Consider the following 56,855-nt stretch of genomic DNA (forward strand, 5'->3'; position numbering starts at 1 on the left):
GGCACCTCCGCCTGGCCCCGAACCCTTGAATGCATCGGTAAAACCGAATCATCTAGGGGTTAACCCGAGTGCCTGGCGGCGAAGAAACGAGACTATAGCATGCTTTTTTAAATCCGTGCAAACGCGTCCTCCGCCCCTGTCACCGCGCGCCCCGCCTCGCGGCGGGCGCAAGGTGATAAATTCACGGTCAACCCTTCTCAAATAAAAGAACAGGCCCTCATGCCCAGCAGCGAAGACATCCTCATCAACGTCACCCCGTTCGAGACCCGCGTGGCCCTGACCGCCCAGGGGGTGGTGCAGGAACTGCACATCGAGCGCAGCATCCAGCGCGGCCACGTCGGCAACCTGTACCTGGGGCGCGTGGCCCGGGTGCTGCCCGGCATGCAGAGCGCCTTCGTGGACATCGGCCAGGAGCGCGCGGCCTTCATCCACGTGGCCGACCTGCGGCAGAACCGCCACGTCCGCACCGGCGGCGGCGACCACGGGCAGCAGACTCCGATCGAAAAGCTCCTGTTCGAAGGCCAGCCCCTGCTGGTCCAGGTGATCAAGGATCCGCTGGGGACCAAGGGTGCGCGGCTGTCCACCCACATCAGCATCGCCGGACGGATGCTGGTCTACCTGCCCCACGAACCGCACATCGGCATTTCCCAGCGCATCGGCGACGAGGCGGAACGCAACGCCCTGCGCGAACGGCTGGTGGCGCTCAAGCCCGCCGACGAACCCGGCGGCTTCATCGTGCGTACCCAGGCCGAGGACGCCAGCGACGAGGAACTGGCGGCCGACATCGCCTACCTGCGCACGCTGTGGGCCAACATCCAGACCCGCATCCGCCAGGTGCCGGCGCCCTCGCCCGTCTACGTCGAGCCCACCCTGGCGCAGCGCGTGCTGCGGGACATGGTGACGCCCGACACGGCGTCCATCACGGTCGACTCGCGCACGGTGACCCAGGAACTGGTGGAATGGGCGCAACGCTACACCCCGTCCGTGGCGGACCGCATCCACCACTACAGCGGCAACCGGCCGCTGTTCGACACCGCGAACGTGGACGAGGAGATCGCCCGGGCGCTGTCGCGGCGGGTGGACCTGAAATCCGGCGGCTACCTGATCATCGACCAGACCGAGGCGCTGACCACGGTGGACGTGAACACGGGCGGCTTCGTGGGCGGACGCAATTTCGACGACACGATCTTCAAGACCAACCTGGAGGCGGCGGTCGCCATCGCCCGGCAGCTGCGGCTGCGCAACCTGGGCGGCATCATCGTGCTGGACTTCATCGACATGGACGACGCCGGGCACCAGGCGTCCGTGCTGGCCGAGCTGAACAAGGCCCTGTCGCGCGACCGGACCCGCACGACGGTCAGCGGCTTCAGCCAGCTTGGGCTGGTGGAAATGACCCGCAAGCGCACCCGGGATTCGCTCGCGCACCAGCTGTGCGAGCCCTGCCCCACCTGCGAATCGCGCGGCACGGTGCGCACGCCGCGCACGCTGTGCTACGAGATCCTGCGGGAAATCCTGCGCGAGGCGCGCCAGTTCGACCCCAAGGAGTTCCGCATCGTCGCCGCGCAGCCCGTGATCGACCTGTTCCTGGAAGAGGAAAGCCAGCACCTGGCGATGCTGGGGGACTTCATCGGCAAGCCGATTTCACTGGAAGTCGAGGCCGGCTACAGCCAGGAGCACTACGACATCGTGCTGCTGTAGCCGCGCGGCCGCGCCGGGACGCGGGTCACTCGTCCCCGTCCATCAGCTTGTTCTCCCAGCTGCTGTCCGCCACGCAGGTGTCCGGCTTCATCATGGCGGTGAACATCCGGTGGATCCGGTCCATCTGCCCGGAGCGGTAGCTGTAGGCCTTGACGTTGATGCTGCGGTTGTGCAGCAGCGTCAAGGCGAGCACGACGCTGTCCTCCCAGCCCGCGCCGGGCGTCGGGCGATAGACGACGCGCCCGAAGGCCGATTCGCCGGGCACCATTTCGAAGGTATAGGTTTCGTGGCAGACCTTCGCGTGCCGGAACAGGTTCTGCTGCACCCGGGGAAAATCGATGGGCAGGCGGCGGCGCTCGGTCACCTGGTAGCGGTCGGTTTCCAGCTGATCGATGGTCAGGCCGGCGGGCGTGGCGCATGCGGCCAGGACGGCCAGCGAGGCCAGGGCGAACACGGTTTTCATGAAGGTCTCCGGGAAGCCTCGCCGTCGTCGGCGGGGCGGTCGAGCCCGGACGCCTGGGGCGCCGGGGATTGCGAGGACGCCGAGGGATCGGCCGGGGCGGCAGCGTCCGGGGCGGACTCGGCGTCGTCCCGGAACTGCAGGCGGTACAGGCTGGCGTACAGTCCGCCGGCCGCCAGCAGTTCGGCATGGCTGCCCTGCTCGACGATGCGGCCCCGGTCCAGGACGACGATGCGGTCGGCCTTCTGCACGGTGCTGAGCCGATGGGCGATCACCAGCGTCGTGCGGCCCGCCATCAGGCGTTCCAGCGAGACCTGGACCTGCCGTTCGGATTCGTTGTCCAGCGCCGAGGTGGCCTCGTCCAGGATCAGGATCGGGGCGTTCTTGATCAGGGCACGGGCGATGGCCAGGCGCTGGCGCTGGCCGCCGGACAGCGCGCTGGCGTTGCTGCCGACCCGGGTGTGGATGCCTTCGGGCAGGCCGTCGACGAATTCCAGCAGGCTGGCTGCTTCCAGAGCCGCGCGGATGCGGTCTTCCGGCACCTCGCCCAGGATGCCGTAGGCGACGTTCTCGGCGATCGTGCCGTCGAACAGGACGACGTCCTGGCTAACCAGCGACAGCTGCGAGCGCAGGGCGCCGAGCCGCAGCTCGCGCACGTCGATGCCGTCGATCAGCACCCGGCCGCCGGTGGGCTCGACGAAGCGCGGCAGCATGTTCACCAGCGTGGTCTTGCCGCTACCGGAGCGGCCGACCAGCGCCACGGTCTGCCCGGCCCGGACCGTGAGCGCCACCTGGTCCAGGGTATCCCGGGCCGCGCCGGGGAACCGATGAGTGACGGCATCGAAGACGACCTCGCCGCGCAGGCGGCCCTGGATTTCGCGGGTGCCGGCGTCCGGCTCGACCGGCTCGTCGATCAGGGCGAAGACGCTTTCGGCGGAAATCAGCATGCGCTGGGCCGCTCCGGCGATGTTGGTGAGCCGCTTCAGGGGATCGAAGATCTGGCCCAGCGCCGCCATGAAGGCGGCGAAGCTACCCACCGTCAGGCCCTGGTGATTGGCCTGGTACAGGGCCGTGGCGACGACGATGGCCACGGACAGGGCGACGAAGAACTGGGAGATCGGCGACATGGCCGAATCCGCGCTGGCCGCGCGCATGGCGAAGCGGCGCAGGCGGGCGTTGACGTAGGCGAAGCGGTCGCGTTCGCGCGCGTAGCCGTTGAACAGCTTGATGACCCGCTGGCCGGCGATGCCTTCGGAGACCACGTGGGTCAGTTCCGCGTTCATGTTGATCGTGTCGCGGTTGATGCGCCGCAGGCGGCGGATGAAATAGCGGCCCGTCACCACGGACAGCGGCAGCATCACCAGCACGATCAGCGTCAGTTGCCAGGACATGTACAGCAGCACCGCCAGCAAGGCCACGACCGTCAGGGATTCGCGCACGATCACGCGGATGACCTCGGTGGACAGGCCGCTGACGTTGCCGGCGTCGATGGTGAAGCGGTTGAGCAGGCGCCCGTGGTCCCGGGCGCGGAAGGTTTCGTCGGACATGCCCAGCAGGCGGTCGAACATGTCGCGGCGCAGGGCCAGCAGCATGTTGTTGGCGACCCAGGACATCAGGTAGGTGCCGCCGAAGGTGCACAGGCCGCGCAGCAGCATCAGGCCGACGACGGCCAGGGGGATCGACCAGATGTAGTCGGGCTGCGCGCCGGTGAAGCCTTCGTCGAGCAGGGGCTTCATGATGACCGCCAGCAGCGGCTGGGTCGCCGAGGCGATGCTGAGCAGCACCAGGGCCAGCAGGCCGACCTTCCAGTCCCGCCCCAGGCGGACGTAGATCTGCCGCCACAGTTCCAGCCGCACGGGGCGGCTGTCCACGGGATGATCGGTGGTGGTCTTCACCCGGCACGCTCTCTTATATACTTTGGGAACCACGCATTTTAGCCCGTTCGCGCCTCCGGACCGCGGCGGGCGACGGAGTTGCCGCGTTGACACCCTCTCCCAGTCCCGCCCTGTACGTCCGCCTGCCCAACTGGGTCGGAGACGTCTGCATGAGCCTGCCCAGCCTGGAAGCCCTGCTGGCCACGGGCCTGCCCGTCGTGGCCTGCGCCCGGCCCTGGGCCCAGGACCTGCTGTCGGCCTACCCGCTGGCCGGCTTCGTCCCGATGCGGGGCGCCTGGCGCGCCGACCGGGCGGCCGTGCGCAATGCGCGCCGGCTGGCGCGACACGGACGGCCCCTGGGCCTGCTGCTGCCCGATTCCCTGTCCAGCGCCCTGGTGTTCCGCTTCGCGGGCATTCCCTGCGCCGGCTACCGCGACGACGGCCGCAGCCTGATCCTGCGCTGGCCCTGCGCCAAACCGGCCGGTCCGCTGCACGCGGTGCAATCCTGGTACCACCTGACCCGCCATGCGCTGGCGCAATGGCGCCTGCCGGAACCGCCCCCCCAGCCCGCCGACGAACTGCGCTGGCGGATCGCCATTCCCCATGAGGACGAGGCGGCCCGCGCGCTGTCCCGGGCGGGGCTGGCCAGCGGCGGCTTCGTGCTGATCGCCCCGACCGCGACGGGGCTGCACAAGGGCCGCGTCAAGGTCTGGCCGGGCTTCGACAGCCTGACCCGTTCCCTGCAGGCGCGCGGCCTGACGGTCGCCATGGCGCCCCCCGAATCCGAACGCCAGGCCGCGCGCCAAACGGCCCCCACCGCCCTGCTGCTGCCGCCCCTCGGGCTGGGCGCCTTCGCCGCCCTGACCCGGCGCGCGGCCCTGGTGGTCTGCAACGATTCCGGGGTCTCGCACCTGGGCGCCGCCGCCGGCGCCCGGCAGATCACCCTGTTCGGCGTCACCGATCCCGCCCGCACCGGTCCCTGGTCCAACCGGGCCGTGCGCATGGGCCGCATGGACGCCTGGCCCGCCGCCCCCGAAGTCCTGTCCACCGCGCTGGATCTCCTCGACACGCCTCCCGCCGCATGACGATCACCGCTTTTCTCGGCAACCTGCTGATCCCCCTGAACCTGTCGGTCACCCTGCTGGTCCTGGCCCTGCTCCTGTTCATCCTGCGCTGGCGCAAGACGGCCGGCATCCTGGCGGCCGGCGCCCTGGCCTGGGTGCTGTTCTGGTCCCTGCCGACCTCTTCGCTGTGGGCCGGAGGCCTGCTGGAGCAGCGCTACCCCTACAGGCCGGCGGCCATGATGCCGACGGCCCAGGCCATCGTGGTGCTGGGCGGCAATTCCGCCAATGGCCGGCGCAACTGGTTCGAGCCCTACGACCGCGACACGGCGATCCTGCGCACCGACACGGCCGCCCAGCTGTACGCGGCGGGCCGCGCGCCCCTGGTCGTCGTCTCGGGCGCCGCCCTGGACGGCGGGCAGAGCGAGGCGACCATGATGGCCTCGGCCCTGGAGCGCGAGGGAGTGCCCGCCCAGGCCATCATGAAGGAAAACCAGAGCGACACCACGCGCGAGAACGCGGTCTACACGGCCCGGCTGCTGCGCGACCGGGGCATCGAGCATTTCCTGCTGGTGACATCGGCCCTGCACATGCCCCGATCCATGGCCAGTTTCCAGAAGCAGGGCCTGAATCCGATCGCGGCGCCCTCGCCCCCCCAGATCGTGGTCCCGGACGACCCCGACTTCGCGTTCTGGCTGCCGGACCTGCGCGCGCTGAACGCCAGCCGGTCGATCATCAAGGAATACCTGGGGCTGCTGGTCTACTGGGCGCGCGGCTGGGCCTGAGGCCGCCGGCCGGCCCGTACCGACGCGGCGCTCCCGGGCCAGGCCCGGCGGCGGTGAAAGATCGGGGGCTCAGGGCGCGGCGCCGCCGCGTTCCCGCAGGATTTCCGCGTACAAGCCCAGATACCGGCGTGCGACTTCCGGCCAGGCATGGCGGGCCAACACATCCCGCGCGCCGGCCAGCAGCCGCTCGCGCAGGGCCGCGTCCGAGCGCAGCCGCCCGATGGCCCGCGCCAGTTCGTCGGCCCGTTCGGGGTGACTGAGGACCAAGGCCTCGGCATCCGGCCGGACGTACTGGGCGAAGCCGCACCAGGGCGCGGGGCTGAGGATCACCGGCAGCCCGAAGGACATGGCCTCCAGGGGCGCCATGCCGAAGCTGTCGTTCAGAGTGGGATGCACGTACAGGTCGGCCGCCTGGTAGTAGGGACCGACCTGCGAGGTTTCCGCCACCAGATGCACACGGCCGCGCACGGATTCCGGGGCGCGGGCCACGCAATCGCGCGCGGCCGCATTGGCACCGACCACCAGCAGCAGGACGTCGTCCGGCAGCTCGGCCAACGCCTGGAGCACGGTGGGCAGGCCCTTGCGCATCGGATTGCGCGCCACCAGCAGGCACAGCGTACCCTCGGCCGGCAGGCCCAGCCCGGCCCGCGTCAGGCGGCGCCGTTCGGCCGTGACCGGTTCGGCCTGCGCCACGCCCGGGGCGATCACGGGCGCGTCCAGGGCCGGGCCGTAGGCCTGCGCCAACTGGTGGGCAATCAGTTGCGACACCGCCACCACCCGATGGCCAGGGCGCGGCGCCACGCGCCGGGCCTCCAGGCCCAGATAGGTCCGGACCCGGGGGCTGAAGCGCGAAAGCAGCCGCCGCGCGCCGGACATGGGCTGCACCCGCCAGCGGTAGCGCACGGGCGTGACGTGCACGACCTCGACGTCGCCGCACCAGCCGTTCATGTGGGAATGGACGATGTCATAGCCGCCGCGCGTGGCGCGCGCCGCCCGCCGGGCGAACAGCCAGACCCGGACCCAGCTCGGCCAGCGCCGGCCGACCGCGATCGGCTGGAACGGCAGCTTCAGGTCGCAGGCGGGATCGTATTCGCGGGCGAAGACCGTGATCCGGTGGCCGGCGGCGGCCAGTTCCCGCATCAGCGCCACGCCGTAGGCCTCGGCCCCGCCGTAGCGGTTGCCGAAGCGGTCGACGACGAAAGCGATGGAGAGGGAAGGTTCAGCCATGCGCGGCGGCCTCGGCCTTGCGGCGGCGCCGGTCTTCGAGCCGCGTCAGGCACTTCTGCAGGAAGCGCGGCAGGTGGGTCGAACGCATGACGGCCACGCGAGGCAGCGCATAGGGATCGTCGTCCGGACGCGCCAGGCCGCGCGCGGTGGTGGTGGCGCTGTCATAGCCGGCCTCGCGCACGATGTCCGCCAGCGCGGGCGTGAACTTGCCATAGGGGTAGCAGAAGGCCCGCACCGGGGCGCCCGTGATCTGCTCCAGCGCGTCGCGCGAATCGCGGATCTCGTTGACGGCCAGTTCCGGCGAGATGCGTGGCAGGACGGGGTGGTTCAGGGTATGCGAACCGACCTCGTGGCCGGCGGCCGCCCAGGCGCGCACTCCGGCGGCATCCATCAGCGGCGAAGGCGGCACGCCCTCGTCGGCGTCCCAGACGTTGCTGCCGCCCAGCTGGCGGACGACGAAGTAGTTGGTGGCCTCGAAGCCGCATTCCTCAAGCACCGGAACCGCGTGTTCCAGCACGTTGGCATAGCCGTCGTCGAAGGTGATGCCGACGACCCTGCCCTGCTTTTCCCCGCGCAGATAGGGCATCAGCCGGGTCATGGACAGCCCCCGGTAGCCCAGGCGCCGCAGCCACAGCATCTGGCGCCGGAAATCCCGGGGGTGCACGGTCAGGCCCCGATAGGGCGTGCCGCGCGGTCCGGGTTCCCCGATCTGGTGGTACATGAGGATAGGGATCATCAGCGGATTATATCGGGCCGCTCAGGACTTGCAGCCCAGCCAGTACAGCTTCACATAACGATAAAAACTGCCCGTGGCCGCCATGCCGGCCAGCACCAGGCCCTGCCAGCCGTCCAGGAAGCCGCGCCGCAGAACGTAGTGGCGGATAAAGGTCCAGGCGCCATGGCCGAACGGCCCCAGCACCGTGGTCCGCCGCCCCCGCTCGAAGGCGCCGCGCGCGGCCTCGGTGGAATAGCGGTTGATCTTGTCGATGAAGACTTCCAGGCTGGCGTAGGGATAGTGCAGGAAATGCCCGGGCAGCGTGCCCGTGCGTCCCCGGACCTCGACGTGCTCGTGCACGGCCGCGTCAGTGAAGCGTCCCGCGTCGCGGCGGAACAGGCGCACCACGTAATCCGGCCACCAGCCGCTGTGGCGGATCCAGCGGCCGCAGAAATTCGACAGCCGGGCGATGCGGTAGGCATCGGCGGCGGGCGTCTCGATAGCCTGCCGGATGGCGCGGGCCAGTTCGGGGGGCACCCGCTCGTCGGCGTCGATGGACAGCACCCAGTCGCCGGTCGCCAGGTCCAGGGCGCGGTTCTTCTGGGGACCGAAGCCGGGCCAGTCCGGCGAGACTTCGACCCGCGCGCCGCGCGCCCGGGCGATCTCGCAAGTGTCATCCGTGCTGCCCGAGTCCAGCACCACGATCTCGTCGGCGAAAGCCACAGAATCGAGGCAATCGCCGATGTGCGCGGCTTCGTTCCTGGTGATGACGATGACCGACAGTTTCATGAACGAGCCTGCACGACTGAAGCACCATACGGTCGCCAGCATCTGGCCAGGACGGAAACATTTTGCACCCGATTCATCTACCCCGCTCCTTGAGCCAGCGCTCGTAACATCGTTCAGTCTCGCGGACCAAGACCTCCGGTGTGAAACGGCCCGAACAGCGCACGACTTTCATCCCGGCCTGGCCCATGACACGACGTCGTTCGAGGTCATCAACCAGTGTCCGGATCGCATTTTCCAGGGCATCCCGGTCATGCAAAGGCACCAACAAGCCTGTCACGCCATCGGCCACAACCTCGGACACACCACCCACGTCCGTCCCGACAACGGGGAGGCCAGCCGCACTTGCTTCGATGAAAGACGTTCCCAACGCCTCCTGCTCCGTAGCCAACGCAAAGATATCAAAGCCAGCCAGCACATTGGGAATATCGGAGCGTCGGCCCGCAAACAGGACCTTCTCCTGTAATCCCTGCGCACTCACATAAGCCTGCAGCTCTTCACGTAAGGGCGTTCCATCCCCCACCAGCACCAGAAAGACATCTGGTCGCCGCAACAATCCAGCCATGGCGTCGATCAGGGCACGATGGCCCTTTTTCTTCCGCATCACGGCCACGCAGCCCACGATGACGGCACCGGCAGGAACTCCCAGCTCACTTCGCAGGCTGGAGCGCTCCACGACGGGAAGTAAGGGAATCGGAGTATAGACTGTTGCCACATGCGACGGATCGACATGCCTTTCCAGCAACAGGCGGCGCACATGTTCGCTGATTGCAATCACGCGATGCGGCACGCCCGTATATGACAGCAGGGAGCCCGGCTTGATCGCCAAGTGGCGGGTACGGACGATCAGAGGCGTATGAGCCAGGCGCCCGGCCACCCCCGCCAATAGAGTATCCCGCCGGCTATGCGTATTTAGAACATCAAAAGGTTCCGCCATCAGGAGACGGCGCACCTGGAGTATGCCGCGAAGATAATTGCGCGCGCCATCCATCGACAAGGTATGGACCTGAAAGCCCTCGTTACGCAAATTCCACGCCAGCCGAGCATGCGGCTGGCAAAGCGCTTCCATATGATGACCCGCCTCCCGCATGGCGCACATTTCCTTGAAAATGCGATTTTCCTGACCACCCCAGCCGGTAGCCGCTTCAGAATGGAGGATGTGCAGCGGTTTCATTGGTCGGGCAGCGAAGCCGCGGTTGCGTCATGTGCCGGATGGCCTCGCGGGTGCGCGCGCAGGTCGGAGAGTTTCAATCGCCATACCGCAGACCTCGCTTCCAACGTTTCCAGCCATTGAACAGGGGCGCCATTACAGGACTGGCGGCCACCTGGATGCGACGTCCGAACGACGCGCCACCAGTATTGCGCACGGCAAAGCGAAAGATCGAGGAGGGGTCCGTTCCTTGCCGGTTGCGGCCGAAGGCGCGCGTCGTGTAGAGATAATGAAAGCCGGCCTCCCGGGCGATCCGGATGTAATCATCGTCGAAGTACCCCTGCGGCCAACACAGCTGATCGGAGACCTCGCCCAAATGCTGTCGCAGACACTCGCGCGATCGGGCCAGTTCTTCACGCATATGCGTGTTTTTGATCGTAGCATCCCGCAGATCCCAGCGTGTATGGGTATGTGTATGGCTATGAAACTCCATGACACCCCGATCCCGCATGATGCGAATTTCCGGCCACCTCAGGATGACTTCGTCGGCGCGCCCCATTTCGATTCGCCGTTCGCACTCCCGATGCTCGGGGGTTTCGGGCAATGCCGCGTCGTCGTCCAAGCAAGGCCGCACCGGTCCCTCGCCTACCCAGCCGGTAACGATGAACACGGTGGCCCGCATGCCGTAGCGACGTAGCAGGGGCGCGGCATAGACCCAGTTGTCCAGATAGCCGTCATCAAAGGTGATCAAGACCGACCGGTGCGGCGCCCCCCCCTGCCGCAGATGCTGGAGGAATTCCGCCGTGCTCAGTGTGCGGTAGTCACGACGCGCAAGCCAGCGCAACTGGTCCTCAAAATGTTCAGGCGTCGTGGCGATCATGCCACCGCCCGGTCGGACGTGGTGATACATCAGGACGGGCACAGTGTTCGCGACCATCAGACAAGTTCCTCCAGCCACCGACGGTAACAGCCTTCTGTCCGTTCTCCTAGCGCCTCGCGGGTGAAGCGGCCCTCTTCCACACAATAACGTCGCCCAGCCCGCCCCATCCGCTGCCGCAAATCGGGATCTGAAATCAGACGGTCCAAGGCGTCGGTCAGGGCCGGAATATTGAACAGGGGGACCAGCAGGCCGCTTTCACCCTCGCGCATCATTTCCGGCACGCCACCCACTCGGGTGCCAACCACGGGCAAACCGGCAGCTCCCGCTTCGACAAAGACGGTGCCTGAAGCTTCAATATGCGTCGCCAGGGCGAACACATCAAAATCCGGCAGCAGCGCGGGCACGTCGGCGCGGGCCCCGAGCAAATGGACCTGCGCAGCCAGACCAGATGAGGTGACCTGCGCACGCAAGCGGGTCAAAGCAGCATCTCCGCCACCCACAATGACCAGATGCACGCAAGCATCCCGGCGTAACAGGGGCAACATAGCTTCGATCAGTTGTTCATGGCCTTTTTCAGCCCGCAGGACACCGACGCTGCCGACGATGATTGCCTGGGTATCCAGTCCCAGTTCGGATCGAAGGACCGGCGTCGGCATGGGATCGGGAAAATCCACCGCCGGCGGCACAACCGCCACATGATCGGGGGCGATGCCCCTCTCGATCAGATGCCGGCGTACAAATTCACTGGGGGCGATCACGCGACGAGGCACCCAGGTATACGCCAGCAGCGATCCCACAGGCTTCGCCAAGTGGCGCGTGCGCACTACCAGTGGCACACCGGCCAGTCGGGCGGCGGCGCCGACCAGCAGGGTCTCACGGCGGCTATGCGTATTGACGACATCGAAGGCGCCCTGCCGCAATAAACGCACCAGCCGCGGCAGGCCCTTGAGGTAATTCCATGACCCATCCATTTCCAGCGTATCCACCAAGAACCCCGCCCGCCGCAATTCGCGGGTCATCTGGGCATGAGGCTGACAGACAGCCTGCACATGATGTCCGCGGTCGCGCAAGGCGCCCATCAGGCGGAAGATATAGCGTTCCTGACCCGCGAAGCCGGTTGCCGCCTCAGCATGAAGAATACGCAACGGCTTCATGGGACGGACCGCCTGAAACGCAAGCGGAAGCGCAGGTTGTGCAGCAGCAGCCTGAGTCCGTCGCACACCTTGTAGACCTCGCGGCGGGCCTTGTCCGTCAAGGGCATGGGCGGATTCTCCTCGCCCCGAATGTCTGAAGGAGATTCCTGATCCTGCGCTACACAGAGCGGTTGAAGTAGGATACTTTCGACCCCATGCTCATAAAAGCGGACCATCGTGTCATCAACCGGATAGATCCAGATCTGGCAGTGCTCCAGCAGCGTTGCGGCGCCCGCGGGAGTCAGCAGATAGGCAACAGTACAGCTATGCCGCTTGAGCTTGCGCACCAACGTGAATGAGGCGACCCGTCCAACTTCCATCACGGGATCCCGGCCGGAGGGTTCGTACCCATGCAGCCAGATTAAAGGCCAGGCCCTGACCAGAGTAGCTGCCTGAGCAAGCATCTCGGTAAACCCGTCCAGCAGTATTGCGTCATCTTCGATGATTAGCGTGGGCTGCCCAGATTCGACACACTCCTGCCACAATAGGTAATGGCTGGCGAAACAGCCCAACTGGGACGGCTTCAGATCCCGCCCACGTCCTTTGCGACGCTCACGGATCACCGGATCGTAATGTGAAAACAGTGGATGATCGGGCTGCGTCTTGCCGTTGACCGCATCAAAAAAGGTATAGCTCGTCACCCCAAGGCGATCGAACTGGGCCGCGATCTGCTGCCGCCGATCGGTCCGCGACGCAAGACTGATGACTCGGATCGGAATCGTGTTCATCCGTAGTGGATCTCCACGTTGTCATGGGACAGCCACTGCCGCGCATCGGCGATCAGGGTCTCGTCCATGCGCACGCGCCAGTCCTCGCCCAGACGCAGCAGGCAGGAGAAGCGCGCGCCGCGCAGGCGCAGTTCCACCGGCACGCCCGATTCGGCCGAGCGCCAGGGCGCCAGCAGGTCCTGCAGGCGGCCGACGTCCAGGCTGTCCGGCACGGACAGGCGCAGGCTGCGGGCGCGGCTTTCGCGCACGCGCTGCAGATCGTAGAGCTCGTCGGCCGACACGCGCAGGCCGCCGGAATAATCGTCGTGGCTGACGCGCCCCTGGATCACCAGGGGACGGTCTTCCTTCAGGCTCTGACGGTGCTGTTCGTACAGTTCGTTGAAGATCGCGACCTCGATCTGGGCACTGCCGTCGTCCAGCAGGGCGTACAGCATCTTGCCGCGCCGGGTCATGCGCACGCGCACTTCGGCCAGCACGCCCGCCAGCCACTGCGGGCCGCGCGAAGGCGCCAGCCGCGCCAGCGGCGTGGGCGCGACGCGGCGGATCTCGTCGCGCCAGGCGTCGAACAGATGGCCGCTGAAATAAAAGCCCAGGGCGGTCTTTTCTTCCGTCAGGTGGGTTTCCAGGTCCCAGGGAGGGACGCGCGCGACCTCGCCCGCCACCAGTTCGTCCGTGTTGTCGTCGAACAGCGAGACCTGGTTGGCGTTGCGCTCGGCCTGCTCGGCGGCCTCGATGGCGCTGCCCAGGGCTTCCAGCAGGGCCGCGCGGTTGGGCTCCAGGGAATCGAAGGCCCCGGCGCGGATCAGGGCTTCGATGGTGCGCCGGTTGACGGCGTGGCGGTCCACCCGGGCGCAGAAGTCGAACAGCCCCGTGAACGGGCCGCCGGCCTCGCGGGCCGCGATGATGGCCTCGACGGCGGACTGGCCGGTGCCCTTGACCCCGCCCAGGCCGTAGCGGATGGTGCGCGGCGGGCGGCCCTGGGCGGTGTGCTCGTCGGCCACCGGCGCGAAGCGGTAGCCGGATTCGTTGACATCGGGCGGCAGGACGGCCACGCCGTTGTCCAGGGCGTCGCGCCAGAAGATGCGGATCTTGTCCGTGTCGTCCATGTCCGACAGCATGGTCGCGGCCAGGAATTCCGCCGGATGGTAGACCTTGAGCCAGGCGGTCTGGTAGGAAATCAGGGCGTAGGCGGCCGAGTGACTCTTGTTGAAGCCGTAGCCCGCGAACTTCTCCATCAGGTCGAACAGGTGGGCGGCGAGTTCCGGATCGTAGCCCTTCTTGGCCGCGCCTTCCTGGAAGATCGCGCGGTGCTTGGCCATTTCCTCGGCTTTTTTCTTGCCCATGGCCCGGCGCAGCAGGTCGGCGCCGCCCAGGGAATAGCCACCGATGATCTGCGAGATCAGCATCACCTGTTCCTGGTAGACGATGACGCCGTAGGTGCTCTTGAGCACGGGCTCCAGGTCGGGGTGGAAATAATCGACCTCGGCGCGGCCATGCTTGCGGTTGACGAAGTCCACCACCATGCCGGATTCCAGCGGCCCGGGACGGAACAGCGCCAGCAGGGCGACCACGTCCTCGAAGGTGTTGGGCCGCATGCTTTTCAGCAGTTCCTTCATGCCGCGCGATTCGAGCTGGAACACGGCCGTGGTGTTGGCCGCCGACAACAGGTCGTAGGTGGCCTGGTCGTCCAGCGGCAGGCTCATCAGGTCGAAGTCGCGCTTGTCCGGGTTGAATTCGCGCACATAGCGCACCGCCCAGTCCAGGATGGTCAGGTTGCGCAGGCCCAGGAAGTCGAACTTGACCAGGCCGGCGGCCTCGACGTCGTCCTTGTCGAACTGGGACACGACGCTGGATTCGCTGCCCGGCTGGCAGTACAGGGGGCAGAAATCGGTCAGCTTGCCCGGCGCGATCAGCACCCCGCCGGCGTGCATGCCGATGTTGCGCGTCAGGCCCTCCAGGGGCCGCGCCAGGTCGACGAGGGCGTGGATTTCCTCGTCGGTGTCGTACAGTTCCTTGAAGGCAGGCTCGTGTTCCAGCGTGCGGTCCAGCGACCAGGGGTCGGCCGGATTGAAGGGGATCATCTTCGAGAGCCGGTCGCAGACGCTGTAGGGCATCTCCAGCACGCGGCCCACGTCGCGCACCACGGCCTTGGCGCCCAGGGTGCCGAAGGTGGCGATCTGGCTGACGGCGTCGCGGCCGTACTTTTCCTTGACGTATTCGATGACCCGTTCGCGGTTGTCCTGGCAGAAGTCCACGTCGAAGTCGGGCATGGACACGCGCTCGGGGTTGAGGAAGCGCTCGAACAGCAGGTCGTAGCGCAGCGGATCCAGGTCGGTGATCCCCAGGCTGAAGGCCACCAGCGAGCCCGCGCCCGAGCCCCGGCCCGGTCCCACCGGCACGCCATGGCTCTTGCCCCAGTTGATGAAGTCCTGCACGATCAGGAAGTAGCCGGGGAAGCCCATGCCGACGATGGTCCGGCATTCCAGGTCCAGGCGTTCCTGGTAGGCGGGCATCCGGCGGGCGCGCTCGTCGGGGTCGGGATACAGCTGGGCCATGCGGCGGACCAGGCCCTCGTTGGCGAGCTGCACCAGGTAGTCGTCCAGCGACACGCCGTCGGGCGTGGGGAACAGCGGCAGCTGCGGTTCGCCCAGGGTCAGGGTCAGGTTGCAGCGGCGGGCGATCTGCACCGCGTTGGCCAGGGCCGAGGGCACGTCCGCGAAGCGGCGCGCCATGTCGGCGCTGTCGGGCATGTACTGCTCGGCGGTGAAGCGCCGGACACGGCGCGGATTGCCCAGCAGCTCGCCCTCGGCGATGCAGACGCGGGCCTCGTGGGCGCGGAAGTCGGACGGCGCGATGAACTGGATCGGGTGCGTGGCCACCACCGGCAGGCCGCAGTCCGCCGCCAGGCGCAGCGCCGACTGGACGTAGGCCTCGTCGCCGTCGAAGCCGGCGCGCTGCAGCTCGATGAAATAGCCGTCCGGGAAATCGGCGGCCCACTGGCGCGCCAGGCGCCGGGCCTCGTCGTCGCGGCCGGCCTCCAGGGCCTGGCCCACGTCGCCCGCGCGCGCGCCGGACAGGACGATCAGGCCATTCCTGCCCGACAGCCACTCGCGGCGCAGTTCCGCCCGGCCCCGCTGGCTGTTTTCCGTCCAGGCGCGGGACAGCAGTTCGCACAGGTCCAGGTAGGCGGCATGGCAGGAGGCCAGCAGCAGGACGCGGAAGGGCTTGTCCTCGTCGGCCGGATTGTGCAGCCAGACGTCGCAGCCGGCGATGGGCTTGATGCCGGCCTTGCGGGCCGCCTTGTAGAACTTGATCCAGCCGAACAGATTGGCCAGGTCGCTGATCGCCATGGCCGGCTGGCCGAATTCCCGCGCCCGGTCGATCAGATCGGGGATGCGCGCGATCCCGTCCACCACGGAAAACTCGGAGTGGCTGCGCAGGTGGACGAACAGGGGGGTATCGGGGGACGTGGTCATGGGTGGATTGTACCTATCGCGGCATGGCGGCCCAGGCCTTCTCCAGGCGCTTGACCGAGACCGGGAAGGGCGTGCGCAGCGTCTGCGCGTAAAGCGCCACGCGCAGTTCTTCCAGTTGCCAGCGGAAAGCGTCCAGGCCGGCGTCGGGCGCCCCTTTGAGCGCCGCCCGCGCCCGCTGCCAGGGCGCGGCCAGCCGGGCGATGTCGGCCATGGCGGCGGCGTCGCGCGCGGGATCGGCGCGCAGTTTCTCGATGCGCATCTGCGCGGCCTTCAGGTAGCGCGGCAGGTGCCCGAGCTGCCCGGACGGCGTGTCGCGCACGAAGGCCGGGCCCACCAGGGCGTCGAGCTGCTGGCGGATGTCCTGCTGCGCCTGGGGCCAGGGACGGGCCTGGGGCAGTTTCTTCAGCAAGGCGGCGCGTTCGGCCAGGATGACGCCGGCCAGCCGGGCCAGCTCCTGGACCAGCAGGCCCAGGCGCGCGCGGCCTTCCGCGCAGCGCTGATCGAAGGCCGCCGCGTCGCCGGGCCAGGGCTCCATCAGGCAGGCCTGGTCCAGCGCCGCGTCGATCAGTTGGTCGCGCAGTTCCTGCTGGGTGCCCAGATCCATGTACAGCATGCCCATGCGGGTCAGGTCCGGCAGGCTCTTTTCCAGGTAGCGGACCTGCTCCCGCAGGGCCAGGCGGAACAGCCGGCGCAAGCCGACCGCGTGCACGCGCCGGGCTTCCCGGGGATCGTCGAAGACGTCGAGGTCGCAGGATTCGCCCCGGTCGCGCAGCGCCGGGTAGCCGATCAGGGACTGGCCGCCGCGCTGGATCTCCAGCAGCTCGGGCAGTTCGCCGAAGGTCCAGGCCGTCAGGCCCTCGTGGTCCAGGACCCGGGAGGCCTGCTGGTCGCGCGCCGCCAATTGCTGGAAGGAGGCCTGGGCCTGGCGGCCGTGCTCGGCGCGCAACTGGTCCAGGCTGCGGCCGCCGGACAGCATGCGGCCGTGCTCGTCCACCACCTTGAAGTTCATGAACAGGTGCGGCGGCAGGGTTTCGAGTTTGAAATCGGTGGCCTGGACGCGCACCCGGCACTGTTCCCAGATATCCTGCGCCAGCGCGTCCAGCAGGCCCATGCCGGGATCGGCGGCGCGCTCGAACCAGCGATCGTGGAAGCCGGCCGCGTAATCGGGCAGCGGCACGCAATGGCGGCGCAGCTTCTGCGGCAGGGATTTCAGCAGCAGATGGGCCTTTTCCTTGAGCATGCCCGGCACCAGCCATTCGCAGCGCGCGGCGTCGATCTGGTTGAGCGCGAACAGCGGCACGGTCAGCGTCATGCCGTCGCGCGGCGAGCCGGGCTCGAAATGGTAGTCCACCGCCAGCTCGGTCCCGGCCCAGGCCAGGCGGCGCGGGAAGACCTCCGTCGTGACGCCAGCGGCGTCGTGGCGCATCAGTTCGTCGCGGCTCAGGTTCAGCCGCGCGGCCGCCTCGGCGTCCAGCCCCTTGTACCAGGTCTCCAGCGTGGCCGTCTGGCACACGTCGGCGGGAATCTGGCGATCATAGAAGGCGTGGATCAGCGCGTCGTCCACCAGGATGTCCGGGCGGCGGCTCTGATGTTCCAGCCGCTCGATGGACGCGATCAGCCGCCGGTTGTGGGCGATGAAGGGCAGCTTGCTGTCGATGTCCCCCGGCACCAGGGCGTCGCGGATGAAGATTTCCCGCGCGGCCCTGGGATCGACGCGACCGTAGTGCACGCGGCGCCCGGTGTACACCGGCAGGCCGTGCACGGTGCCGCGTTCGTTGGCGACAACCTGGCCGGCCTTCTTCTCCCAGCGCGGATCGGACCAGGCGCGCTTGAGCAGGTGGGCGCCGGCCCGTTCGACCCAGGCCGGCTCGATCTGCGCCACGCAGCGGGCGTACAGGCGGGTGGTCTCCACCAGTTCGGCCGCCAGCACCCAGCGGCCTGCCTTCTTCTGCAGGGGCGAGCCCGGATGGATGGCGAAGCGGATGTCGTGCGCGCCCTGGTACAGGCCGCCGTCCTCGGACTTCATGCCGATGTTGCCCAGCAGCCCGGCCAGCAGGGCCATGTGGATCTGCTCGCGCGTGGCCGGGGTCTGGTTCAACCGCCAGCCCTGCTCGCGCGCCAGGGTCAGCAGCTGCGTGTGCGTATCGTGCCATTCGCGCAGCCGGATGGGCGACAGGAATTTCGCGCGGATCTGGTCCACCAGCTTGCGCTGCGAGGCCTTGTGCGCGACCTGCTCGCCGTACCACTGCCAGAGCTTGAGCCAGGCGAGGAATTCGGACTGCTTGTCGTTGAACTGGGCGTGGGCGTTGTCGGCGGCCTCGCGCGCCTGCATGGGGCGGTCGCGCGGATCCTGGACGGACAGGGCCGCGGCGATGACGAGGATTTCCGCCAGGCACTGGTGTTCGTGCGCGGCGAAGACCATGCGTGCGATGCGCGGATCGACGGGCAGCTTCGCCAGGACGCGGCCCACGTCCGTCAGGCGGTTGCGCTCGTCGAGCGCGCCCAGTTCCTGCAGCAGTTGATAGCCGTCGGCGACGGCCCGGCCCGTGGGCGGTTCGACGAAGGGAAAGGCCTCGATGTCGTCGAGCCGCAGCGACTTCATCCGCAGGATCACGGACGCCAGGGACGAGCGCAGGATTTCCGGGTCCGTGAAGGCCGGCCGCTGCTTGAAGTCGTCCTCGGCGTACAGGCGGATGCACACGCCCGGCCCCAGGCGGCCGCAGCGACCGGCGCGCTGGTTGGCCGAGGCCTGGCTGACGGGCTCGATGCGCAGCTGCTCGACCTTGCTGCGCCAGGAATAGCGCTTGATGCGCGCCAGGCCGCTGTCCACGACGTAGCGGATGCCCGGCACCGTGAGCGAGGTCTCGGCCACGTTGGTGGCCAGCACGATGCGCCGGGCGTTGCCGCGCGGATGGAAGATCTGCTCCTGCTCCGCGCGCGACAGCCGCGCGTACAGCGGCAGCACCAGGGCGCCGACGGGATGGCGCTTGCGCAGGGCCTCGGCGCATTCACGGATTTCGCGCTCGCCGGGCAGGAAGACCAGCACGTCGCCGGTGCCGTGGCGGGCGCATTCGTCCACGCCGTCCACCACGGCGTCGACCAGGTCGCGCTCCTCGTCGCCCTGCCCCGGCTTGCGGCCGGCGGGATCCTCGTCCCCGTCCCGCCGCACGGGACGGTAGCGCAGTTCCACCGGAAACAGGCGGCCCGAGACCTGAATCACCGGGGCCGGCCGGTCCGGCGTGCCGAAATGCCGGGCGAAGCGGTCGGCGTCGATGGTGGCCGAGGTGATGATCAGCTTCAGGTCCTTGCGGCGCGCCAGCAGGCGCTTCAGGAAGCCGAGCAGGAAATCGATGTTCAGGCTGCGCTCGTGCGCCTCGTCGATGATCAGGGTGTCGTAGCGGCGCAGCAGGGGATCGCGCTGGGTCTCGGCCAGCAGGATGCCGTCGGTCATCAGCTTGATGGCGGTCGCCGAGCCGGCGCGCTCGGAAAAGCGGATCTGGTAGCCGACCCAGTCGCCCAGTTCGGTCTTCAGCTCCTCGGCCACGCGCTGCGCGACGGACGTCGCGGCCAGGCGGCGCGGCTGGGTGTGGCCGATCATGCCGGTCCGGCCGCGCCCCAGTTCCAGGCAGATCTTGGGCAGCTGGGTGGTCTTGCCCGAGCCGGTCTCGCCGCAGACGATGACCACCGGGTGCTCGGCGATGGCGCGCGCGATGTCCTGGCGGCAGGCGCTGACCGGCAGGTCTTCCGGATACTGGATGGGCGGCAGGGGCCGGTCGCCGGCGCCGGCGGGCGGGCGCGGCTGCGCGGGCCGGGCGGGCGCCCGGCGGGCCGGTTGCGATGGATTTTCTGGCAAGACGTCGGATTCCACGGAGGGATGAAGCATGCTGTCCGCCCGAAGCCAAGAGAAGCTATCGGGAAAAGGACAATCGCTCATTATAATTTCGCTATCGCCGGAATCCGGCGCCCGCCCCCTCGCCCCTCGCCCTCCAATACCCGCCGCCCGCCATGAGCTCCGCCGAAACCGATACCTATTCCGCCCAGGACGCCCCCGAATTCGCTCCCGCGCAGTTCGTGCGATGGTTCCGCGAGGTCGCGCCCTACGTGCACGATTTCCGCGGCAAAACCTTCGTCGTGGCCTTCGGCGGCGAACTGATCGAGGACGGCGGGCTGGAAGACCTGGTGGCCGACCTGTCGCTGCTGTCCGCCCTGGGGATCAAGCTGGTCCTGGTGCACGGCTCGCGGCCCCAGGTCAACGAACAGTTGCGCCTGAAGGGGCACACCACCCAGTTCGGCCGGGGCACGGAACCCACCAGCCCCGAGGCCCTGGAATGCGCGAAAGAAGCCGCCGGGGAAATCCGCCTGGACATCGAGGCCGCCTTCAGCCAGGGGCTGCCCAACACGCCCATGTCGCACGCCAAGATCCGCGTGATCTCCGGCAATTTCGTCACTGCGCGCCCCGTCGGCGTGATCGACGGCGTGGACTACCGGCGCGCCGGCACGGTGCGCAAGCTCGACATCGAGGCGATGCGCAACGTCATCAGCCAGGGGGCCATCGTGCTGCTTTCGCCGCTGGGCTTTTCCCCCACCGGCGAGGCCTTCAACCTGGCCATGGAAGACCTGGCCACCAACGCCGCCGTGGCGCTGCGCGCCGAAAAGCTGATCTTCCTGACCCAGAACCGCACCGTCACCGAGACCGACGGCTCGGTGGACACGGAACTGGCCCGCAAGGACGCCGACGACCTGCTCTCCCAGGGCATCCTGGACGAGGACACGTCCGCCTTCCTGCGCCACGCATCCCTGGCGGTCAAGCGCGGCGTGGCGCGCGCGCACCTGGTGCCCTACACCATGGACGGCAGCATCCTGCTGGAAATCTTCACCCACGACGGGGTGGGCACCATGGTGGTCGAGGACACCCTGGAAGACCTGCGGCCGGCCGTGGCCGACGACGTGGGCGCCATCGTCCAGTTGATCGAGCCCCTGGAAGCCGACGGCACCCTGGTGCCGCGCGGCCGCGCCGTGATCGAGCGCGACGTGGAAAAATTCACGGTCCTGGAACACGACGGCGTGATCTACGGCTGCGTGGCTCTGATCCCCTACCTGGACGACGGCATGGCCGAAATGGCCTGCCTGATCGTGCACCCCGAATGGCAGGGCACGGGCGACGGCGAGAAGCTGCTGCGCCACGCCGAGACCAGCGCCCGCGCCCAGGGCGCTCGGCGCCTGTTCGTGCTAACCACGCGCACCTCGCACTGGTTCCTCAAGCGCGGCTTCGTCCAGGGCGGCGTCTCCGACCTGCCCCACGAGAAGCGCGCCCACTACAACCATTCGCGCAACAGCCTGATCTTCATCAAGCGGCTATGAAAATCCTCGTCACCGGCGGCGCCGGCTTCATCGGCTCGGCCCTAATCCGGCACCTCATCGGCCAGACCGGCCATTCGGTCGTCAACGTCGACAAGCTGACCTACGCCGGCAACCTGGAATCCCTGGAATCCGTCGCCGACGATCCGCGCTACGCCTTCGAGCATCTGGACATCTGCGACGCGCCGGGCCTGGCGGACGCGTTCGCGCGCCACCGGCCGGACGCGGTGATGCACCTGGCGGCGGAATCCCACGTGGACCGCTCCATCGACGGCCCCGCCGCCTTCGTACGGACCAACCTGGTCGGCACCTACACGCTGCTGGAGGCCGCCCGCGCCCACTGGAACGGACTGGACGCCGCCGCGCGCGCCGCCTTCCGCTTCCATCACGTCTCCACCGACGAGGTCTACGGCGACCTGGCCGGCACCGGAGACCTGTTCACGGAAGCCACGCCCTACGCCCCCAGTTCACCCTATTCCGCCACCAAGGCGGGGTCGGACCACCTGGCGCGGGCCTGGCACCGCACCTACGGCCTGCCGGTGCTGGTCACCAACTGCTCCAACAACTACGGCCCCTGCCACTTCCCGGAAAAGCTGATCCCGCTGGTCATCCTGAACGCCCTGGAAGGCAAGCCCCTGCCCGTCTACGGCCAGGGCCTGCAGGTCCGCGACTGGCTCTACGTCGAGGACCACGCCCGCGCCCTGCTGCGCGTGGTCGAATCGGGCGTCCCCGGGGAAACCTACAACATCGGCGGCCACAACGAGCAGCGCAACATCGACGTGGTGCGCGCCATCTGCGACCTGCTGGAGGAACTGGCCCCCGAACGCCCGGCCGGCGTGGCGCGCTACGCCGACCTGATCACCCACGTGGCCGACCGCCCGGGACACGACCTGCGCTACGCCATCGACGCCGGCAAGATCGCCCGCGAACTGGGCTGGACACCGCGGGAAACCTTCGCCACGGGCCTGCGCAAGACCGTGCAATGGTATCTGGAACACCGCGGCTGGTGCCGCCACGTACAGGACGGCAGCTACCAGCGCCAGCGGCTGGGCCTGGGCGGCGGTTCGGCCGGCACGTCCGCCGCATGAACCCGCGCGCCGCATCCCCGGACGCCCATCGGCGGGATGCGCCCGCGCCCCGGATCCTGGTCACCGGCGCCGACGGCCAACTGGGGCGCTCGCTGCGCGCGCTGGCGCAACGGCGCCCCGGCGAGGCCCGTTATGAATTCCTGGGCCGGACGCAACTGGACATCACGCGGGCCGACGCCGTGGCCGCCTGGCTGGACGCGCACCCGGCCGACCGCCTAATCAACGCCGCCGCCTACACGGCGGTGGACCGCGCGGCCGCCGAGCCGGACCTGTCCCGCGCCATCAACGCTGCCGCGCCCGGCCTGCTGGCGCGCGCCTGCGCGGCGCGCGGCATCCGGCTGCTGCACGTGTCCACCGACTACGTCTTCGACGGACGCCTGGACCGCCCCTACCGGGAAGACGACCCGGCCGCCCCCCTGAACACCTACGGGCGCGGCAAGCTGGAAGGCGAACGTGCCGTCCTGGACGCCGATCCGGGCGCGCTGATCGTGCGCACCGGCTGGGTCTTCAGCGCCTGGGGACACAATTTCGTGCGCACGATGGTGCGCCTGGGCGCGCAGCGCGACACTCTGCGCGTGATCGACGACCAGACCGGCGGCCCCACCTGGGCCGGCCACCTGGCGGAGGTCCTGCACGCCCTGGCGCTGCGGCCCGCCGGCGACGCGCCGGGCGGCGCGTACCACTTCGGCGGCCGGCCCTGGGTCAGCTGGCACGGCTTCGCCCTGGAAATCCTCGCCCGGGCCCACGCCCGGGGCCTGATCGCCCGCCTGCCCCGCGTGGAGGCGATCGCGTCGGCCGACTGGCCCGCCCCCGAGCCCCGGCCGGCCAACGGCCGGCTGGACTGCGCCCGGCTGGAAGCCCTGCTCGGGCCGCTGGAGCGCGACTGGCGCATCGGCCTGGACCGGGTCCTGGAATCCTGGAAGACCGAAGGGTCTTGAGACGGCCGTCGCCCATGCGCGGGGATACAATGCCCGCTTTCCCATCGCAAGACACGAGAGGCACCCGAATGGCACGCATGATCCAATGCCGCAAACTCAAGCGCGAAGCCCAGGGCCTGGACTATCCCCCGTACCCGGGCGAACTGGGCGTGCGCATCTGGCGTGAGATTTCCAGGGACGCCTGGGCCAAGTGGCTGGACATCCAGACGCGGCTGGTCAACGAGAACCACCTGAGCCTGGCCGACCCCGAGGCGCGCAAATTCCTGGCCGAACGGATGCAGGCATTCCTGTTCGACGACCAGGACGTCGAGGCCCAGGGCTACGTGCCGCCCTCGGCCTGAGCGGTCACGCCGGCCCTGGCCGGCGGGCGGGTTCAGTCGCGCGGGTCGCCGGACGCGTCGCCGCGCGGTTCCGGCGGCTCGCCGCGCGCCAAACGTTCGGTGTTGGTGACGCCCGTGTGGCGCACGTCGTCGCCACGCACCATGTAGATCACGCGCTCGGCCATGTTCTTGGCGTGGTCGCCGATGCGCTCCAGCGCGCGGGCGATGAAGATCAGGTCGATGGAGCGCGAAATCGTGCGCGGATCCTCGATCATGTAGGTGATGATGTGGCGCAGGGAGGCCTTCCATTCCTTGTCCACGTCCTTGTCGTTGCGCACCACCTGGGCGGCGGCGACGGGATCCTCGCGGGCGAAGGCGTCCAGCGCGGCCCGGATCATGCTGGCCACCGCGTCGGCCATGTGGCGCAGTTCCACCACCGGCTCGTAGGACGAATCGGATTCGTGCAGGCGGCGGGCGACCTTGGCGATCTTCTCGGCCTCGTCGCCGCAGCGTTCCATGTCGGTCAGCATCTTCGAGATCGACAGCAGCAGGCGCAGGTCGCCCGCCGTGGGCTGGTTGCGGGCGATCAGCTGGCTGATGCGCTCGTCGATGTCGACCTCGAACTGGTTGACCTGCCGCTCGTGCTCGCGGACCCGGTCCACCAGATGCAGCTCGCCCCGGGACAGGGCCCGCATGCCGTCCAGCACCATGGATTCGACCAGCCCGCCCATCTGCAGGAACATGGACCGCGTCGTTTCGAGTTCGCTGTGAAATTGCTTGTTGGTGTGTTCCAATCCGGGACCTCTGTCTGCCTGTGCCTGATGAGCCGCCCAGGCGCGTTCAACGATCGCAAAGCGTACCATCGCGCCCGCCGCTTGGGAAGGAACCCCCAGCATAGCAGCGCCATGTGACGGAAACGTGACGGCGGACCCCGGACCCGCCCCGCGGGGCCGGGGTCAGGCGGGGCCACCGCCATGCGCCGCCGAAGGCGCCCCCGGCCGGATCAGTCGCGCAGTTCCAGCCGCGACACGCCCGCCTGCCCCGCCACCAGCGCCACCTGGGCGCCGGAAATCGCGAACAGCCCGCAGCAGACCACGCCCGGAATGTTGTTCAACAGCGCCTCGAACTCGGCGGGATCGCCATAGCGCAGGCCGGAGACGTCCAGGATCTGGTTGCCGTTGTCCGTGACGAAACCCTCGCGCAGGCGCGGCTGCCCGCCCAACTGGCGGACCTGGCGGGCGACGGCCTCGCGCGCCAGGGGGATGACCTCGATGGGCAGCGGAAAGGCGCCCAGGCGCTCGACCAGCTTGGACTCGTCGACGATGCAGACGAAGCGGTCCGCCACGGAGGCCACGATCTTCTCGCGCGTCAATGCTCCGCCGCCGCCCTTGATCATGTTCAGCTGGTGGTCGATCTCGTCCGCGCCGTCCACGTACAGCGCCAGCGAGGCCACCTCGTTCAGGTCCAGCACCTCGATGCCCGCCGCCCGCAGGCGGCGCGTGCTGCGCTCGGAACTGGACACCGCCGCGCGGAAGGCCTGGCGATGGGGCGCCAGCAGGTCGATGAAGCGGTCCACGGTCGAGCCCGTCCCCACCCCCAGGACGCTGTCGGGCTGCAGCTGGGGCAGCACGTGGTCGAGGGCGGCCTGGGCCGCCTGTTGCTTGAGTTCGTCCTGGGTGAGCATGGGAGATGTCCGGTCGGGGTCTGGGAGGCCTGTATTGTAATGGCGGCCGGAACCCGGATGCCGGGACGGGCCGCCCATGGCCGCACGCGGTACACGCCGGCGCGCGCAGGCGCCATAATGGGCCGGTTCCCGCCGAATCCGCCATGAAGCTTCCTCCATGAACGCCAACCCCTTCACTCCCGCCGACCTCGAAGCCCTGCGCCAGGCCCACGCCCTGCTCGAAAACCCGGGCCTGGCCGCGCGCATGACGAACCTGATCGGCGCGCCCGTCGAGAAATTCCTGGACCGGCTCCCCGGGGGCTGGAACGCCCAGATCGGCCAGGTCACCCGGCTGGCGCTGAGCAAGGCCGCCGACGCCGCCCTGTTCACGCTGGACGACAAGCCCGGGGGCCGCAGCTCGGACTGGTGGCACAAGATCGGCGCGGCCGCCACCGGCGGCGTGGGCGGCTTCTTCGGCCTGGCCGGCCTGGCGGTGGAACTGCCGGTCTCCACCACGATCATGATGCGCTCGATCGCCGACATCGCCCGCAGCGAGGGCGAATCGCTGGCCGATCCCGGCACGCGGCTCGCCTGCCTGGAAGTCTTCGCCCTGGGCGGCAAGAGCGCGGCCGACGACGGCGCGGAAAGCGGCTACTACTTCGTGCGCGCGGCACTGGCGCGCGCCATCAGCCAGGCCGCGGAATACGCCGCCGGCAGCGTCGCCGTCGAAAAGGCGGCGCCGCCCGCCCTGATGCGCCTGATCACGATGGTGGCCGAGCGCTTCGGCATCCAGATCACCGAAAAGGCCGCCGCCCAGGCCGTCCCCGCCCTCGGCGCGGCCGGCGGCGCCCTGATCAACACCCTGTTCATCAATCACTTCCAGGACATGGCCCGGGGGCATTTCATCATCCGCCGGCTGGACCGGCATCATGGGGCCGAAGCGGTGCGAGAGGCGTACGAAGCGCTGAACCGGCGGCGCGAAGACTGATTCCAAAGGGAAAAATCGACCGGCCCGCCGATACGGAAATGCCTGGAGCGCCCTTGAAAAAGGGGTATTCAAACTTTCCGCCACAAATTTGCAATAATTCCGCGTCTCCCGAACGTTCCTCCATCATGCTCGACCTATTTTCCGGCTTGCCCCTTGCGGTCGGGCTCAGCCTGGTACTGGCGCTGGCCCTCGTCCTGGTCTTCGAATTCATCAACGGCTTCCACGACACCGCCAATGCCGTCGCCACGGTCATCTACACGAAGGCCATGCCGCCGCACCTGGCGGTGCTCTTCTCGGGCATCTGCAACTTCCTGGGCGTGCTGCTCGGCGGCGTGGGGGTGGCCTACGCCATCGTCCACCTGCTGCCCGTGGAGCTGCTGCTCAACCTGGACAGCGGGCGCAGCCTGGCCATGGCGTTCTCCATGCTGGTCGCCGCCATCGTCTGGAACCTCGGCACCTGGTATTTCGGCATCCCGGCCTCCAGCTCGCATACGCTGATCGGCGCGATCCTGGGCGTGGGCCTGGCCAACGCCCTGCTGACCGGCCTGCCCGTGGGCATCGGCGTGAACTGGGGCAAGGCCATCGACATCGGCCTGTCGCTGATCATCTCGCCCGTGGCCGGCTTCATCGTCGCGGCCCTGCTGCTGCTGGGCTTGAAGAGACTGTTCGCCGACTCGAAGATGCACAAGACGCCCGAACAGCGCCGCGCCATCGACAACAAGAAACACCCGCCCTTCTGGAACCGGCTGGTGCTGGTGCTGTCGGCGATGTGCGTGAGCTTCGTGCACGGCTCCAACGACGGGCAGAAAGGCATCGGCCTGATCATGCTGGTGCTCATCGGCATCGTCCCGGCCAAGTTCGTGCTGGACCCGGCCAGCACGCCCTACCAGGTCCAGCGCACCGTCGACGCCGCCGCCCACCTGGGCGACTTCTACCAGCGCAACGCGGATACGCTGGGCGACTACCTGGCGCTCAAGCGCCCGTTGCGCGCCGGCCTGCCCCAGACGTCCCGCTGCGACCCGCAGGACACGCTGGGCACCATCCAGGCGGTGCGCCACACGCTGGACGGCGTGCGCACCTACGACGACCTGCCGCCCGAAACGCGCGTGCGCATGCGCCGCTACCTGCTCTGCCTGGACGACACCGTCCGCAAGGTGGCCAGCCTGGACACGCTGTCCATCAGCGAGAAAACCGACCTGCGGCGCCTGCGCGCCGACCTGACCGCGCCGACGGAATACGCGCCGCTGTGGGTGATCGTCGCCGTCGCGCTGGCCCTGGGCGCCGGCACCATGCTGGGCTGGCGCCGCGTGGTGCTGACCGTGGGCGAAAAGATCGGCCGGCAGGGGATGACCTATGCCCAGGGCATGTCGGCCCAGATCACCGCCGTCGCCGCCATCGGCGTGGCCAACGTGTTCAGCCTGCCCGTTTCGACCACCCAGGTGCTGTCCTCGGGCGTGGCCGGCACCATGGTCGCCAACCGCAGCGGCCTGCACAACGGCACCGTGCGCATCATCCTGCTGGCCTGGCTGCTGACCTTCCCGGCCAGCATGCTGCTGTCGGCGGGGCTGTTCAGCCTGGCGGTGCTGGTATTGGGGATGTGACTACCCCGCCCGCTTCGCCGCCTGGATCTGCATGCGGTTGACCGCCACCACGACGATCCCCACGGCGACCATGAACAGGGTCGCCAGGGCGTTGATTTCCGGTTTCAGGCCCAGGCGCACGCGGGAGAAGACTTCCAGCGGCAGGGTCGTGTAGCCCGGGCCGGACAGGAAGGACGCCACCACCACGTCGTCCAACGACAGGGTGAAGGACAGCAGCCACGCGGCCAGCAGGGCCGGGGCGATCAGGGGCAGCGTGATCTGGAAGAACACCCGCAGCGGCGAGGCGCCCAGGTCCAGGGCGGCCTCTTCCAGCGAGCGGTCCAGGTCGCGCACGCGCGACTGGATGATGACGGCGACGTAGGCCGTGCACAGGGTCACGTGGCCCACCCAGATGGTGAACATGCCGTTGCCGTCGGGCCAGCCGAACACCTTGGACATTTCCACGAACATCAGCAGCAGCGAGATGCCCAGCACGACCTCGGGCATGACCAGCGGAGCGCTGAGCATGCCGATGTACAGGCCGAAACCCCGGAACCGCCCCATGCGCGCCAGCACGTAGCCGGCCCAGGTGCCGATGGCCACCGCCGCGGTGGCGGTCAGGGTGGCGATGGCGAGCGACAGCTTCGCCGCCGACAGCAGCGCCTGGTCCTGGAACAGTTCCGCGTACCAGCGCAGCGAGAAGCCCGACCAGGAGGTCATCAGCGTGGAGTCGTTGAAGGAGAACACCATCAGGCAGGCGATGGGCACGTACAGGAAGCCGTAGCCGACCACCAGCGTGAGGAAGCGGAACCAGCCGCCGCCGCGCATCATGTCCGCGCTCCCAGCTGGCGAGCCTGGTTGTACTGGAAGATGGACAGAGGCACGAGCAGCAGCAGGACCATCACGCAGGTCACGGCCGCCGCCATCGGCCAGTCGGCGTTGTTGAAGAATTCGTTCCACATCACGCGCCCCATCATCAGGGTGTTGGCCCCGCCCAGCATTTCGGGAATGACGTATTCGCCCACCGACGGAATGAACACCAGCATGGCGCCCGCCACCACGCCGGGCATGGACAGCGGCAGCGTGATCCGCAGGAAGGCGCTCCAGGGCCGCGCGCCCAGGTCGTAGGCGGCTTCCAGCAGGCGGTAGTCCAGCTTCACCAGGTTGGCGTACAGCGGCAGGATGAAGAACGGCAGGTAGGCGTAGACCAGGCCGATGTAGACGGCCAGGTCGGTGCGGTAGATTTCCAGCGGCGCGTCGATCAGCCCCAGGCCCATCAGCAGATGGTTCAGCAGCCCGTCGTTGCGCAGGATGCCGACCCAGGCATAGACGCGCAGCAGCAGCGAGGTCCAGAACGGCAGGATCACGCCCAGCAGCAGCAGGTTGCGGATCTCCGGCCGCGCGCGGGCGATGTGGTAGGCCATGGGATAGCCGATCAGCGCGCAGCAGACGGTGGTGACCAGGGCCATCTTCACCGAATTCAGATACACGGCCGCGTACAGGCTGTCGGTGAACAACAGCACGTAGCCGCGCAGGTGCAGGGCCAGCGTCAGGGTCTGGTCCTGCAGGGTGGCGATCGGCGTGTAGGGCGGGATGCCGAACTGCAGGTCGGAAAAGCTGATCTTCAGCACCAGCAGGAACGGCACCAGCAGGAACAGCGCCAGCCAGGCGTAGGGCACGCCGATGGCGAACTGCCGGGCGCTGGGGCGGTGGCCGGGAATTTTCAGGTGCATCGGCGGCTCCGGACGCTGGGGTCGTTGAAGGCGGGGACCGGCGGCCGTCAGGACGCCAGCACGGTCCCGGCGTCGTGGGACCAGGTGACGTAGACTTCCTCGTCCACGCCGGGCGCGTCGGACTGGCTCCAGTCCAGGCTGGGCACACTGGCCTCGATGGTCTGGCCGGCGTCCAGGCGGATCTGGTAGCGGGCATAGCTGCCCATCCAGGCGACGTGCGACACCATGCCGTGGCCCCAGTTGGATTCGGCTTCGGGGACCTGGCGGCCGACGCGGATCTGCTCGGGCCGGATGGAGACGTGGACTTCCATGCCCAGGGGCTCGCTGATGCCGTGGCTGACGTACAGCGGGCGCGACAGCGCGTCGGTCTCGATCAGCACGTGGTCGGGCTCGTCCACCACGATGGTGCCGGTGAAGAGATTGGTCGATCCGATGAAGCCGGCGACGAAGCGGGAACTGGGGAAGGTATAGACGTCGTGCGGCGTGCCACACTGGACGATCTGGCCCTCGGTCATGACGGCCAGGCGGCTGGCCATGGTCATGGCCTCTTCCTGGTCGTGGGTGACCATGATGCAGGTGACGCCGACCTGGCCCAGGATCTTCACCAGCTCGATCTGGGTGGCCTGGCGGATCTGCTTGTCCAGCGCCGACATGGGCTCGTCGAGCAGCAGCAGCTTGGGCCGCTTGACCAGGCTGCGCGCCAGCGCCACGCGCTGCTGCTGGCCGCCGGACAACTGGTGCGGGCGGCGGCGCGCGTAGCCGGCCATCTGCACCAGGTCCAGGGCCTCGAACACGCGTTCGTGGATCTCGTGGCGCGGCACGCCTTCCTGCTTCAGGCCGAAGGCCACGTTGGCCTCGACCGACATGTGCGGGAACAGGGCGTAGGACTGGAACATCATGTTGACCGGCCGCCGGTGCGGCGGCAGGGCCGTGATGTCCTCGTCGTCCAGGATGATGCGCCCGGAGGTGGGCTCCTCGAAGCCCGCCAGCATGCGCAGCAGGGTCGATTTGCCGCAGCCCGAGCTGCCCAGCAGGGCGAAGATCTCGTGCCGGCGCACCGACAGGGAGACGGACTTGACCGCCACCGTGTCGCCGAAGATCTTGACGACGTCGTCCATGCGGACGAAGTCGTCGGCCTCGCCCTGGCGAGGCATGCCGCGCGGATCCTGCATCGCCGTCAGCGCCCGGTCTTGAGCTGCGCCCACATCTGCGTCTGCAGGCGCAGGATGTTCAGGGGCTGCGGCTTGATGACGAACAGCGTGCGGGAGACTTCCGGCGAGGGATAGATCATGGGGTTGCTGGCGACTTCCTCGACCACGTACTTGCGCGCTTCCTTGTTGGCGTTGGGGTAGTACATGGTGTTGGTGATGGCCGCGTGCACCTGGGGCGTCTCGATGTAGTTGATGAAGGCGTGCGCCTCGTCCACGTGCTCGGCGCTCTTGGGGATGGCCATGGTGTCGAACCAGACCGGCGCCCCGCCGTCGGGAATGACGTAGTCGATGGCGTAGGGCTTCTTGGCTTCCTTCGCGCGCGACGAGGCGATCATCACGTCGCCCGAAAAGCCGTAGACCATGCACAGGCCGCCCGAGGCCAGCTCGTCGATGTAGCCCGAGGAGCTGAACTGGCGCACGTAGGGCCGGATGGTCTTCAGCAGGGCCAGCGCGGCCTCGTAGTCCTTGGGATCGCTGCTGTTGGGATCCTTGCCCAGGTAGTGCAGCGCGGCCGGGAAGACCTGCGCGGCCTCGTCCAGGATGGAAATGCCGCAGGACTGCAGCTTGGCCGCGTTTTCCGGCTTGAACAGCATGTCCCAGGAATTCAGGGGCGCGTCCTGGCCCATGAGCTCGCGCACCTTGGTGACGTTGTAGCCCAGGCCGTTGGTGCCGTAGCCCCAGGGGATCAGGTACTGGTTGCCGGGATCGACGGTGGCCACCAGGGCCATCAGGTCCGGGTCCAGATATTGCCAGTTGGGGATCTTGGAGCGGTCCAGCTTCTGGAACAGGCCGCCCTGGATCTGGCGGGCGGCGTAGTGGGTGGACGGCACGACCACGTCGTAGCCCGACTTGCCCGTCAGCAGCTTGGCCTGGAGCGTGTCGTTGGTGTCGTAGACGTCGTAGCGGATCTTGATGCCGGTGGCCTTCTCGAAACCGGAGAGGGTGTCGGGCGCGGTGTATTCGGCCCAGTTGTAGACGTTGACGACGCGATCCTGGGCGGACGCCGGAACCGCGGCGATCAGCGCGGCGGCGGCCAACAGGGTGTGTACGGTGCCGATTTTCATGGCATGGGTCCCTATCATGGAGGAAAACAACGGGATAACGCATCCCACCACTGCGCTCCGCGCGCGCCGGCTACCTTAACCAAAGACCGTCGCAGGCGCAACCGGTTTTTTTCCGCCTGTCCCGGGGATACCACACCCAGGCGCGCGCGGTCGAAGTCGATCAGCCAGACCCGGTCGTCGGCATCGAACAGGATGTTGTAGGCGTTCAGGTCCGCGTGCCAGACGCCGGCCGCGTGCATCGCGGCGATGGCCCGCGCGACGGCGGCGGGATCGGCCCGGTCCAGGCGGCCCGCCAGGGCCTGCGCGCCCGCGATCCGGGCGATCAGGATGGCGTTGCGGTAGAACGGGGAAGCGCCCGGGCGCCAGTACGCCGCGCCCAGCGGTTCGGGCACGCGCAGTCCGGCCCGGCGCAGATGGTCCAGCACCCGGACCTCGGCATAGGCCCGCACGCGGGATTCCCCCAGCCACAGATAGGATTCGCGGCCGCCCAGCCGGGCGCGCAGACCGCCGCGCCGGTAGTGGCGCAGGACGGCGGGGCCGTGGACGCCATCGACGAACCAGGCGGCCTGACGGCCGCCCTCGCCCACCGGCGCGGCATCGGGCCGGCGGGCGTCGAACCAGCCCGCATCGGCCTGGCCGGCAAAGCGCTCCGGCACGCACAAGGCGCCGCCGGCGAACCGGTGTGCGGCCCAGCCTTGCGGCACCACCGGATTCATGTCTCCCCTCGCATCAGCAATAGTCCCATGATGACCAGCAGCATGCAGGCGAAGATCAGTTTCAGGCGCGCTTCGGGCAGCGCGTAGGCCAGGCGCACGCCGTAGGGCACGCACAGCAGGCTGCCGGCCGCCAGGGGGATGCCCACCAGCCCGTGCGCCTGCCCGTGCCAGGCGTAGGTGGCCAGGGCCACGCAGGTGCCCGGCACGATCATCGCCAGCGCTACCGCCTGGGCCGAGGTCTGGCGCAGGTGGAAGAACGAGGTCAGGAACGGTACCGCCAGCACGGCGCCGCCCACGCCGAAGATCCCGCCGGTCAGCCCGGCGAAGACGCCGACGCAGAAATACCAGAGCTTGCGCACTTGGCCGACCTCGCGGTAGAACGCGTCGGGCCGTGGTCTGGCGCGGCGCCCCAGGCTCTCGCGGAAATAGAACAGCGCGATCAGGAACACGAAGCCGGCGTAGATGCGGCGCAGCAGCCAGGGGTCCAGCCCCAGCGCGATCCGGGCGCCGATCCAGGTGCAGACGATGGAGCTGCAGGCCCCGGCCGCCGCCGAGCGCCAGTCGATGGGCGCGTGCTGGTGGTATTTGCGCAGCGTGAGCAGGATGGCCGGCAGCACCATGACCAGCGCCGTCCCCTGGGCGGCCTGCTGCTCGTAGCCCAGGACCAGCCCCAGCAGGGGGATCGCGAACAATCCCCCCCCGATGCCCAGCACCCCGCCGGAAAACCCGATCAGGCCGCCCGCCGCGAGGCAGGCGGGGATCAGCCAGAGCCCATCCATCGCGGGCTCCTCAGGACAGCACGCCGAGCACGTCCTCGACGCGGTCGACGGCCTGGATGCGCAGGCCCTCGATGGGCTGGCGCGGCAGATTGGCGCGCGGCACGACGGCGTGCTCGAAGCCCAGCTTGGCGGCTTCGCGCAGGCGTTCCTGGCCGCGCGGGGCCGGGCGGATCTCGCCGGCCAGGCCGATCTCGCCGAAGGCCAGCAGGCCGGCCGGCAGGGGCCGGTCGCGCATGGACGACAGGATCGCCAGGGCCACGGCCAGGTCGGCGGCCGGCTCCATGATGCGAACGCCGCCGACGGCGTTGACGAAGACGTCCTGGTCGTAGGTGGCGACCCCCGCGTGGCGGTGCAGCACGGCCAGCAGCATGGCCAGGCGGCTGCTTTCCAGGCCCACGGACAGGCGGCGCGGATTGGGCACGTGGGCCGTGTCCACCAGGGCCTGGACTTCGACCAGCAGCGGGCGGGTGCCTTCCTGGGTGGCCATGACGCAGGAGCCGGCGACCTCGCGCGAATGCCCCGCCAGGAACAGCGCGGACGGATTGCTCACTCCGCGCAGGCCCCGATCGGTCATGGCGAACACGCCCAGCTCGTTGACGGCGCCGAAACGGTTCTTGATGGCCCGCACCAGGCGGAACGAGGAATGGGTGTCGCCCTCGAAGTACAGGACGGTGTCGACGATGTGCTCCAGCACGCGCGGGCCGGCCAGCGCGCCGTCCTTGGTGACGTGGCCGATCAGGATCAGGGTGACGCCGGTCTGCTTGGCGATGCGGGTGAGCTGGGCGGCGCACTCGCGCACCTGGGACACCGAGCCGGGCGCGGCGGTCAGCTCGCCGGAATACAGGGTCTGGATCGAATCGATCACGGCCACGCCGGGCCGGCGCTCGACCAGGGCCTGGGTGATCTGCTCCAGGCGGATCTCGGCCAGCAGATCCACGCCGTCGCCCGACACGCCCAGGCGCTGGGCGCGCAGGGCGACCTGCTCGGCGGATTCCTCGCCCGTGACGTAGAGCACCGGGCCGCGTTCGGACAGGCTGGCCAGCGCCTGCAGCAGCAGGGTCGATTTGCCGATCCCCGGATCGCCACCGATCAGCACCACCGCGCCGGCCACCAGGCCGCCGCCCAGGACGCGGTCGAATTCCTCGATGCCGGTCGGGTTGCGGGCCTGCTCGCGGGCCTCGATGTCGGACAGGCGGCGCACCGGGGTGGAGGCGGCCAGCGGCGCGTAGCGATGGCTGGAGGCCGCCGCCGGGGACTCGCGGGTTTCCTGGAGCGTGTTCCAGGCGCCGCAGTGCGGGCAGCGGCCCTCCCATTTGGCGGAGGTGCCGCCGCAGTCCGAGCAGAGGAACAGGGTCCGGGCCTTGGCCATCAGCGGCCCGCCAGGCTGCCGCCGCCGTCCACGCCGATTTCCTGGCCGGTGATGAAGGCCGCCCCGTCGCCCAGCAGGAACACCACGGCGGCCGCGACCTCGTCGGCCTGGGCCAGGCGCCCCATGGGGATCGTGGCCAGCACGGCCTTTTCGGCGTCGCTGCCGACCGGGCATTCGGCGCGGAACAGGCCGGTTTCCACCGGGCCGGGCGAGACCGCGTTGACCGTGACGCCGTAGGGGGCCAGTTCCAGGGCCCAGGTGCGGGTACAGCCGAGCAGCGCGCTCTTGGCCGCCGCATAGCTGGTATGCCCGGTCTGGCCGTGCACCACGCGGCCGCACAGGTTGACGATGCGCCCGGACTTGCGCGCCTTCATGCCGGGCACGAAGGCCTGCACCGCCTGGACGGCCACGCGCACGTTCAGGTCGAAGGCCTGGTAGAGCGAGGCCAGGTCGACCTCGCCCAGGGGTTCGGGCATCGCGGGCCCGACGCAGTTCACCACCGCGTCGACCGGATATTTTTCACGGATGACGCGCAGCAGTTCCTCGGTCTCGCCGGCATTGGCCAGGTCGCAGGCGTACAGGTAGCCGGGGAAATCGATGTCGGCCACGTGCCGGGCCAGGCCGACGACGTGGCAGCCCTGGTCGGCCAGGCGCTGGCTGACGGCCCAGCCGATACCCTTGGTCGCGCCGGTGACGAGCACACAACTGTTCTTCATGAAGCATTCCTCCGCAGGCGGGGATTCACAGGACGCGACGCGGCACCCGGGGCGTCACGGCGGTGAGCAGTTCATAGCCGATGGTGCCGCAGGCCGCGGCGACCTCGTCCACCGATGGCCCTCCCTGCCCCCACAGCACGACCGGGGCGCCCGCCGCCGCGCCGGGCACGGGGTCCAGGTCCACGGCCAGCATGTCCATGGACACCCGGCCGACCAGGCGGGTGCGCACCCCGTCCACCGCGACCGGCGTGCCGGTGGGCGCGTGGCGCGGATAGCCGTCGGCGTAGCCGCAGGCGACGATGCCGACCCGCATGTCGCTGGGCGCGCGGAAGGTATGGCCGTAGCCCACCGATTCACCCGCCGGCACCCGGTGCGCGCTGATCAGCCGGGCGGACAGGGTCATGGCCGGACGCAGGCCGAAGGCATCGGCCGGCTGGTCGGCGAAGGGCGAGGATCCGTACAGGCAGATGCCGGGACGCACCCACTGGGGATCGCCGGCGATCCCCGCCGCCAGCCCGGGCGTCAGGGTGGCCGCCGAATTGCACAGGCTGACCGGGCCGGACAGGCCGTCGGTCGTCCGCAGGAAACAGTCGATCTGGTCCCGCGTGACGGCCGGATCGTCGTCCGCGCGGGCGAAGTGGGTCATCGCGCCGACCTGGCCCAGCACGCCGTCGGCCTGCAGGGCCAGGGCGCGCTCGTGGGCCGCGCGGAATTCGTGCGGCTGGAAGCCCAGCCGGTGCATGCCGGTGTTCAGCTTGACGAACACGTCGATCTGCCGGGCGATGGCGCTGGATTCCAGCATCTCGAACTGTTCGGCGCAATGCAGCGCGGCGCCGATCCGGTAGTGGACCAGCGCGTCGAGGTCGGCGGGCTCGAAGAAGCCTTCGAGCAGCAGCAACGGACCGGTCCAGCCCAGCTCGCGGCAGCGCACGGCTTCTTCCAGGTCCAGCATCGCCAGGCCGTCGGCCTCGCCGAAACCCGCCAGGGCGGCCTCGATGCCGTGTCCATAGCCGCGCGCCTTGATCACGGCCCAGATGAAGGGCGCGGCGCCGGGGGCGTCCTGCCGCAGGCGGCCGGCCACCGTGCGCAGATTGTGGGACAAGGCTTCGGTGTCGATCGTCGCCAGGATCGGGCGCGGCATGGAATCCCCCGGAAAGCAGGAAAAAGGAGGCGGTGGCCCCGGAACCGGGCCGCGCGCGTGAGCACTTGGGCAGCAGCCTGCCGGGCCACGGTCACCTCATCGTGATGGATAACCAGGGCCGGGCAGGCTGCCGGACACAGGGACTCTCTGGATAAATCGAGCGGCTCGTTTTTAGAGAGTCCCTAAGTATACTGCCTCATCATGGCCGTCGATCACTACGAAAACTTCCCCGTCGCGTCCCTGCTGCTGCCCGCCCGGCTGCGGCCGGCGGTGCGCGATCTGTACGCCTTCGCGCGCGGCGCGGACGACATCGCCGACGAGGGCGACGCCCCCGCGCAGGCGCGCCTGGAACGGCTGGAAGCCTGGCGCGCCGCGGTCCAGGACCTGGGGGCCGGACGGCCGATCCAGGCCCCGCTGTCCGCCGACGACCGGGCGATCTTCGCCCGGCTGGGCGACACCGTCGTGCGCCACGGGCTGCCCGTCCAGCCCCTGCTGGACCTGCTGTCGGCCTTCACCCAGGACCTGAGCGTCACCCGCTACGCCGACGAGCCGGCCCTGCTGGACTACTGCCGCCGCTCGGCCAACCCGGTCGGGCGCCTGATGCTGCACCTGTCCGGCCATACCGGCCCCGTGGACCTGGCCCAGTCCGACGCCATCTGCACCGGACTGCAACGGGCGAACTTCTGCCAGGACGTGGCCCTGGACCACGCCAAGGGCCGCTGCTACATCCCCCTGGACTGCCTGGAACGCCACGGCCTCGATCCCGGCAGCCTGGACGCGCTGTGCGCCGACCCGTCCGCGCCGCCCCCCGACGCCTGGCGGGACGCGGTGCGCGAACAGGCCGGCCAGGCCCGCCGCGCCCTGCTGGCCGGCAGCCCGCTGGCCTGGCGCCTGCCCGGCCGCATCGGCCTGGAACTGCGCCTGGTGGTGCATGGCGGCCTGCGGATCCTGGAAAAGCTGGCGGAGGGCGGCTACGACCCTTGGGGCAACCGGCCCATCCTGGGCCGCGCCGACGCCTTCCTGCTATGCTGGCGCGCATTCCTTACGCCGCGCCCCGGCGCCGCATCATCCAGCCATCATGACGCCTGACGAATACTGCCAGCAGAAGGCCGCGCGCAGCGGCTCGAGCTTCTACTACGCCTTCCTGTTCCTGCCGCCGGAGCGGCGCCGCGCGATCACGGCGCTGTACGCCTTCTGCCGCGAGGTGGACGACATCGTGGACGAGGTCGGCGAGGCATCCGTCGCGCGGATGAAGCTCGCCTGGTGGCGCGACCAGGTCGGCCTGATGTTCGACGGCGCGCCCGACCATCCCGTGGCCATCGCCCTGGCCGGGCACGTCCGCGCCTTCGGCCTGCGCCCCGAACCGTTCTACGCCGTGATCGAAGGCATGGAGATGGACCTGGACCAGTTCCGCTACGCCGACTGGGCCGCCCTGCGGGAATACTGCTGGCGGGCCGCCGGCGTGGTCGGAGACCTGTCGGCCAGCATCTTCGGCCACACCGACCCGCGCACGCTGGAATACGCAGAAACGCTGGGCCTGGCCTTCCAGGTGACGAACATCATCCGCGACGTGGGCGACGACGCCCGGCGCGGGCGCATCTATCTGCCGGCCGACGACATGGCGCGCCACGGCGTGACCGTGGACGACATCCTCGACGGCCATTACACCGAAAATTTCCAGGCCCTGATGCGGCAGCAGACCGAACGCGCGCGCGCGCTGTACCGCGATGCCATGCGCGCCCTGCCGGAGGCCGACCGCCGCGCGCAGCGGCCCGGCCTGATGATGGCCGCCATCTACATCGCCCTGCTCGACGAGATCGAGCGCGACGGCTGGCGCGTGCTGGACCGGCGCATCGCGCTGACGCCGATCCGCAAGTTCTGGCTCGCCTGGAAGACCTGGGTCGGCGGCGGCCGGGGACTGGTGCGCCGCTTGGCGAAATGAACCCCATCGCCGTCGTCGGCGCCGGCTGGGCGGGCCTGGCCGCCGCCGCGCGCCTGCGCCGGGCGGGCCGCGCGGTCCGGGTCTACGAGGCCGCCGCCGCGCCGGGCGGCCGGGCGCGGCGGATCGACCATCCCGGCCTTGGCCTGCGGATCGACAACGGCCAGCACATCCTGCTGGGCGCCTACACCGCCACCCTGGCGCTGATGCGGTCCCTGGACGCGGACCCGGCGCAGGCCCTGCTGGCCGGGGACCTGGACCTGCGATCGGCCGACGGCGGCCTGAGGCTGCGGTTCTGGCCCCTGCCCCCGCCCCTGCACCGCCTGGGCGTGCTGCTGGGCAGCCGCGGGCTGGACGGCTGGCGGGGCCGCCGCCACCTGATCCGGGTGTTCGGCGCGCTGGAACCCGGGCGCGTCGATCCGTCCGCGACCGTCGCGGACTGGCTGGCCGGCCTGGGCTACCCGCCGGGCCTGATGACGCGCCTCTGGGAACCCCTGTGCCTGGCCGCCATGAACACACCGGCGCACGCGGCGCAGGCGCGCCTGTTCGCCCGCGTGCTGGCCGACAGCCTGGGCGCGGAACCGGCCGCCAGCCGCATCCTGATCCCCCGTGACAGCCTGCACGAACTCTGGCCCGCCCGCGCCTGCGCCCTGCTGGGCGGGGATCTGCTTCGCCGGCGGGTGCGTGCGATCGCCCCCGGCCCGGCGGGCGGCTGGCGGGTGGACGGCAAACCGCATGAAAGCGTGGTCCTGGCCGTGCCGGCCCCCGAGGCCCGGCGCCTGCTGGCGCCGCTGCCGGACGCGGCGGACTTCCTGGACGGCTGGACGGAGCCGGCGCATTCCGCCATCGGCACCCTGACCCTGCGGCTCGCCCGGCCCTGGGATTCCGGCCGGCCCATGATGCTGCTGCGCGACGATCCGGCCCGCGACGCCTGGGGACAATGGCTGTTCGACCGCGGCGCCAGCGCCCGCACGGACGCCGGACGCCGGCTGGTCCACGTCGTCATCGGCACGGCGGACCGCTACGCGGGCCGGGATCCGGCGCGCATCGCGGCCGGCGTCATCGCCCAGATCCGCGCCCAGGCGGCCGCGGGATCGCTCCCGCCGCTGCCGGAGGTCGAGGCTCACGCCCTGGTGACGGAGCGGCGGGCGACCTTCGACGCGGTCCCGGGCCTGCGGCGTCCCGGCGCGGCCACCCCCTGGCCCGGCCTGCTGCTGGCCGGCGACTGGACCGACACCGGCTACCCGGCCGTGCTGGAAGGCGCGGTGCGCAGCGGGCTGAAGGCGGCGGACACGATCCTGGAAAACAGCTGAATCAGCGCGGCCGGCGGACCAGGGTGCTCTTGCCGAACAGGCTCTCGACCAGTTCGACGGCGACCTCGGCCGTGCCGTTGCGCACGTCCAGGGCCGGGTTCAGTTCCACGATGTCCACCGAACCCACGCGGCCCGTGTCGGCCAGCATCTCCATGCACAACTGGGCCTCGCGCCAGGTCGGCCCGCCCCGCACCGTGGTGCCGACCCCCGGCGCATAGTCCGGGTCCAGGAAATCCACGTCGAAACTGACGTGGACGTGGGCGTCCGCGGGCAGTCCGTCCAGGGCGGCCTCCATGACCGCGCGCATGCCGCGCTCGTCGATCGTGCGCATGTCGTACACGTCCAGCCGCTGCTCGTGGACGAACTCGCGCTCGCCCGCGTCGACGCTGCGGATGCCGATCATCCGCAGTTCATCGGGCCGCAGGGCCGGCTCCGGTCCGCCCAGGTCCGCCAGCCCGGCCGGGCCGAAGCCGCACAGGCAGGCGACCGGCATGCCGTGCAGGTTGCCGCTGGGCGTGAGCCACGCGGTATTGAAATCCGTATGGGCGTCCAGCCAGAACACCCGCAGCGGCCGGCCCTCGCGGCGGCAATGCCGCGCCACCGCCCCCACCGAACCGACGCCCAGGCAGTGGTCTCCGCCCAGCATCAGCGGCAGGCGGCCGGCCCGCAACTGGGCCGTCACGGCCTCGAAGACCAGGGCGTTCCAGGCCGCGACCTGCTCCAGGTGGCGATAGCCCTGGACCGGCGGCCGCCAGGGATTGCCCGGACCGGCCAGGTCGCCCGTGTCCAGCACCCGGCACCCCTGGCGTTCCAGGGCCGCCGCCAGGCCGGCCACCCGCAGGGCCTGGGGCCCCATCGACGCGCCGCGCGCGCCGGCGCCGATGTCGGTGGGCACGCCCACCAGGGCGATTTCGATGCTCATGCTCCGATCCTCCTCCCGCCGGTGCCCGTGAAGAAAGGACGATCCCGCCCGGCCGCCGTCCGCGGGACGGGGCCGGGACTTCGGCCCGCCGTCACGAAGCCAGCGCCGGCATGTCCTGGAGTTCGCCCTGCAGCCAGCCGTACAGATCGCGCGGATCCGCCTGTCCCGGCGTCACGTCCACCCAGGATCCCACCTGATGGGCTTCCGCCTGGGCCTGGAGGAAGCGTAGCGCGGAATAGTCCTCGAGCGCGAATCCGACCGAATCGAACAGCGTCACCTGGTCGGCCCGCGTCCGGCCCGGGACGTCGCCCGCCAGAACGCGCCACAGTTCGGTCACGGGAAAATCGGCCGGCATCTGCTGGATCTCGCCCTCTTTCCGGGTCTGGGGCGGGAATTCGACGAAGACGTCGGCCCCGCGCAGGATCGCCGGATCCAGCTCGGTCTTGCCCGGGCAGTCGCCGCCCACGGCGTTCAGGTGCATGCCCGGTTCGACCAGGTCCGCGTCCAGCACCCGCGCCCGGCCCTGGAAGGCCGTCACGGTGGTGACGATGTCCGCGCCCCGCACGGCCCGGGCCGCCGAATCGCAGATCCGCACGGACAGCGGCCGCCCCGGCAATTCGGCCGCCTCCAGGTTGCGCGCCAGGCGTTCCGAGGCGCTGCGATCCACGTCGTAGAGGCGCAGCTCGCGCACGCCCAGCAGGGTGGCGAAGGCCAGCGCCTGGAAATCGCTCTGCGCCCCGTTGCCGATCAGCGCCATCGAATGGCTGTCGCGCCGCGCCAGAACCTGCGCGGCCAGGGCCGACATCGCCGCCGTGCGCAGCGCCGTGGTCAGGGTCAGTTCGCCGAGCAGGCGGATCATGCCGGTGTCGCAATCCAGCAGCGCCCCCATCGCCATGACGGTGGGCAGGCCGTGGCGCCCGTTGCCCGGGTGGCCGTTGACGCACTTGAAGCTGTAGTGCGTGCCGTCGGTGATGGGCATCAGCTCGATCGTGCCCTGCTCGGAATAGGCCGCGATGCGGGCTTCCTTGTCGAATTCCGGCCAGCGCAGGTAATCGGCCCGCAACGTGCCGGCCAGGCCCCGCAGGCAGGCGGGCAGGCCCAGGATGCCGATCAGCCGGGCCACGTCGTGGGTATCCAGGAACAGGGTGCGGGGCCGCACCGGAGCATGGGCTTGCATGGCGTGTCTCCTTGGGATGTGATGTTCTGCATTCAGTGTGGCCCAAGGGTGCGGCAATGTATATCGTCAATTCTGCCGCCATTCCGTCAGAAAACTGGCAGAATGGAAGAATTCATTGGACAGAATGATCTGTGCGGCCGGTTTTTGCTCATCCCGATTCTTCGAACCCGGCCGCCAGGCGGGACCGCGTCCGGGCGGCGCGAGCGCGCCGCCCGGACACCCTCACGGAGGACGTTGCCATGGATTCGACCGACCTGGCCCTGATCGGCCTGCTGCGCAAGAACGCCCGCGCCAGCGTGGCCACGCTGGCGCGCAAGCTGGGGGTGGCGCGCGGCACGGTCACCCAGCGCATGCATCGGCTGGAGGACGCCGGGCTGATCGTGGGCTATACGGTGCGCCTGCGCCCGGACGTGGAGCCGCAGACCATCCGCGCCTGGATGGGCATCGCCGTCGAGGGCAACGAGGCCCGCGCCGTGATCGCCAGCCTGCTGGGAGAGCCGGGGGTGGCCACCCTGCACGACACCAACGGCCGCTGGGACCTGCTGGCCGAACTGCGGGCGGCCGATCTGCAGGAGCTGTCCCAGGTGCTGGAGCGCATCCGCCTGATCCGGGGCATCAGCCAGTCCGAGACCAGCATCCACCTGCAGACCTATCGGGCGGCCTGAAAGCCCTTTCGCCGCCGGGCCGCCCCCAGGCGGAAGAGCCCGTTACAGTGCGTGGCGATGCACGTAGTCGGCCACCAGGCGGGCGTCGCAGTCCATGACCTCGACGCGCTGGGGCAGCCGGTCCAGGTCGCGCAGCGCGACCGGGACTTCCGGCGATTCTCCGGTGGCCTCGACGATGGTCTCGGCGAACTTGGCCGGCAGGGCCGTTTCCAGCACCAGCATGGGCACGCCGTCTTCCAGGTGTTCCAGGGCGACCTTCACCCCGTCGGCCGTGTGCGGGTCGATCAGCACGCCGGTCTCGCGGCGGATGTCGCGGATGGTGCGCAGGCGGTCGGCGTGGGTGCTGGCGCCCGCCACGAAGCCATAGCGTTGCGTGAACACCGGCCGCAGGGCGGACAGGTCGAACTGGCCGGCGACGCGCAGTTCCTCCATCAGGGCCCGGACGCGGGCCGGATCGCGGTCCACCAGGTCGAAGACGAAACGCTCGAAGTTCGAGGCGCGCGAGATGTCCATCGACGGGCTGGAGGTGGCGTGCGTCTGGTCGGCCGCGCGCGGCCGGTAGACGCCGGTGCGGAAGAATTCTTCCAGCACGTTGTTTTCGTTGGTGGCCAGCACCAGGCGGCGGATCGGCACGCCCATTTCGCGCGCGATGTGGCCGGCCAGGATGTTGCCGAAATTGCCCGAGGGTACGGTGAAGGACACCGGTTCGCCGGGCCCCCGCGTGACCCGCAGCCAGCCCCAGACGTAGTACACCACCTGGGCGGCGATGCGCGCCCAGTTGATGGAGTTGACGGCGCCCAGGCGGTGGGCGCTCTTGAAGTCCAGGTCGCCGGCCAGGGCCTTGACGATGTCCTGGCATTCGTCGAACACGCCGCGCACGGCGATGTTGTGGATGTTGGCGTCCTGCAGCGAATACATCTGGGCGCGCTGGAAGGCGCTCATGCGTCCGTACGGGGACAGCATGAACACGGCCACGCCGCGCTTGCCGCGCAGCGCGTATTCCGCCGCCGAGCCGGTGTCGCCCGACGTGGCGCCCAGGATGTTGAGCGTCTGGCCGCGCCGCGCCAGCACGTATTCGAAGACCTGCCCCAGGAACTGCATGGCCATGTCCTTGAAGGCCAGCGTCGGCCCTTCGGACAGGCCCAGCAGCGACAGGCCCGGGCGCAGCGGCTTGACCGGCGCGATGCGCGGGAATACGTCGGGCGCGTAGGCCGCGTGCGCCATGCGCAACAGGTCGTCGGGCGCGATGTCGTCGATGAACAGGCCCAGCACGCGGGCCGCCAGGTCGGCGTAATCCAGCCCGCGCCAGGATTCCAGGGTGGCCGCGTCCAGCTTCGGCAGGGTGTCGGGCAGCGTCAGGCCGCCGTCGGGCGCCAGGCCTTCGAGCAGGATGTCGCAGAAAGGCTGGGGGGCCATGCCGCCCCGGGTGGACAGGTATTTCACGTGATGTTCTCCACGCGCAGGCGGGTCACGTCCGAACGCACGAAAGGCAGGCCCTGGATCGCGCGCAGGGCCTGGTCCACGTCGCCCTCGCGCGCTTCGTGGGTGAGGAAGATGATGTCGGCCTGATGCTCGCCGTGAGGCTGCTGGAACATCGAGCCCACGGAAATGCCGGCGTCCGACAGCACGCGCGCCAGGTCGGCCAGCACGCCGGGCCGGTCGTCGACCCGCAGGCGCAGGTAGAAGCTGGTGCGCACGTCCGCCATGGGCAGCACGGGGATGTCGGCCATGGCGTCGGGCTGGAAGGCCAGGTGCGGCACCCGGTGCTCGGGGTCGGCCATCTGCAGCCGGGTCACGTCGACCAGGTCGGCCACCACGGCCGAGGCCGTGGGCAGGGCGCCGGCGCCCTGGCCGTAGTACAGCGAAGGGCCGACCGCGTCGCCGCGCACCAGCACGGCGTTCATGGCGCCTTCGACGTTGGCCAGCAGGCAGTGGTCGGGCACCAGGGCGGGATGGACCCGCAGCTCGATGCCTTCCGGGCGGCGGCGGGTGATGCCCAGCAGCTTGATGCGGTAGCCCAGGCGCTCCGCGTGGACGATGTCCTCGGAGGCCAGGCGGGAAATGCCTTCGATGTAGGCCTTGTCGAACTGCACCGGGATGCCGAAGGCCAGAGAAGCCAGCAGCGTGAGCTTGTGGGCCGCGTCCACACCCTCGATGTCGAAGGTGGGGTCGGCCTCGGCGTAGCCCAGGCGCTGGGCCTCGGCGAGCACGGCGTCGAAGGGCAGGCCGCGCTGGCGCATCTCCGACAGGATGAAATTGGTGGTGCCGTTGATGATGCCGGCCAGCCACTGGATGCGGTTGGCCGTCAGGCCCTCGCGGATCGCCTTGATGATGGGGATGCCGCCGGCCACGGCCGCCTCGAAGGCGACCATCACGCCGCGCGCCTGGGCGGCGGCGAAGATCTCGTTGCCGTGCACGGCCAGCAGGGCCTTGTTGGCCGTGACCACGTGCTTGCCCCGGGCGATGGCTTCCAGGATGCAGTCGCGGGCCACCGTGTCGCCGCCCATCAGCTCGACGATGATGTCGATGTCCGGGTCGCGCGCCAGGGCCATGCCGTCGGTGGTGACGGCCACGTCCGGCCCCACCAGCGCGCGCGCCTTGGCCACGTCGCGCACCGCCACCGCGGCGACCTCGATGCGCCGTCCGGCGCGCCGGGCGATTTCCCCGCCATTCTGGGCCAGGACCGTCCAGACCCCGCCGCCGACGACGCCCAGGCCGAGCAAACCTACGCGGATCGGTTTCATTTGAGCAGCCCGTCCTTGCGGAACATGTCCTTGATGCCGCGCACCGCCTGGCGGGTGCGCTGCTCGTTTTCGATCAGGGCGAAGCGCACGTATTCGTCGCCGTATTCGCCGAAGCCGATGCCGGGGGACACGGCGACCTTGGCGTCGGCCAGCAGGCGCTTGGAGAATTCCAGCGAGCCCTGGGCGCGGTAGGGCTCGGGGATGCGCGCCCAGATGTACATGGACGCCTTGGGCACGTCCACCGGCCAGCCGGCCTCGTGCAGGCCGCGCGCCAGCACGTCGCGGCGACTGCGGTACTGCTCGACGACTTCCGCCACGCAATCCTGGGGCCCTTCCAGGGCGGCGATGGCCGCCACCTGGATGGGCGTGAAGGTGCCGTAGTCGTGATAGCTCTTGATGCGCGCCAGCGCGTTGACCAATTCGCGGTTGCCCACCATGAAGCCGATGCGCCAGCCGGCCATGTTGTAGCTCTTGCTCATGGTGAAGAATTCCACCGCCACGTCGCGCGCGTCGGGCACCTGCATGATGGACGGCGCCACGTAGCCGTCGAAGGTGATGTCGGCGTAGGCCAGGTCGTGCACCACCAGGATGCCGTGTTCGCGCGCCAGCGCCACGATGCGCTCGAAGAAGGACAGCTCCACGCACTGGGCCGTGGGGTTGCTGGGGAAACCCAGGATCATCATCTTGGGCTTGGGGATGGTCTCGCGCACCGCGCGCTCGATCTCCTCGAAGAAATCCAGTCCGGGCGTCATCGGCACCGAACGGATGTTGGCGCCGGCGATCACCGCGCCGTAGATGTGGATCGGGTAGCTGGGGTTGGGCACCAGCACCGTGTCGCCCCGGTCCAGCGTGGCCAGCATCAGGTGGGCCAGGCCTTCCTTGGAGCCGATGGACACGATGGCCTCGGAATCCGGGTCGATGTCCACCCCGTAGCGGCGCTCGTACCAGGTCGAGATCGCCCGGCGCAGGCGCGGGATGCCCTTGGACACCGAATAGCCGTGGGTATCGGGGCGGCGGGCGACTTCCACCAGCTTGTCGACGATGTGCTGCGGCGTGGGGCCGTCCGGATTGCCCATCGACATGTCGATGATGTCCTCGCCGCGCCGGCGTGCGGCCATCTTGAGTTCCCCGGTGATGTTGAACACGTAGGGGGGCAGGCGCTCGATGCGCGGAAAGCTCGTCATGATGGTCCTCGGCAGGTGGGCAGGAGTCGTGCGGATGGATGCGGTGCAGCAAACTCGATAATCTATCGCATGCGTCCGCGACTCGCAAATGGCCGGGCGCGGATCCGGTGCCGGCGGGGAAAGCGCCCCGGCGCGATTGCGCTATCATCACAACAACACCGGAGCTTGCCCGTGCTACTGCAAAAAGACCTGAATCCCGCGCTCAACACCGTCACCGCCTACGGTGACGGCTTCCTGGAAATCAATCGGGTCCGCTACGACAGCGCCATCTGCTTCGCCCCCGAAGGCCCGGTCCGCGGCCTCGCCCTGCGCGCCGCCGCCGACATCGACGCCGCCTTTCTCCAGGACCTGGTCGGCCTGAAACCGGCCGCCCGCGATCCGCTCGCCTTCCTCGACGACGAGGCGCCCGCCCTCGAACTGCCCGCCGACGCGCCGGAAGTCCTGCTGATCGGCACCGGCCCGCGACAGACCTTCCTGCGCCCCGACGTGCTGCGGCCGCTGCTGGCGCTGGGCATCGGCGTCGAAACCATGACCACCCAGGCCGCCGCCCGGACCTACAACATCCTCATGTCCGAGGAACGACGTGTGCTGGCCCTGCTGCTACCCGGAGACCCCTCATGACCACCGCCGCCATCGGCCGCCCGCTGCCGCCGCTCACCGCTGAGACCACCCACGGCCCCTTCGACTCCACCGCGCTGCGGGGCAAGCCCTTCGTGCTGTACTTCTACCCCAAGGACAACACGCCGGGCTGCACCACCGAGGCCCAGGACTTCCGCGACCGCCACGCGCAGTTCCAGGCCCTGGGCTGCGAGATCTTCGGCATCTCCCGCGACACCCTGAAGTCCCACCAGGGCTTCGCCGACAAGCAGTGCCTGCCCTTCCCCCTGATCGCCGATCCCGACGAGGCCCTGTGCGCCCTGTTCGGCGTGATGAAGCAGAAGAACATGTACGGCAAGCAGGTGCGCGGCATCGAGCGCAGCACCTTCCTGGTCGACCGCCAGGGCATCCTGGTCCAGGAATGGCGCGGCGTGCGTGTCCCCGGCCATGCGGACGAAGTCCTGCAGGCCGCGCAAAACCTGGCCGCCTGAGCGCGGCCTCCCCAGGAGCCTTCATGCCCCTTCCGAAACCGCCGGCCCGCCCGGGCGACCTCATCGAAACCGCCGTCCGGAGCGCGCCCCGCGAGGCGGCTCCGGCCTCCGTCGTGCCCGGGCCGGCCCTCGACACGTCCCGCTCCGCGTCCCGCGGGCGCAGGACGAAGGCCCGTCCGGTCGCCGCCATCCTGTCCAGGCACGCCGGCCGCGAGACGCCTCCCCCGCCGGCGCCCGCAGCCGCCTCGGCGCCCGTCACCGCGCCCGCCGCCACGCCGGCGTCCGCCCGCGTGGCCAGGGCGCCGGTCGCGGACAAGCCCGCGCCGACCCCCGCGAGCCCGGCTCCGGTCGGCGCGGCGTCCGCTCCGGCCCGCCCCGCCGCCGCCCGCGCGCGGCCGAAACGCCTGCCGACGGCGCAGCGCAAGCTGTTCGTGCTGGACACCAACGTGCTGCTGCACGATCCCTCGTCCCTGTTCCGCTTCGCCGAACACGACGTCTTCCTGCCCATGATCGTGCTCGAAGAGCTCGACCACCAGAAGAAGGGCATGTCCGAGGTCGCGCGCAACGCCCGCCAGGTCAGCCGCTACCTGGACCAGCTGATCGGCACCGCCGATCTGTCCAAGGGCGTTCCGCTGGACTCGCTGGGCAACAGCGACGCCCTGGGCTCGCTGTATTTCCAGACCCGCCCCACCGATGTGCGCCTGCCCCTGGAACTGCCCATGGGCAAGGCGGACAACGTGATCCTGGGCATCGTCCACGGGCTGTGCCAGGAAGACCCGAAGCGCGAGATCGTGCTGGTGTCCAAGGACATCAACATGCGCCTGAAGGCCCGGGCGCTGGCCCTGCCGGCCGAGGACTACCTGAACGACCATGTCCTGGACGACTCCGACCTGCTCTACGACGGCGTCATGCCGCTGCCGGAAAATTTCTGGAACAAGCACGGCAAGGACATCGAATCCTGGCAGCAGAACGGCCTGACCTGGTATCGCGTGCGCGGGCCGCTGTGCGGCCAGTTCATCGTCAACGAATTCGTCTACTACGAAGGCGAGATGCCGCTGTACGCCCAGGTGCGCGAGGTCACGGGAAAGAGCGCCGTGCTGTCCACCCTGCGCGACTTCAGCCACGCCAAGAACAGCGTCTGGGGCGTCACCACGCGCAACCGCGAACAGAACTTCGCCCTGAACCTGCTGATGAACCCGGACATCGACTTCGTGTCGCTGCTGGGCCAGGCGGGCACCGGCAAGACCCTGCTGGCGCTGGCCAGCGGCCTGGCGCAGACCTTCGAGACCAAGCGCTACACGGAAATCATCATCACCCGCGCCACCGTGCCGGTGGGCGACGACATCGGCTTCCTGCCCGGCACGGAGGAAGAAAAGATGCTGCCCTGGATGGGCGCGCTGGAGGACAACCTGGAAGTCCTGCACCAGGGCGCGGCGGGCGCGCTCGGCGCCCCCGGCAGCGGCAATGGCAACGGCCAGGACTGGAACAAGACGCCCGCCATGGACCTGATCCGCTCCCGCATCAAGGTCAAGTCCATGAACTTCATGCGCGGCCGCACCTTCCTCAACAAGTTCCTGATCATCGACGAGGCCCAGAACCTGACGCCCAAGCAGATGAAGACCCTGGTCACCCGCGCGGGGCCCGGCACCAAGATCGTCTGCCTGGGCAACATCGCCCAGATCGACACGCCCTACCTGACCGAAGGCAGCTCGGGGCTGACCTACGTGGTGGACCGCTTCAAGGGCTGGCCGCACGCCGGCCACATCACCCTGCAGCGCGGCGAACGGTCCCGCCTGGCCGACTATGCCAGCGATGCCCTCTGAGCCCGGCATCCCGGCCGCGCCCGTCGGCGCGCCCCTGGCCTTCACGATGGGGGACGCCGCCGGGATCGGTCCGGAACTGATCGCGCGCCTGTTCGCCGAAGGCCTGCCCCACCCCGCCGTCGTCTACGGCGACGAGGGCGCCCTGCGGCGCGCCTGCGCCGCGCTGGGACTGGCGGATCTGCGGGTGCGGCCGCTGGACGCGCCGGGCGCGGGCACGGCCGGCGGCGAGATCGGCGTGCTGAACCGCTGGGAACCGCTGCCCGACGGCCTGCCCTGGGGCAAGGAGGATCCGCGCGCCGGGCGCGGCGCCTATGAATACCTGTGCCACGCCATCGACGACGCCCTGGCCGGCTGCGTCCGGGCGCTGGTGACGGCGCCCCTGCACAAGGGCGCGCTGCACGCGGGCGGCATCGATTTCCCCGGCCACACCGAAATCCTGGCGCGACGCACCGGCACGGCGGACTACGCCATGATGCTGGCCAACGACGAACTGCGCGTGCTGCTGGTGACCATCCACATCGCCCTGGCCGACGTCCCCGCGGCGCTCAGCCCGGAAGCCGAGCTGCGCGCCATCCGCCTGGCGCAGCGGGCCTGCCGCCAGGCGGGCATCGCCCGGCCGCGCATCGCCGTGGCGGGGCTGAACCCGCACGCGGGCGAAGGCGGCGCCTTCGGCGACGAGGAAGCCCGCCACATCGCGCCGGCCATCGCCGCCGCCCGGGCCGAGGGCCTGGACGCCACCGGCCCCTGGCCGGGCGACACCGTGTTCATGCGCGCCCGCAAGGGGGAATTCGACATCGTGGTCGCCCAGTACCACGACCAGGGCCTGATCCCGGTGAAGTACCTGGGGCTGGACGAAGGGGTGAACGTGACCGTGGGCCTGCCCTTCGTGCGCACCAGCGTGGACCACGGCACGGCCTTCGACATCGCCGGGCGCGGCCTCGCCGACCCGGCCTCGCTGCGCGCGGCTGTGCGGATGGCGCTGAAAATGACCGGGTCCTGATACGCCCCCCGCCTCCCGTGGGGCGGGTGCGGCAAGCAAGCGCAGTCCGCGCGACGTGGAGGCGCTTAAAACCCCGGCGCGGCCGAAAAGTTCAGGAAACGGGTGCTGGAGCCCTGGAAGGTCAGGCGCACCGTACCGATCGGGCCATTCCGCTGCTTGCCGATGATGATCTCGGCCGTGCCCTTGTCCGGCGAATCGGGGTTGTAGACCTCGTCGCGGTAGATGAAGATGATCACGTCGGCGTCCTGCTCGATGGCCCCGGATTCGCGCAGGTCGCTCATGACGGGCCGCTTGTTGGGCCGCTGCTCCAGGCTGCGATTGAGCTGCGACAGGGCGATCACCGGGCAGTTCAGCTCCTTGGCCAGGCCTTTCAGGGACCGGCTGATCTCGGAGATTTCCGTGGCGCGGTTTTCGCCGCCGGAGCCGGACATGAGCTGGATGTAGTCGATGATGATCAGGCCCAGCTGCCCGCACTGGCGCGCCAGGCGCCGCGCCCGCGCGCGCAATTCCATGGAGGTCAGCGCGGGGGTCTCGTCGATGTAGATCTGGGCTTCCTCGACCTTCTGCACCGCGTGGGTCAGGCGCGGCCAGTCGTCCTGGTTCAGCTTGCCGGTGCGCATGCGGTGCTGGTCCAGCATGCCGACCGAGCCGATCATGCGCATGGCCAGCTGCACGGCGCCCATTTCCATGGAGAACACGGCCACCGGCAGTCCCTGCTCGATGGCGACGTGCTCGCCGATGTTCATGGAAAAGGAGGTCTTGCCCATGGACGGCCGCCCGGCCACGATCACCAGGTCGCCCGCCTGCAGGCCCGAGGTCATGCGGTCCAGGTCGTTGAAGCCAGTCGGCACCCCGGTCACGTCGGAATCGCCTTCGCGGTGGTAGAGCTCGTCGATGCGCTCGACCACCTGGGCCAGCAGCGGACGGATCTCCTGGAATCCGGCCATGCCGCGCGCGCCCTCCTGGGCGATCTGGAACACGCGGGACTCGGCTTCGTCGAGGATCTGCCGGGCTTCCTTGCCCTGGGGATTGAAGGCGGCCGAGGAGATCTCGTCGGCGATCGAGACCAGCTTGCGCAGCATGGACCGCTCGCGCACGATCTCCGCGTAGCGGCGGATGTTCGCGGCCGAGGGCGTGTTGTGCGCCAGCGCGTTCAGGTACGGCAGGCCGCCGCATTCGTCGGCCTTGCCCGCCGTGGTCAGGGACTCGTGGACCGTGACCACGTCGGCCGGCCGCCCCAGCCCCACCAGCCGGGTGATGTGGTGCCAGATCAGGCGGTGGTCGAAGCGGTAGAAGTCGTCCTCGGTGAGGACGTCCGCGACCCGGTCGAAAGCGGCGTTGTCCAGCAGCAGGCCGCCCAGCACCGACTGCTCGGCCTCGACGGAGTGCGGCGGCACACGCAGATAATCCAGTTGCGCGTCGGCTTCGATTTCCAAACCTTGTCCTTGAAACGGGGTGCGCGGGACGGGCCGGCGATGAAAAAGGCCGGCATGCGCCGGCCTTTTCAGCAGCGCCGCGCCATCCCTACCTTACCACGAGGCATGGTGCGCGGCGGAGCGGGACATCAGGCCATTTCGCCCTGCACGGTGACCGTGATGTCGGCCACCACGTCGGCGTGCAGCGCAACCTGCAGCGGGAACTCGCCCACGGCCTTGATGGCGCCGTCCGGCATGCGGACCTGGGCCTTGTGCACGTCGGTGAAACCGGCGGCCTGCAGCGCGGCGGCCACGTCCATGTTGGTGACCGAGCCGAACAGGCGGCCGTCGACGCCGGCCTTCTGGCTGATGGTCAGCACGTAGCCGGACAGCTTTTCGCCGACGGACTGGGCCGCGGCCAGCTTTTCAGCCTGGTGCTTTTCCAGTTCGGCGCGGCGGGCCTCGAATTCCTTCAGGGCGGCGTCGGTCGCGCGGCGGGCGATCTTCTGGGGGATCAGGTAGTTGCGGGCATAGCCGTCGCGCACGCGGACCACATCACCCAGGTTGCCGAGATTGACGACTTTTTCAAGCAGAATGACTTGCATGACGGGAGACCTCGGATCAGTTGTGGTTGTCGGTGTACGGCAACAGGGCCAGGAAGCGCGCGCGCTTGATGGCGGTGTCCAGCTGGCGCTGGTAGTGCGCCTTGGTGCCGGTCAGGCGGGCCGGGATGATCTTGCCGTTTTCCTGGATGAAATCGCGCAGGGTGTCCAGATCCTTGTAGTCGATCTCTTCGACCTTGGCGACGGTGAAGCGGCAGAACTTGCGGCGCTTGAACAGCGGATTCTGTTGCCCGAACTTGCGCTTTTCCTTGGTTTTCTTGAAGTAAGCCATGATGGTTGCCTTTCTCTGTGGCCGGGCCATGCCCGGCATGTTCATTCAGTGTGCCTGCGCGATCCGCTGGATGTGGAACACCAGCCGGTCCGAACCTTGCCGGAGGGGCGCCAGGAATCCGGTGGCCTGGATCAGCGCGCCGATCGGCGCCTGGGCCAGTTCCCGGGCCACGTCCCCCAGGGCCACCGCCTGCAGTTCCATGCGTACGGTGCGGGGAGACCCGGCTTCCAGGACCTCGGATTCGTGTGCCATCCGGAGCCGCAGCACCGGCGTGCCCGCCGGCGTGTGGCGCAGCGGCTCGGCCTCGGCCACGCGCGCTGCGATTTCGACCCGGTTCACGGAATGCGCGGGCTCCGGATCAGGAATTCGTGGTGGACTCGGTGGCGGTCGCCTTGCGGGCTTCCTCGCGCTCGACCGACTTCATCATGATCGACGGCTCGGTGTGCGCGTGCTTGGTCTTGACGAACAGGTGGCGCAGGATCGCGTCGTTGTAGCGGAACGAGTGTTCGAGTTCATCCAGGGCGGCCTGGCCGCACTCGATGTTGAAGCACACGTAGTGGGCCTTGACGAGCTTCTGGATCGGGTAGGCCAGCTGGCGGCGGCCCCAGTCCTCGACGCGGTGGATCTGGCCGCCATTGCTGGTGACCATGGCCTGGTAGCGCTCGATCATGGCGGGCACCTGCTCGCTCTGATCGGGATGCACGATGAACACTACTTCGTAGTGGCGCATGTAAGACTCCTTGTGGATATCTGCGGTGTTGACAGACAGCCCGCCGGCACGATGCGGATCCCATCCTGGGAACCACGGACATGCCGAAAAAACGGCATGCCACAAGCACGGTCGAGCAAGTAACCCGGCATTCTAGCATATTCGGTATGCCTGCCGGAAGACCGATATGCCCAGACCGCTGCGCCCGGCCGAGGCCTGGCCGCGCGGCGGATCAATCGCTGCGCACCACCGCGTAGGCGGAATGGTTGTGGATGGATTCGAAGTTTTCCGCCGTGACCTGGTAGGACGCCACGCCGGGCAGGCGCCGCAGCATCACGGCCACGTCGCGCACCAGGTCCTCGACGAACTTCGGGTTCTCGTAGGCGCGCTCGGTGACGAACTTCTCGTCGGCGCGCTTGAGCAGCCCCCACAGTTCGGACGAGGCCTGCGATTCCACGCCGCGGATCAGCGCGTCCAGGTCGACGGCCTGGGGCGCGTCGTATTCCAGGTCCACGGTGACGTGCGAGCGCTGGTTGTGGGCGCCGTATTCCGAGATCGCCTTCGAGCAGGGGCACAGGCTGGTCACCGGCACCTGGGCGGACAGGGAAAAGCGCGGCGCCTCGCCCCGGCGGGCGCGGACGGACCAGCGGACCTGGTAGTCCATCAGGCTGCGCACGCCGGACACCGGCGCGGGCTTCTCGATGAAATAGGGAAAGCCGGCCGCCACGTCGCCGGCGTCGGCATGGAGCAGGTCCAGCATGGACTGCGCCAGGGCGCACAGGGCCGCGGGCGTCATGGGCTCGCCGCGCCGCGATTCCAGCAGGGCGATGAAGCGCGACATGTGCGTGCCCTTTTCATCGGCCGGCAGGGCCACGGTCATTTCCCAGTCGGCGATGGTCGCCTGGGGCTGGCCGGCGGCGGACGCCACCAGCAGGGGATGGCGCACGCCGCGCACGCCCACCCGCTGGATGGCAATCCGGCGCGTGTCCGGTCCGCTTTGCACATCCGGCATCGCCATCGCCACCGGATCCAGCAGGGTGTTCATGAAGCATTCCTTTTCAAGCGCTGGCGTATCGACGCCTCGATTCCTCCGGCATCCAGGCCGAGACCGGCGAGGATGGCCTTCTGGTCCCCATGATCGATGAATTCATCCGGCAAGCCCAGTTGCAGGATCGGGCGGGCGATCGCCTCCCGGTTCAGCCATTCGGCCACGGCGCTGCCCGCGCCGCCCATGACGGCGCCCTCCTCGACCGTGACGAACAGATCGTGGGACTCGGCCAGGCGCCGCAGCAGCGTCTCGTCCAGCGGCTTGACGAAGCGCATGTCCACCAGCGTGGCGTCCAGCGATTCGGCCGCCCGCGCGGCCTCGGGCAGCAGGGTGCCGAAGACCAGCAGCGCGACGTCCCTGCCCTCGCGGCGCACCACGGCGCGGCCGATCTCGACCGGATCCAGGCTGTCGCCAGGATCGGCGCCGCAGCCGGCGCCGCGCGGGTAGCGGACCGAGGCCGGCCCCGGATGCAGGAAGCAGGTGTTGAGCAGCAGCCGGGCCTCGCGTTCGTCCGAGGGCGCGGCGATCACCAGGTTCGGGATGCAGCGCAGGTAGGCGATGTCGTAGTTGCCGGCGTGGGTCGCCCCGTCGGCGCCGACGATGCCGGCCCGGTCCAGGGCGAAGGTCACGTCCAGGTTCTGCAGGGCCACGTCGTGGATCAGCTGGTCGTAGCCGCGCTGCAGGAAGGTGGAGTAGATGGCCACCACGGGCTTGCAGCCTTCGCAGGCCAGGCCGGCGGCGAAGGTCACGGCATGCTGCTCGGCGATGCCGACGTCGAAATAGCGCTGCGGGAAGCGGCGCTCGAATTCGACCAGGCCGCTGCCTTCGCGCATGGCGGGCGTGATGCCCACCAGGCGCGAGTCGGCGGCGGCCATGTCGCACAACCAGGCGCCGAAGACCTGGGTGAAGGACTGGCGTGCGGGCTTGGCGGGCTTCTGGATGCCGACCGAAGGATCGAATTTCCCCGGACCGTGGTAGAGGACCGGATCGGCCTCGGCGAGCTTGTAGCCCCGGCCCTTGCGCGTCACGACGTGCAGGAACTGCAGGCCGCCGAGTCGGCGCAGGTTTTCCAGGGTGGGGATCAGCACGTCCAGGTCGTGGCCGTCGATCGGTCCCATGTAGTTGAAGCCCAGTTCCTCGAACAGGGTGGCCGGCGACAGCATGCCCTTGGCGTGGCCTTCGAGCTTGCGCGCCAGCGCCAGCACGGGCGGCACGTGCTGCAGCACGGCCCGCCCCATGTTCTTGGCGTGGGCGTAGAACTGGCCCGACAGCAGGCGGGCGAAGTAGTAGTTCAACGCCCCCACCGGCGGCGAGATCGACATGTCGTTGTCGTTCAGCACGACCAGCAGGTTCACGTCGGGCGTGACGCCGGCGTTGTTCAGGGCCTCGAAGGCCATGCCGGCCGTCATGGCCCCGTCGCCGATCACGGCGATGTGCTGGCGGTCGACGCCGGCGTTGCGCGACGCGACCGCCATGCCCAGCGCGGCGGAGATCGAGGTCGAGGAATGCGCCGTGCCGAAGGCGTCGTACGGCGATTCGGCGCGTTTCGGAAAGCCGGAGATCCCGCCCCGCTGGCGCAGGCCGGCCATGGCCTCGCGGCGCCCGGTCAGGATCTTGTGCGGGTAGGATTGGTGGCCCACGTCCCAGATCAGCCGGTCGTCGGGCGTGTTGAACGCGTAGTGCAGCGCCAGGGTGAGCTCGACCGTCCCCAGGTTCGAGGACAGGTGCCCCCCGGTGCGCGACACGGAATCCAGCACGAACGCCCGCAATTCGACGGCCAGTTCCCTGAGGTCCCGACGGTCCAGCCGGCGCAGATCCGCCGGCGATTGGATGCCTTCCAGTAGTCTAGTCATGATGTTTTCTAATGGGACCGGCCGATGATGTAGTCGGCCAGCTCGCGCAGGCGGCAGGCCGACGGCCCCAGCGGCAGCAGCGCGGCGCAGGCCTGTTCGCGCAGGCCGTCCAGCAGTTCGCGCGAGCCGTCCAGTCCCATGATGGACACGTAGGTCGGCTTGCCCCGGGCGGCGTCCTTGCCGGCGGTCTTGCCCAGGGTGGCCGAATCGGCGGTCACGTCCAGGATGTCGTCCACCACCTGGAAGGCCAGGCCCATGGCCGAGGCATAGGATTCCAGGCCGGCGCGCACCGTGCTGCTGGCCCCGGCCACCACCCCGCCCAGCAGCACGCTGGCTTCCAGCAGGGCGCCGGTCTTCATGCGGTGCATGTGCTGCAGCGCCTCG

Annotated in this window: 52 protein-coding genes (1 of these 52 running past the window's edge); 17 read left to right on the forward strand and 35 right to left on the reverse strand. The window is 69.3% G+C overall.

The genetic code is table 11. The features are described from left to right. The first annotated feature begins 219 nt into the window (after nt 1-219). Nucleotides 220-1,698, forward strand: a complete 1,479-nt coding sequence (rng, locus tag ACFO27_RS08115; RefSeq protein ID WP_376816897.1) for a ribonuclease G — start codon at nt 220-222, stop codon at nt 1,696-1,698. Between the two features lie 25 nt (nt 1,699-1,723). Here rng and ACFO27_RS08120 read toward each other — a convergent pair whose 3' ends face one another. Further along, the gene (locus ACFO27_RS08120; RefSeq protein WP_376816898.1) at nt 1,724-2,161 is read right to left on the reverse strand and encodes a hypothetical protein; all 438 of its coding nucleotides are present in this window, start codon (nt 2,159-2,161) and stop codon (nt 1,724-1,726) included. Next, a complete protein-coding gene (gene msbA / locus ACFO27_RS08125) occupies nt 2,158-4,053 on the reverse strand; it encodes a lipid A export permease/ATP-binding protein MsbA (protein ID WP_376816899.1) in 1,896 nt (631 codons plus the stop codon). The genes ACFO27_RS08120 and msbA overlap by 4 nt, the downstream gene beginning before the upstream one ends. A gap of 149 nt (nt 4,054-4,202) precedes the next feature. Here msbA and ACFO27_RS08130 point away from each other — a divergent pair, with 149 nt between their 5' ends. Together ACFO27_RS08130 and ACFO27_RS08135 are read left to right on the forward strand one after the other, a co-directional pair. Continuing rightward, nucleotides 4,203-5,117, forward strand: a complete 915-nt coding sequence (locus tag ACFO27_RS08130) for a glycosyltransferase family 9 protein (protein ID WP_376816974.1) — start codon at nt 4,203-4,205, stop codon at nt 5,115-5,117. Further along, nucleotides 5,114-5,878, forward strand: coding sequence for a YdcF family protein (locus tag ACFO27_RS08135; RefSeq protein ID WP_323023440.1), 765 nt, complete (start codon nt 5,114-5,116; stop codon nt 5,876-5,878). Before ACFO27_RS08130 ends, ACFO27_RS08135 begins: the two co-directional genes overlap by 4 nt. Nucleotides 5,879-5,947: 69 nt before the next feature. Here the strand turns inward: ACFO27_RS08135 and ACFO27_RS08140 are convergent, their stop codons facing one another. From ACFO27_RS08140 to hrpA, 9 genes are all read right to left on the reverse strand, one after another. Next, the gene (locus tag ACFO27_RS08140; protein WP_376816900.1) at nt 5,948-7,105 is read right to left on the reverse strand and encodes a glycosyltransferase family 4 protein; all 1,158 of its coding nucleotides are present in this window, start codon (nt 7,103-7,105) and stop codon (nt 5,948-5,950) included. After that, nucleotides 7,098-7,844, reverse strand: a complete 747-nt coding sequence (locus tag ACFO27_RS08145) for a polysaccharide deacetylase family protein (protein ID WP_376816975.1) — start codon at nt 7,842-7,844, stop codon at nt 7,098-7,100. The genes ACFO27_RS08140 and ACFO27_RS08145 overlap by 8 nt, the downstream gene beginning before the upstream one ends. A gap of 18 nt (nt 7,845-7,862) precedes the next feature. Continuing rightward, nucleotides 7,863-8,609 carry a glycosyltransferase family 2 protein gene (locus tag ACFO27_RS08150; RefSeq protein WP_376816901.1) on the reverse strand — a complete coding sequence of 249 codons (747 nt, stop codon included), beginning with the start codon at nt 8,607-8,609 and terminating at the stop codon, nt 7,863-7,865. Nucleotides 8,610-8,682: 73 nt separating this feature from the next. Then, entirely contained in the window at nt 8,683-9,780 is a 1,098-nt protein-coding gene (locus ACFO27_RS08155; protein WP_376816902.1) for a glycosyltransferase family 4 protein, read from the reverse strand. 73 nt (nt 9,781-9,853) lie between these two features. Beyond that, on the reverse strand, nt 9,854-10,696 hold the full coding sequence (locus ACFO27_RS08160) for a polysaccharide deacetylase family protein (RefSeq protein ID WP_376816976.1): 843 nt from the start codon (nt 10,694-10,696) through the stop codon (nt 9,854-9,856). Beyond that, complete coding sequence (locus ACFO27_RS08165) at nt 10,693-11,790, reverse strand: glycosyltransferase family 4 protein (RefSeq protein WP_376816903.1); 1,098 nt, start codon at nt 11,788-11,790, stop codon at nt 10,693-10,695. Before ACFO27_RS08165 ends, ACFO27_RS08160 begins: the two co-directional genes overlap by 4 nt. Continuing rightward, a complete protein-coding gene (locus tag ACFO27_RS08170) occupies nt 11,787-12,557 on the reverse strand; it encodes a glycosyltransferase family 25 protein (RefSeq protein ID WP_376816904.1) in 771 nt (256 codons plus the stop codon). The genes ACFO27_RS08165 and ACFO27_RS08170 overlap by 4 nt, the downstream gene beginning before the upstream one ends. After that, a complete protein-coding gene (gene dnaE / locus ACFO27_RS08175) occupies nt 12,554-16,033 on the reverse strand; it encodes a DNA polymerase III subunit alpha (protein WP_376816905.1) in 3,480 nt (1,159 codons plus the stop codon). The genes ACFO27_RS08170 and dnaE overlap by 4 nt, the downstream gene beginning before the upstream one ends. 13 nt (nt 16,034-16,046) lie before the next feature. Beyond that, the gene (gene hrpA, locus ACFO27_RS08180) at nt 16,047-19,886 is read right to left on the reverse strand and encodes an ATP-dependent RNA helicase HrpA (protein ID WP_376816906.1); all 3,840 of its coding nucleotides are present in this window, start codon (nt 19,884-19,886) and stop codon (nt 16,047-16,049) included. Between the two features lie 152 nt (nt 19,887-20,038). On the opposite strand from hrpA, the gene argA reads away from it, so the two are divergent. The 4 genes from argA to ACFO27_RS08200 all read left to right on the forward strand — a co-directional run bounded on the left by argA (nt 20,039) and on the right by ACFO27_RS08200 (nt 23,758). After that, a complete protein-coding gene (argA, locus tag ACFO27_RS08185) occupies nt 20,039-21,394 on the forward strand; it encodes an amino-acid N-acetyltransferase (protein WP_376816907.1) in 1,356 nt (451 codons plus the stop codon). After that, complete coding sequence (gene rfbB, locus ACFO27_RS08190) at nt 21,391-22,479, forward strand: dTDP-glucose 4,6-dehydratase (protein WP_376816908.1); 1,089 nt, start codon at nt 21,391-21,393, stop codon at nt 22,477-22,479. Before argA ends, rfbB begins: the two co-directional genes overlap by 4 nt. Continuing rightward, complete coding sequence (gene rfbD, locus ACFO27_RS08195) at nt 22,476-23,417, forward strand: dTDP-4-dehydrorhamnose reductase (protein ID WP_376816909.1); 942 nt, start codon at nt 22,476-22,478, stop codon at nt 23,415-23,417. Before rfbB ends, rfbD begins: the two co-directional genes overlap by 4 nt. Before the next feature lie 68 nt (nt 23,418-23,485). Next, on the forward strand, nt 23,486-23,758 hold the full coding sequence (locus ACFO27_RS08200) for an oxidative damage protection protein (protein WP_376816910.1): 273 nt from the start codon (nt 23,486-23,488) through the stop codon (nt 23,756-23,758). 32 nt (nt 23,759-23,790) lie between these two features. Here the strand turns inward: ACFO27_RS08200 and phoU are convergent, their stop codons facing one another. Both phoU and rpiA read right to left on the reverse strand, forming a co-directional pair. Then, entirely contained in the window at nt 23,791-24,531 is a 741-nt protein-coding gene (gene phoU, locus ACFO27_RS08205) for a phosphate signaling complex protein PhoU (protein ID WP_376816911.1), read from the reverse strand. 209 nt (nt 24,532-24,740) lie between these two features. Continuing rightward, nucleotides 24,741-25,421 carry a ribose-5-phosphate isomerase RpiA gene (gene rpiA, locus ACFO27_RS08210; protein WP_323023454.1) on the reverse strand — a complete coding sequence of 227 codons (681 nt, stop codon included), beginning with the start codon at nt 25,419-25,421 and terminating at the stop codon, nt 24,741-24,743. 157 nt (nt 25,422-25,578) lie between these two features. On the opposite strand from rpiA, the gene ACFO27_RS08215 reads away from it, so the two are divergent. Next, nucleotides 25,579-26,388, forward strand: coding sequence for an EcsC family protein (locus ACFO27_RS08215; RefSeq protein ID WP_376816912.1), 810 nt, complete (start codon nt 25,579-25,581; stop codon nt 26,386-26,388). Nucleotides 26,389-26,513: 125 nt separating this feature from the next. Next, the gene (locus ACFO27_RS08220) at nt 26,514-27,989 is read left to right on the forward strand and encodes an inorganic phosphate transporter (RefSeq protein ID WP_376816913.1); all 1,476 of its coding nucleotides are present in this window, start codon (nt 26,514-26,516) and stop codon (nt 27,987-27,989) included. Here the strand turns inward: ACFO27_RS08220 and ACFO27_RS08225 are convergent, their stop codons facing one another. From ACFO27_RS08225 to alr, 9 genes are read right to left on the reverse strand one after another with little or no spacing between them, the layout of a single operon-like run. Then, nucleotides 27,990-28,799, reverse strand: coding sequence for an ABC transporter permease subunit (locus tag ACFO27_RS08225; RefSeq protein ID WP_376816914.1), 810 nt, complete (start codon nt 28,797-28,799; stop codon nt 27,990-27,992). Continuing rightward, nucleotides 28,796-29,701 carry an ABC transporter permease subunit gene (locus ACFO27_RS08230; RefSeq protein ID WP_043683356.1) on the reverse strand — a complete coding sequence of 302 codons (906 nt, stop codon included), beginning with the start codon at nt 29,699-29,701 and terminating at the stop codon, nt 28,796-28,798. The genes ACFO27_RS08225 and ACFO27_RS08230 overlap by 4 nt, the downstream gene beginning before the upstream one ends. 47 nt (nt 29,702-29,748) lie before the next feature. Further along, nucleotides 29,749-30,873, reverse strand: coding sequence for an ABC transporter ATP-binding protein (locus ACFO27_RS08235; protein WP_376816977.1), 1,125 nt, complete (start codon nt 30,871-30,873; stop codon nt 29,749-29,751). 5 nt (nt 30,874-30,878) lie between these two features. Then, on the reverse strand, nt 30,879-31,976 hold the full coding sequence (locus tag ACFO27_RS08240; RefSeq protein ID WP_376816915.1) for a polyamine ABC transporter substrate-binding protein: 1,098 nt from the start codon (nt 31,974-31,976) through the stop codon (nt 30,879-30,881). 14 nt (nt 31,977-31,990) lie between these two features. After that, complete coding sequence (locus tag ACFO27_RS08245) at nt 31,991-32,692, reverse strand: 3-deoxy-D-manno-octulosonic acid kinase (RefSeq protein ID WP_376816916.1); 702 nt, start codon at nt 32,690-32,692, stop codon at nt 31,991-31,993. Then, nucleotides 32,689-33,471 (reverse strand): sulfite exporter TauE/SafE family protein, encoded by a 783-nt coding sequence (locus tag ACFO27_RS08250; RefSeq protein ID WP_376816917.1) that lies wholly within the window; start codon nt 33,469-33,471, stop codon nt 32,689-32,691. The genes ACFO27_RS08245 and ACFO27_RS08250 overlap by 4 nt, the downstream gene beginning before the upstream one ends. Nucleotides 33,472-33,481: 10 nt before the next feature. After that, nucleotides 33,482-34,840, reverse strand: coding sequence for a DNA repair protein RadA (gene radA / locus ACFO27_RS08255; RefSeq protein WP_376816918.1), 1,359 nt, complete (start codon nt 34,838-34,840; stop codon nt 33,482-33,484). Next, the gene (locus tag ACFO27_RS08260) at nt 34,840-35,556 is read right to left on the reverse strand and encodes an SDR family oxidoreductase (RefSeq protein ID WP_376816919.1); all 717 of its coding nucleotides are present in this window, start codon (nt 35,554-35,556) and stop codon (nt 34,840-34,842) included. Before ACFO27_RS08260 ends, radA begins: the two co-directional genes overlap by 1 nt. Before the next feature lie 25 nt (nt 35,557-35,581). After that, the gene (gene alr / locus ACFO27_RS08265) at nt 35,582-36,697 is read right to left on the reverse strand and encodes an alanine racemase (RefSeq protein ID WP_376816920.1); all 1,116 of its coding nucleotides are present in this window, start codon (nt 36,695-36,697) and stop codon (nt 35,582-35,584) included. Nucleotides 36,698-36,898: 201 nt separating this feature from the next. Here alr and hpnC point away from each other — a divergent pair, with 201 nt between their 5' ends. From hpnC to hpnE, 3 genes are read left to right on the forward strand one after another with little or no spacing between them, the layout of a single operon-like run. Then, the gene (hpnC, locus tag ACFO27_RS08270) at nt 36,899-37,786 is read left to right on the forward strand and encodes a squalene synthase HpnC (protein ID WP_376816921.1); all 888 of its coding nucleotides are present in this window, start codon (nt 36,899-36,901) and stop codon (nt 37,784-37,786) included. Further along, nucleotides 37,776-38,639: a presqualene diphosphate synthase HpnD gene (hpnD, locus tag ACFO27_RS08275; protein WP_376816922.1), complete on the forward strand. Its 864-nt coding sequence runs from the start codon at nt 37,776-37,778 to the stop codon at nt 38,637-38,639. The genes hpnC and hpnD overlap by 11 nt, the downstream gene beginning before the upstream one ends. Beyond that, nucleotides 38,636-39,949, forward strand: a complete 1,314-nt coding sequence (hpnE, locus tag ACFO27_RS08280; protein WP_376816923.1) for a hydroxysqualene dehydroxylase HpnE — start codon at nt 38,636-38,638, stop codon at nt 39,947-39,949. The genes hpnD and hpnE overlap by 4 nt, the downstream gene beginning before the upstream one ends. Before the next feature lies 1 nt (nt 39,950). Here the strand turns inward: hpnE and rocF are convergent, their stop codons facing one another. Next, nucleotides 39,951-40,871, reverse strand: coding sequence for an arginase (gene rocF / locus ACFO27_RS08285; protein ID WP_376816924.1), 921 nt, complete (start codon nt 40,869-40,871; stop codon nt 39,951-39,953). Between the two features lie 91 nt (nt 40,872-40,962). Next, entirely contained in the window at nt 40,963-42,048 is a 1,086-nt protein-coding gene (locus ACFO27_RS08290) for an ornithine cyclodeaminase (RefSeq protein WP_376816925.1), read from the reverse strand. A gap of 239 nt (nt 42,049-42,287) precedes the next feature. Between ACFO27_RS08290 and ACFO27_RS08295 the strand changes: the two genes are divergently transcribed. Continuing rightward, nucleotides 42,288-42,713 carry an Lrp/AsnC family transcriptional regulator gene (locus ACFO27_RS08295; protein WP_323023470.1) on the forward strand — a complete coding sequence of 142 codons (426 nt, stop codon included), beginning with the start codon at nt 42,288-42,290 and terminating at the stop codon, nt 42,711-42,713. A 42-nt stretch (nt 42,714-42,755) separates the two neighbouring features. Here the strand turns inward: ACFO27_RS08295 and thrC are convergent, their stop codons facing one another. From thrC to alaC, 3 genes are read right to left on the reverse strand one after another with little or no spacing between them, the layout of a single operon-like run. Further along, nucleotides 42,756-44,156: a threonine synthase gene (thrC, locus tag ACFO27_RS08300; RefSeq protein ID WP_376816926.1), complete on the reverse strand. Its 1,401-nt coding sequence runs from the start codon at nt 44,154-44,156 to the stop codon at nt 42,756-42,758. Beyond that, on the reverse strand, nt 44,153-45,457 hold the full coding sequence (locus ACFO27_RS08305; RefSeq protein ID WP_376816927.1) for a homoserine dehydrogenase: 1,305 nt from the start codon (nt 45,455-45,457) through the stop codon (nt 44,153-44,155). Before ACFO27_RS08305 ends, thrC begins: the two co-directional genes overlap by 4 nt. Next, a complete protein-coding gene (gene alaC, locus ACFO27_RS08310) occupies nt 45,454-46,641 on the reverse strand; it encodes an alanine transaminase (protein WP_376816928.1) in 1,188 nt (395 codons plus the stop codon). Before alaC ends, ACFO27_RS08305 begins: the two co-directional genes overlap by 4 nt. A 171-nt stretch (nt 46,642-46,812) precedes the next feature. On the opposite strand from alaC, the gene ACFO27_RS08315 reads away from it, so the two are divergent. Genes ACFO27_RS08315 through pdxA form a run of 4 tightly spaced genes read left to right on the forward strand, consistent with a single transcriptional unit; the run spans nt 46,813 to nt 50,552 of the window. Next, the gene (locus ACFO27_RS08315) at nt 46,813-47,262 is read left to right on the forward strand and encodes an Mth938-like domain-containing protein (protein WP_323023474.1); all 450 of its coding nucleotides are present in this window, start codon (nt 46,813-46,815) and stop codon (nt 47,260-47,262) included. Next, nucleotides 47,259-47,729: a peroxiredoxin gene (locus tag ACFO27_RS08320; protein WP_376816929.1), complete on the forward strand. Its 471-nt coding sequence runs from the start codon at nt 47,259-47,261 to the stop codon at nt 47,727-47,729. The genes ACFO27_RS08315 and ACFO27_RS08320 overlap by 4 nt, the downstream gene beginning before the upstream one ends. 23 nt (nt 47,730-47,752) lie before the next feature. After that, nucleotides 47,753-49,552, forward strand: coding sequence for a PhoH family protein (locus tag ACFO27_RS08325; protein ID WP_376816930.1), 1,800 nt, complete (start codon nt 47,753-47,755; stop codon nt 49,550-49,552). Further along, the gene (pdxA, locus tag ACFO27_RS08330) at nt 49,533-50,552 is read left to right on the forward strand and encodes a 4-hydroxythreonine-4-phosphate dehydrogenase PdxA (protein ID WP_376816931.1); all 1,020 of its coding nucleotides are present in this window, start codon (nt 49,533-49,535) and stop codon (nt 50,550-50,552) included. Before ACFO27_RS08325 ends, pdxA begins: the two co-directional genes overlap by 20 nt. Nucleotides 50,553-50,617: 65 nt before the next feature. On the opposite strand, the gene ACFO27_RS08335 is transcribed toward pdxA, so the two are convergent. The 8 genes from ACFO27_RS08335 to ACFO27_RS08370 all read right to left on the reverse strand — a co-directional run. Next, the gene (locus tag ACFO27_RS08335) at nt 50,618-51,988 is read right to left on the reverse strand and encodes a replicative DNA helicase (protein ID WP_376816932.1); all 1,371 of its coding nucleotides are present in this window, start codon (nt 51,986-51,988) and stop codon (nt 50,618-50,620) included. 128 nt (nt 51,989-52,116) lie between these two features. Beyond that, entirely contained in the window at nt 52,117-52,572 is a 456-nt protein-coding gene (gene rplI / locus ACFO27_RS08340; RefSeq protein WP_376816933.1) for a 50S ribosomal protein L9, read from the reverse strand. A gap of 16 nt (nt 52,573-52,588) precedes the next feature. Then, the gene (gene rpsR / locus ACFO27_RS08345; protein WP_043683419.1) at nt 52,589-52,861 is read right to left on the reverse strand and encodes a 30S ribosomal protein S18; all 273 of its coding nucleotides are present in this window, start codon (nt 52,859-52,861) and stop codon (nt 52,589-52,591) included. A gap of 45 nt (nt 52,862-52,906) precedes the next feature. After that, complete coding sequence (priB, locus tag ACFO27_RS08350) at nt 52,907-53,200, reverse strand: primosomal replication protein N (RefSeq protein ID WP_376816934.1); 294 nt, start codon at nt 53,198-53,200, stop codon at nt 52,907-52,909. Nucleotides 53,201-53,219: 19 nt separating this feature from the next. After that, nucleotides 53,220-53,591, reverse strand: coding sequence for a 30S ribosomal protein S6 (gene rpsF / locus ACFO27_RS08355; protein ID WP_269358067.1), 372 nt, complete (start codon nt 53,589-53,591; stop codon nt 53,220-53,222). Nucleotides 53,592-53,802: 211 nt separating this feature from the next. Then, complete coding sequence (gene folE2, locus ACFO27_RS08360; protein WP_376816935.1) at nt 53,803-54,615, reverse strand: GTP cyclohydrolase FolE2; 813 nt, start codon at nt 54,613-54,615, stop codon at nt 53,803-53,805. Continuing rightward, nucleotides 54,612-56,474 (reverse strand): 1-deoxy-D-xylulose-5-phosphate synthase, encoded by a 1,863-nt coding sequence (gene dxs / locus ACFO27_RS08365; protein ID WP_376816978.1) that lies wholly within the window; start codon nt 56,472-56,474, stop codon nt 54,612-54,614. The genes folE2 and dxs overlap by 4 nt, the downstream gene beginning before the upstream one ends. A gap of 5 nt (nt 56,475-56,479) precedes the next feature. Further along, nucleotides 56,480-56,855, reverse strand: the 3' portion of a protein-coding gene (locus ACFO27_RS08370) for a polyprenyl synthetase family protein (RefSeq protein WP_376816936.1). 542 nt of this gene lie beyond the right edge of the window; the window shows 376 of its 918 coding nt (coding positions 543-918); the start codon falls outside the window, past its right edge; its stop codon occupies nt 56,480-56,482.

Origin of the sequence: Castellaniella denitrificans (assembly GCF_042653765.1) — a bacterium.
GTDB lineage: Bacteria > Pseudomonadota > Gammaproteobacteria > Burkholderiales > Burkholderiaceae_B > Castellaniella > Castellaniella denitrificans.

Coding starts and splice junctions, on each gene's coding strand:
- rng (WP_376816897.1), top strand. CDS start 220: ATGCCCAGCAGCGAAGACATCCTCATCAACGTCACCCCGTTCGAGACC.
- ACFO27_RS08120 (WP_376816898.1), bottom strand. CDS start 2,161: ATGAAAACCGTGTTCGCCCTGGCCTCGCTGGCCGTCCTGGCCGCATGC.
- ACFO27_RS08130 (WP_376816974.1), top strand. CDS start 4,203: ATGAGCCTGCCCAGCCTGGAAGCCCTGCTGGCCACGGGCCTGCCCGTC.
- ACFO27_RS08135 (WP_323023440.1), top strand. CDS start 5,114: ATGACGATCACCGCTTTTCTCGGCAACCTGCTGATCCCCCTGAACCTG.
- ACFO27_RS08140 (WP_376816900.1), bottom strand. CDS start 7,105: ATGGCTGAACCTTCCCTCTCCATCGCTTTCGTCGTCGACCGCTTCGGC.
- ACFO27_RS08150 (WP_376816901.1), bottom strand. CDS start 8,609: ATGAAACTGTCGGTCATCGTCATCACCAGGAACGAAGCCGCGCACATC.
- ACFO27_RS08155 (WP_376816902.1), bottom strand. CDS start 9,780: ATGAAACCGCTGCACATCCTCCATTCTGAAGCGGCTACCGGCTGGGGT.
- ACFO27_RS08165 (WP_376816903.1), bottom strand. CDS start 11,790: ATGAAGCCGTTGCGTATTCTTCATGCTGAGGCGGCAACCGGCTTCGCG.
- ACFO27_RS08170 (WP_376816904.1), bottom strand. CDS start 12,557: ATGAACACGATTCCGATCCGAGTCATCAGTCTTGCGTCGCGGACCGAT.
- dnaE (WP_376816905.1), bottom strand. CDS start 16,033: ATGACCACGTCCCCCGATACCCCCCTGTTCGTCCACCTGCGCAGCCAC.
- argA (WP_376816907.1), top strand. CDS start 20,039: ATGAGCTCCGCCGAAACCGATACCTATTCCGCCCAGGACGCCCCCGAA.
- rfbB (WP_376816908.1), top strand. CDS start 21,391: ATGAAAATCCTCGTCACCGGCGGCGCCGGCTTCATCGGCTCGGCCCTA.
- rfbD (WP_376816909.1), top strand. CDS start 22,476: ATGAACCCGCGCGCCGCATCCCCGGACGCCCATCGGCGGGATGCGCCC.
- ACFO27_RS08200 (WP_376816910.1), top strand. CDS start 23,486: ATGGCACGCATGATCCAATGCCGCAAACTCAAGCGCGAAGCCCAGGGC.
- rpiA (WP_323023454.1), bottom strand. CDS start 25,421: ATGCTCACCCAGGACGAACTCAAGCAACAGGCGGCCCAGGCCGCCCTC.
- ACFO27_RS08215 (WP_376816912.1), top strand. CDS start 25,579: ATGAACGCCAACCCCTTCACTCCCGCCGACCTCGAAGCCCTGCGCCAG.
- ACFO27_RS08220 (WP_376816913.1), top strand. CDS start 26,514: ATGCTCGACCTATTTTCCGGCTTGCCCCTTGCGGTCGGGCTCAGCCTG.
- ACFO27_RS08225 (WP_376816914.1), bottom strand. CDS start 28,799: ATGATGCGCGGCGGCGGCTGGTTCCGCTTCCTCACGCTGGTGGTCGGC.
- ACFO27_RS08230 (WP_043683356.1), bottom strand. CDS start 29,701: ATGCACCTGAAAATTCCCGGCCACCGCCCCAGCGCCCGGCAGTTCGCC.
- ACFO27_RS08235 (WP_376816977.1), bottom strand. CDS start 30,873: ATGCAGGATCCGCGCGGCATGCCTCGCCAGGGCGAGGCCGACGACTTC.
- ACFO27_RS08240 (WP_376816915.1), bottom strand. CDS start 31,976: ATGAAAATCGGCACCGTACACACCCTGTTGGCCGCCGCCGCGCTGATC.
- ACFO27_RS08245 (WP_376816916.1), bottom strand. CDS start 32,692: ATGAATCCGGTGGTGCCGCAAGGCTGGGCCGCACACCGGTTCGCCGGC.
- ACFO27_RS08250 (WP_376816917.1), bottom strand. CDS start 33,471: ATGGATGGGCTCTGGCTGATCCCCGCCTGCCTCGCGGCGGGCGGCCTG.
- radA (WP_376816918.1), bottom strand. CDS start 34,840: ATGGCCAAGGCCCGGACCCTGTTCCTCTGCTCGGACTGCGGCGGCACC.
- ACFO27_RS08260 (WP_376816919.1), bottom strand. CDS start 35,556: ATGAAGAACAGTTGTGTGCTCGTCACCGGCGCGACCAAGGGTATCGGC.
- alr (WP_376816920.1), bottom strand. CDS start 36,697: ATGCCGCGCCCGATCCTGGCGACGATCGACACCGAAGCCTTGTCCCAC.
- hpnC (WP_376816921.1), top strand. CDS start 36,899: ATGGCCGTCGATCACTACGAAAACTTCCCCGTCGCGTCCCTGCTGCTG.
- hpnD (WP_376816922.1), top strand. CDS start 37,776: ATGACGCCTGACGAATACTGCCAGCAGAAGGCCGCGCGCAGCGGCTCG.
- hpnE (WP_376816923.1), top strand. CDS start 38,636: ATGAACCCCATCGCCGTCGTCGGCGCCGGCTGGGCGGGCCTGGCCGCC.
- rocF (WP_376816924.1), bottom strand. CDS start 40,871: ATGAGCATCGAAATCGCCCTGGTGGGCGTGCCCACCGACATCGGCGCC.
- ACFO27_RS08290 (WP_376816925.1), bottom strand. CDS start 42,048: ATGCAAGCCCATGCTCCGGTGCGGCCCCGCACCCTGTTCCTGGATACC.
- ACFO27_RS08295 (WP_323023470.1), top strand. CDS start 42,288: ATGGATTCGACCGACCTGGCCCTGATCGGCCTGCTGCGCAAGAACGCC.
- ACFO27_RS08305 (WP_376816927.1), bottom strand. CDS start 45,457: ATGAAACCGATCCGCGTAGGTTTGCTCGGCCTGGGCGTCGTCGGCGGC.
- alaC (WP_376816928.1), bottom strand. CDS start 46,641: ATGACGAGCTTTCCGCGCATCGAGCGCCTGCCCCCCTACGTGTTCAAC.
- ACFO27_RS08320 (WP_376816929.1), top strand. CDS start 47,259: ATGACCACCGCCGCCATCGGCCGCCCGCTGCCGCCGCTCACCGCTGAG.
- ACFO27_RS08325 (WP_376816930.1), top strand. CDS start 47,753: ATGCCCCTTCCGAAACCGCCGGCCCGCCCGGGCGACCTCATCGAAACC.
- pdxA (WP_376816931.1), top strand. CDS start 49,533: ATGCCAGCGATGCCCTCTGAGCCCGGCATCCCGGCCGCGCCCGTCGGC.
- rplI (WP_376816933.1), bottom strand. CDS start 52,572: ATGCAAGTCATTCTGCTTGAAAAAGTCGTCAATCTCGGCAACCTGGGT.
- rpsR (WP_043683419.1), bottom strand. CDS start 52,861: ATGGCTTACTTCAAGAAAACCAAGGAAAAGCGCAAGTTCGGGCAACAG.
- rpsF (WP_269358067.1), bottom strand. CDS start 53,591: ATGCGCCACTACGAAGTAGTGTTCATCGTGCATCCCGATCAGAGCGAG.
- folE2 (WP_376816935.1), bottom strand. CDS start 54,615: ATGAACACCCTGCTGGATCCGGTGGCGATGGCGATGCCGGATGTGCAA.